This window comes from Actinoplanes sp. NPDC000266 (assembly GCF_042899005.1).
Classification (GTDB): domain Bacteria; phylum Actinomycetota; class Actinomycetes; order Mycobacteriales; family Micromonosporaceae; genus Actinoplanes.
In genome coordinates this window covers 57672-114257 of the sequence record NZ_JBIAZI010000021.1, presented here as the reverse complement: position 1 = coordinate 114257, position 56586 = coordinate 57672, and the positions used below count along the sequence as shown (strand labels likewise).

The window sequence follows — 56586 nt, the reverse complement described above, 5'->3', positions numbered from 1 at the left end:
GCCGGCCGGCTTGCCGTCGACCAGGACCATGGCGGCGTCCGCCTTTTCCAGCAGGGACACGGCCTCGCTGACGGGCTGGCCGCCGCCGATCATCGGCAGCGGGTCTCCCATGTGGCGCTCGATCGTGTCGTGCAGGTGAGCCTGGCCGGTGAACAGGGCGTCCAGCAGCGCCTTCTCCGCTATCGAGCCGGCCACCTCGCCGGTGACCACCGGAGGCTCGGCCTTCAGCACCGGGAGCTGCGAGACGCCGTACTCCCGCATGTAGTCGATGGCGTCGCGGACCGTCTCCGTCGGGTGGACGTGGATCAGGGGCGGCATGGCGCCGCCCTTGCCCTCGAGAGCGTCGGCCACGGTGGGCTGGCCCTCCACGGTGCGTAGGAAGCCGTACCGGGCCATCCAGTCGTCGTTGAAGATCTTCGACAGGTAGCCGCGGCCACCGTCGGGCAGCAGGACCACGATGACGTCGTCGGGGCCGGCCTTGCGGGCCACCTCGAGCGCGGCCACCACGGCCATGCCGCACGAGCCGCCGACCAGCAGGCCCTCCTCGCGGGCCAGGCGCCGGGTCATCTCGAACGAGTCCGAGTCGGAGACCTCGATGATGTCGTCGGCCAGCGAACGGTCGTACGTGGTCGGCCAGAAGTCCTCGCCGACGCCCTCGACCAGGTAGGGCCGGCCGGTGCCGCCGGAGTAGACCGAGCCCTCGGGGTCGGCCCCGATGACCCGGACCGGGCCCTGCTCCTTGAGGTATTTCCCGACGCCGGTGATCGTGCCGCCGGTGCCGACACCCGCGACGAAGTGGGTGATCCGGCCGTCGGTCTGCTTCCAGAGCTCGGGACCGGTCTGCTCGTAGTGCGAGCGCGGGTTGGCCTGGTTGCTGTACTGATCGGGCTTCCAGGCGCCCGGGATCTCGCGGGCCAGCCGGTCGGAGACGTTGTAGTAGGAACGCGGGTCCTCGGGGGCCACCGCCGTGGGGCAGACGACGACGTCGGCGCCGTACGCCTTCAGGACGTTCCGCTTGTCCTCGCTGACCTTGTCGGGGCAGACGAAGACGCATTTGTAGCCGCGCCGCTGCGCGACGAGGGCCAAGCCGACCCCGGTGTTACCGCTGGTCGGCTCGACGATGGTGCCTCCGGGCTTCAGGAGGCCGGCCTCCTCGGCGTCGAGCACCATCCGCAGGGCGATCCGGTCTTTGACCGAACCGCCCGGGTTGAAGTATTCGACCTTGGCCAGCACCGTGGCGGAGATGCCCTCGGTGACCTGATTCAGCTTGACCAGGGGGGTGTCCCCGATGATGTCGACGACGTTGTCGTAGTAGCGCACGCCCTAGACTACGACGATCCGGTCCTGCTGCCTCTCCCACTCCAGGAAGCGCTCGGTCTCGGCGAGCACCGCCCCGGCCAGCCAGGCGATCATGACGGCGTCGTCGGCCAGGCCGAGGACCAGGAGGAAGGCCTCCGGGACGACGTCGATCGGCGAGACGACATAGACGGTGGCCGCGGTCATCAGGGCCAGGCGCATGCCGCCGTCGTACTTGCCGCCGGCCGTGGCCTTGAGCATGCGCGGAATGGCCGCGACCCGCTTGCCGATCGACGGGCCGCCCCGGGCCCCGGACACGAGTGCCTTGGTCAGGGCGCTGAAGGCCGCCGCACGTTTCAGTGTTTTCGCCATGATGTTCCCCTCTCCGCTACTCCAGCATGACTTGGGCGCGCCATGATTACCTCTCGCGGTCGCGCGTTAGCCTCGTAATTCCCTACTGACGTTGTTTTGACCCGACGGCGAGGGAGCTCGTGAGCACCATCCAGATCACCGCTGACGACTGGCGCAGGATCAAGCTGGCCGGGCGGGTCCTCGGCGGCGTGACGGGCGCGCTGGCCGGGCTGACCGCGGTGTCGGCCGGCCTGCTGCTCCGCCAGGCCGCGGACGCGCGGCGCATCATTCCCATGGCCGAGGCGCCCCCGCCGCGGGGCGACGGCGTCTACGGCGCGAAATTCGGCGGCCGGCCGCTCACCATGGTCATCCTGGGTGACTCGTCGGCGGCCGGATACGGCGTGCACCGTCCCCGCGAGACACCCGGCGCGCTGCTGGCCACCGGCGTGTCGCGGCGGCTGCGCCGTCCCGTGCGGCTGCACCGGCTGGCCGTGGTCGGCTCGATGTCGTCCGGCCTGCCGTACCAGGTGGACGCCGCCCTGGAGCACGAGCCCGAGGTCGCGGTGATCCTCATCGGCGCCAACGACGTCACACATTATTCGGACCGGGCGGGCGCGGTACGTCACCTGGGTGAGGCCGTGCGGAGGCTGCGCGCCACCGGCTGCAAGGTCGTGGTCGGCACGTGCCCCGACATCGGGGCGATCCAGCCGATCAAGCCGCCGCTGCGCTGGCTGGCCCGCAAGTGGAGCCGCGACCTGGCCGCCGCACAGACCGTGGCCGTGGTCGAGGCCGGCGGGCGCACGGTGTCGCTGGGCAACCTGCTCGGGCCGATGTTCGTCGCCGACCCCGTACGGATGTTCAGCTCCGACCGTTTCCACCCCTCGGCCGAGGGGTACGCACGGGCCGCGGCCGTCGTGATGCCGACACTGATGGCCTCGCTCGGTGAGGACTCCCCCCGGCCGACCGACACCGCTGTCGACGGTTTGGAGGAGGCCGCGCACGAGGCGGTGCGGGCCGCCGGCACCGAGGTGAGCGCGCAGGGCCGCTGGGCCGTCCTGCGACGTCACCCCTGGTTCGGCGAGACCCGGCACTGGTTCGGCCACCGCGGTACCACCGTTCCCAGCGGCCGCTCGGCGCCGAGCGCCGTAGGGTGGACCCCAGAGGATCAATGACATTGTCAACCGACGCAGGGAGGCGAGACATGGCGGGGCTCAACGCACGGATCGGGCGGGCCGCGGCCACCAGTCTGCTCGCCGGCGCCGTGGGCGGTGCCGCCCTGCTGGTCGGCGAGGTTCTCGCGGCCAAGGCGCGGCGATACGCGAAGCCGACCATGGGCCTGGCCCTGCGCACGTCGATGGGCCGCGTGTCGGCCCCGCCGCTGCGCCTGGTGCTGCTGGGCGACTCGGCGGCGATCGGTGTGGGCGTGGAGTGGCTCTCCGAGACGGTCGGCGGCCAGCTGGCCCGGCTGCTGGCCGAGGGCACGGCCGAGACCGGCGAGCGTCACGTGCTGCTCTCCAGCGTCGGTGTGGCCGGTTCCCGCTCCTCCGACCTGGGCACCCAGGTGGCCCGGGCCCTGCTCGGCGACCGTCCCGACGTGGCCGTGGTGCTGATCGGCGCGCACGACGCGACGAGCCTGCGCAGCCCCGAGGAGTCGGCCGCCCAGCTCGGCACGGCGGTGCGCCGCCTGCGCGACGCCGGCGTCCGGGTCGTCGTCGGCACGTGCCCCGACCTGGGCGCGCTGCGGGCCATCGCTCCCCCGCTGCGGCAGGTGGCCGGCCTGATGGGCCGCCGCATGGCGAAGGCGCAGGCCAAGGCGGTCACGGCGGCCGGCGGCGCGGTGGTCGATCTGGCCGACGAGACGGGCGCGGTGTTCCGGGCCGACGCCGGCACGCTCTGCTACGACGGCTTCCACCCCTCGGCCGACGGATACCGGGTCTGGGCGCACGCGCTCTACCCGGCCGTCGTCAAGGCCGCGATGTCTTCGGTGCAGTAAACGGTCTGTGACGAACTTGCACTTCCGGTGAAAGTTACCGACGAGTTAAATTGGCTCCATGCCGGAAGCTGTCATCGTCGCCACCGCCCGATCTCCCATCGGCCGCGCCGTCAAGGGATCGCTGAAGGACCTCCGCCCCGACGACCTCGCCGCCACCATCATCGACGCGGTCCTGACCAAGGTGCCGCAGCTCGACCGGACGCTGATCGAGGACCTCTACCTCGGCTGCGGGCTCCCCGGCGGTGAGCAGGGCTTCAACATGGCCCGCGTGGTCGCCACCCAGCTCGGCCTCGACGGCCTGCCCGGCGCCACCGTGACGCGGTACTGCTCGTCGTCGCTGCAGACCACCCGCATGGCGTTCCACGCCATCAAGGCCGGCGAGGGCGACATCTTCCTCTCGGCCGGCGTCGAGACCGTGTCCCGCTTCGCGCGGGGCAGCTCCGACGGCCTCCCGCCCGAGCTGCGGGCGCAGGTCGGCGGTGGCTGGGAGAACCCGAAATTCGGTGACGCCCGGTCCCGTACCAAGAAGTTCGCCGAGGGCGGCCAGACCTGGCACGACCCCCGCGAGGACGACCTGCTCCCCGACGTCTACATCGCGATGGGACAGACCGCCGAGAACCTCGCCCAGGTCAAGGGCGTCAGCCGCGAAGAGATGGACGAGTTCGGCGTACGCAGCCAGAACCTCGCCGAGAAGGCGATCGCCGACGGCTTCTGGCAGCGGGAGATCACCCCGGTGACGCTGCCCGACGGCACGGTCGTCTCGGCCGACGACGGCCCCCGCCCGGGCGTCACCATCGAGGGCGTCTCGCAGCTCAAGCCGGTGTTCCGCCCCGACGGCCGGGTGACGGCCGGCAACTGCTGCCCGCTGAACGACGGCGCCGCCGCCGTGGTCGTCATGAGCGACACCAAGGCCCGCGAGCTGGGCATCACCCCGCTGGCGCGGATCGTCTCGACCGGCGTCACCGCGCTCAGCCCCGAGATCATGGGCCTGGGCCCGGTCGAGGCGTCGAAGCAGGCCCTGAAGCGGGCCGGCATGACCATCGGCGACGTCGACCTGGTCGAGATCAACGAGGCCTTCGCGGCCCAGGTGATCCCGTCGTACCAGGACCTGGGCATCCCGATCGACAAGCTGAACGTGAACGGCGGCGCCATCGCGGTCGGCCACCCGTTCGGCATGACCGGCGCCCGCCTCACCGGCACCCTGCTCAATTCGCTCGACTGGCACGACAAGTCGATCGGCCTCGAGACGATGTGCGTCGGCGGCGGCCAGGGCATGGCCATGATCCTGGAGCGCCTCAGCTAGATCCCCCACGGATTCCCGCCGGGCCCGGCCTGCCACGAGCGGCCGGGCTCGGCGGCTTTGTCCCTAGCCGAAAAGGACCTGGGACGACCGGGAGGGCACGGCGTCGAGCGCGGCCATCGTCGGCCCGTCGAGCACGATCGCGCCGGTAGCGAGGTTCGCCTCCAGGTGGGCGGCGCTCACGGTGCCCGGGATGAGCAGCACATTCGGGGCGTGGTGAAGAAGCCAGGCGAGGCCGGCCTGCGAGACCGTCACGCCGAGCGCCTCGGCGGTCGCGTGCACGGCCGGCTCATCGGTCACCTTCGGCATGCCGGGGAAGGCGCCGCCGAGCGGGTAGAACGGCACCCAGGCGATGCCCTCGGCGGTGCACAGGCTCAGCACCTCCTCGTCGTCGCGGGCGACCAGGCTGTACGCGTTCTGCACGCCCATGATGCCGGCCGGCAACGCCCGCCGGAGCACGTCGAGGGTGACCGCGCTGAGCCCGATGGCGCCGATCTTGCCCGCATCGCGCATCTCGGTCAGAACGGCCAGCTGATCGTCGAGGTCGACCACCTGGTCGCCCGAGGCCCGCATGCCCGGCCCGCCGTCGGTGCGCCGCAGATAGACCACGTCGATCCGGTCGGTGCCCAGACCGCGCAGGTTGTCCTCGACGCTCGCACGCAGTTCCTCCGGCCGCTGGGCGAGCCGCAGCGGGATCTTGGCACCGGGGACGGGCGTCGCGCCGACCTTGGTGGCGATCAGTACGTCGTCGCCGGGGCGCAGGGCCCGCCGGATGACGTCATTGGCGAAGCCGTCGCCGTAGAAATCAGCGGTGTCGACGTGATCGACGCCGAGGTCGAAGGCACGCCGCAGCAGGGCCACGGCCGCTTCCTGATCGCCGCGCAGGCGCCCGAGCTGCGCCGCTCCGTAGCCGATGCGGGCGACCGCGCGGCCCGCGAACCGCCCGGCGCCGCCGGGGATGCCGTCAGTCATGAAAACCTCCGCACACTGTTGTAATATCAACAGTATGAGCAGTGGTGTTGAAATGTCAACAGTGGGCCTCTGGCTGCTCTGGAAGCAGGTCAGCGAGCTGGTCCGGGCGTCGGTCATCGCCGACGTGATCGAGGGCAGCGAGCTCTCCGAGGCCGAGATGACGGTGCTCGTGCACCTGAACGGGGCCGGCGGGACCGTGCGGCAGAACGCGCTCGCCGCGTCGACGGGCTGGGACCGGACGCGGCTCTCGCACCTGCTCACACGCATGGAGCAGCGCGGCTACCTGTCGCGGGCGCGGCTGCGCAACGGCGTCGACCTGACGCTGGAGAAGAGCGGCGCCGATGTCATGGCGCGGACCGAGCCGCTGCTGGCGGACGCGGTAAAGCGGCATCTGACCGGGCGGCTCACCGCCGCGCAGCGGGACGCGCTCCGGGACGTACTGGAAAGCTTGAAGGATTAAAGACTTTTCCGTACGGCGTCAACGGCGGCCAGCGCTTCGTCGAGGGCGCCGGGCGGGATGTCGTCGGCCATGACGCGCAACTGGTCGGGCAGGACCAGGTCGGACTCGCGTGGGACCTCGCGGCGCGGGCGGCTCTCGGCGTCGGCGGCCAGGTCGGCCAGGCGCTGGACCAGGGCGTACACCCGGTCGCCGCGGCCCTCGGCCCGCCAGCGTGGCGCCTCCCAGTGGCGCACCTGGTTGAGGAGCCGGTCGACGGAGGTCGCGAAGTCAGTCACCGGAAGAACATAAGACAGCGCCCGGACCGAGGGGAGTCGGGCCGGGCGCTGTCTGGTCAAGCTGGGAGATCAGTCGTCGCCCTGTAGGAAACTCAGGAGACGCAGGATCTCGAGGTAGAGCCAGACGAGGCTGACCAGGATGCCGAAGGCGGCGACCCAGGAGTAGCGCTGCGGAAGACCCATCCGCACGCCCTCCTCGACCTCGTTGAAGCTCAGGATGAAGCTGAGCGCGGCCACCACGATGCAGACGATGCTGAAGATGTAGCCGAGCGGGCCGTTGTCACGCAGGCCGGTGTTGAACCCGAACAGCGACAGCACCAGGTTGATCAGGATGACGGCGAACAGGCCGCCCATCACGGCGATGAGACCGCGGGTGAACTTGGGCGTCGCCCGGATCACGCGAGTCTTGTACAGCACCGCCATCAGGAAGAAGACGCCGAACGTGGCCGTCACCGCCTGGAGGATGATGCCGTCGTAGCCGAAGAACTCCTGGTACGTCTTCGAGACCATGCCGACGAAGACGCCCTCGACGACCGCGTAGGTCACCACGAGCGCCGGGTTGGCCATGCGCGAGAACGAGATGACGAAGCCCAGGATCAGACCGACGATGGCGGCGCCGATCCAGGCGGCCCCGGTGGCCGAGTCGGGCACCACGTTCCACGCCACGACGGCGGCGATGCCCGTGATGCCGAGCAGCGTCACCGTCTTGACGACGACGTCGTCGACGGTCATGGGGCGCACGGCGGGCGGAGCGGCGGGGTAATCCGGCGTCGTCGGGTACGGCTGACCGTAACCCGGGGCGCCGGCGGGGCCGTAGGCCCCGTACCCGGCCGTACGCTCGCGCTCGGCCGCCTGGCCGAGGCGTGAGAGCACCGGGTTTGAAGTCTTCACTGTGTCCAGCCTCCCTTGAGGTTGAGGCACGAGGTAATGGCACCTTGACGTGCTCTTCCAGGGTACGGGCAAGAGTCACTTCCTGGCGCCGCGCGAGGCTGTGAACCAGCTGAACGTGAAACTGTGAAGTTACTGAAAGCGGTCGATCGCGGACAGGGCGAGTTCGGTGAAACCGTTGGTCAGGAGCACGACGGCGATGGCGGTCAGCAGGATCCCGGCGATCCGGTCGAGGATGCCGGCGGCGGCTCCGGAGATCCGTCGTTCGACATGGCCGGCCGCATAAAGAGTCAGACCCGTGACTATGGCGTACGCCAGGGCGGCGACGGACAGGAGCAGGCGCCCCGTGACGCTGCCGACGTCGGCCGAGGCCGCCACCCCGAAGGCGAAGGTCGTGCCGCCGACGGTCAGCGGGAAGGTGATCGGGGTGAACAAGATCGACTTAAACGATTTGTCCGTCTTGGGAAGAGGCGGATCGGCGGCGGGCGGGGCGGTGGCGGCGGGCGGGGCGGCGGGCGCGGCCGGGGCGGTGGAGGCGGCCGGGGTGGAAGCGGCCGGGGTGGAGGCGGTCGAGGTGGAGGCGCGCGGGGCCGGAGGGGTCGATTTGCCGGTCATCAAAGGGACCGCGGCGAGGATCAAGGCGATGCCGCCGGTCGCGGTCAGGGCCGCTGTGCTGATGCCGAGCAGTTCCAGCAGCGGCTCGCCCACCCAGATCGCCAGCAGGACGAAGACGACCACGTTGACGACCAGGCCCAGGGAGAGCCGCAACTGCTCGGCGTGTGTGTAGGGCCGGACGATCGGCAGGTACGACGACAGCGCCGCCACCGGGCTGTACAGCGCGAACAACGCCAGGAAGAGGACCAGGGCGTCGTACTTGAACGACATCTCAGAAGTCGACAGCGTCGCGGATCAGCGGACACGTCATGCAGTGCCCACCACCACGGCCGCGGCCCAGCTCGGCCCCGACGATCGTGATGACCTCGATGCCGGCTTGGCGCAGGAGGGTGTTGGTCTGCGTGTTCCGGTCGTACGTGAAGACCACGCCCGGCTCGACCGCCACCGCGTTGTTGCCGCTGTCCCACTGCTGGCGTTCCGAGGCGTACACGTCGCCGCCGGTCTCGATGACCCTCAGCTGCTTGAAGCCCAGCGACTCGGCCACCACGTCGACGAAGCGGCGGCCCTCCTCGTCGATCACGTCCACTCCCCACGAGCCCGGCACCAGCGTGAACGGGTGGATCCCGTCGACGATGGTCGGATAGAGGGTGACCACGTCGCGGTCGGCGAAGGTGAACACCGTGTCCAGGTGCATCGCGGCCCGCAGCTTCGGCATGCCGGCCACGATCACCTTCGAGGCCGCGCCGTTGGCGAACAGCGACTGCGCCACCTGCGTGATGGCCTGCCGGGAGGTGCGCTCGCTCATGCCGACCAGCACCACGCCGTTGCCGACCGGCATCACGTCACCGCCCTCGAAGGTGGCCAGGCCCCAGTCCTTCTCCGGATCGCCCCACCACACCTTCGAGCCCACGTAGTCCGGGTGGAACTGGTAGATCGCCTTCATCAGCAGGGTCTCGTCGTGCCGGGCCGGCCAGTAGAGCGGGTTCAGCGTCAGCCCGCCGTAGAGCCAGCACGTGGTGTCGCGGGTGTAGAGGGTGTTCGGCAGCGGCGGCATCAGATATTCGCGGACGCCGGTCGCCTCGCGGGCCAGCGAGACGTATGCCGACTTGCGGAACTCGGCCGGGAGATCCGACGTGGACAGTCCGCCGATCAGGAACTCGGCCAGGTCGCGCGGCGCGAGCTCCTCGAGGAAGGCGCGGGTGTCGTCGAGCAGGCCCAGGCCCACCTCGTTCGCGATGATCTTGCGGTCGAGGAGCCACGCGCGGGCCTCGGGGATCGCCATCGTCGCGGCCAGGAGCTCGTGCAGCTCGACCACCTCGACACCGCGGTTGCGCAGCTTGTTGACGAAGTCGGCGTGGTCGCGCTGCGCGTTCTCCACCCACATGACGTCGTCGAAGAGCAGGTCGTCGGCGTTGCCGGGGGTGAGCCGGCGGTGGGCCAGGCCGGGCGCGCAGACGAGCACCTTGCGCAGCCGGCCGACCTCGGAGTGGACGCCGTGTTCCATGAAGACTCCCTGTTTCTAGATGGAGATCCAGCCCGCCGCGAGCGCCACGACGCCGATGACGGCGCCGAGGACCGAGACGGCGAGGATGACGAGTTCGCGGCCGGAGAACAGCTGCCGGCCCTGCTCCCGGCGCGCCTTGATGAAGAGCAGGGTGGCCGGGGCGTAGATGATCAGCGAGACCAGCACGAACTTCGGTCCGGCGGCGAAGAGCAGGAAGAGGGTGTACGCCACGGCGAGCACCCCGACGGTGAGCTCACGGCCCCGCCCGCGCGGTTCCTCCACGTAGGTCTCACGGGTCAGGGCCAGTTTCAGGGCGTACGCCGCGGCGAGCAGGAACGGGATCAGGGTGAGCGCGCTCGTCAGGTCGAGGGCGAAGTTGAACGCGTCCTCGGAGAAGTAGGTGACGATCAGGACGGCCTGGACCAGGATCGAGGTCAACAGCAGGGCGTTGAACGGCACGTCGCCGCGCTTGGTGCGCCGCAGGAAGCGCGGCATGTCGTCGTCGGCGGCGGCCACGAACAGCACCTCGGCCGCCATCAGGGTCCAGGCCAGATAGGCGCCGAGGACCGAGACGATCAGGCCGACGCTGACGAAGACCTTGCCCCAGGTGCCGACGGCCGCTTCCAGCACCCCGCCCATCGACGGCTGCCGCAACTCGGCGATCTCGGAGCTGGGCAGGATGCCGTACGAGACGATGGTGACCGACGCGAAGACGGCGAAGACGGCCAGGAAGCCGAGGATGGTGGCCCGGCCGACGTCCTGCCGGCGCTTCGCGTGCCGGGAGTAGACACTCGCGCCCTCGACGCCCAGGAAGACGAACACGGTGACCAGCATCGTGCCCTTGACCTGCTCGAAGAGGGATCCGTAGTCGGCCGGCCCGCTGAGGTTGTCGGCGAAGACCTTGGGGTCGAGCAGGAAGAGCGTGATGAGGACGAAGACGATGATCGGCACGACCTTGGCCACCGTGACGACCCGGTTGAGCGCGGCCGCGTCCTTGACCCCGCGCTGGATCAGATAGAAGAAGAGCCAGATCCCCACCGAGGAGAGGGCGACCGCGAGCAGGGTGTCGCCGTCGCCCATGGCCGGCCAGATCGTCCCGACCGTCGACCCGATCAGCACCCAGTAGGTCACGTTGCCCACGCAGGCGCTGGCCCAATATCCGAAGGCCGAGAAGAACCCCAGATATTCGCCGAAGCCGGCCTTCGCGTACGCGTAGACGCCGGCGTCCAGCTCGGGCTTGCGCAGCGCGAGGGTCTGGAAGACGAAGGCGAGCATGAGCATGCCCGTGCCGGCGATGGCCCACGCGATGATCGCGCCGTAGACCCCGGTCTCCTGGGCGAAGCGCCGGGGCAGCGAGAAGACGCCGGCGCCGACCATCCCGCCGATGACCATGGTGGTCATCGTGAGCAGGGTGAGCTTCTGGGCCGTGGACGCGGTGGTCGTGGTGGTGTCGGTTCCGGTCACGTCGTCGCCTTCCTCCCCGGGATCAGGGTTCGGTCACCGGTACCTGAGCGTTCTGGGCAGCGCCGGCGCGGCTGAAGCGGACGTCGACGGTGTCGCCGGGCTTGTGGGTGCGTATCGCGACGAGCATCTGGTCGGTGCCGTTGACCGCGGTCCCGCCGACCTGGGTGATGACGTCGCCCGCGCGCAGGCCGCCGCGGGCGGCGCCGAACCCGGGTACGACCTGCTCGACCAGGGCGCCGCGGGGCAGGCCGGTGGCCCGGGCGATCTCGTCGGTCACGCTCACCGACATGACGCCGATGACCGGGTGGGTGGCGCGCTTGTCGGTGATGAGCTGCTCGGCGACCGAGACGGCGAAGTCGATCGGGATGGCGAAGTTGAGCCCGATGCTGCCGCCACCGCCCTCGGGCGGCTGGGCGCCGGCCGAGTTGACGCCGACCTGCCGGCCCGCGCAGTCGGTGAGCGGGCCGCCGCTGTTGCCCTGGTTGACCGCGGCGTCGGTCTGCACGGCGTTGACCAGGGCGGCCGGCTCGGCGCCCTGGCCCACGTCGATCCAGCGGTTGAGGGCGCTGACCACGCCGGCCGTGATGGTGCTGTTGAGGCCGAGCGGGGAGCCGGCCGCGACCACCGGCTGACCGACGACCAAGGCTGAGGAGTCGCCGATCGCGATCGGGGTGAGGGTGGCCGCGGCCGGGTCCACTCGCAGCACCGCGAGGTCGGTGGCCGGGTCACGGCCGACCACGGTCGCCGGCACCTCGGACGCGCCGCGGGCGAAATCGACGGTGATGGTGGCGGGGGTGGTACCGGCGGCGAACGCCGGGGCGATCACATGGTCGTTGGTGAGGATGTTGCCATCGCGGTCGAGCACCGAGCCCGACCCGAGCCCGCCGGTGGCCCCGCGCCGCACGTTGATCGTGACCAGCGACGGGAAGACGGTCGCCGCCACCTGGGTCACGTCGCAGGCGGTCCCGCTGGTGGCGGCGGCCGCGGCCGGACGGCCGTCGCCGTCCGAACCGGACGCGGCCGCGCCGAGCAGGCCACCGGTGATCCCCGACAGCAGCGCCAAGGCCACTGCCCCGGCGACCAGACGTCCCGGCGTGAGTCGCATGCGGCCAACGTAGGTACTTGTCGATCCGATGGGCGTCACCCAAAACGGATGAGTTGCCGCCTCATCCGGCACGCGATGATCGAGCGCATGACGCGCCCGCGGTACGGCTTCGGCGGCCTGACGGCGGCCGTCCTGTTCTTCTGCCTGTCGCTGACGCCGTCCCTGCTGCCGCGCGAATGGTTGTTCCAGGGCGTGATCAGCGGCGTCCTGACCGCGATCGGCTACGGCCTGGGGGTGCTGCTGGTCTGGCTGGGCGAGCAACTGTCCGGGCGCGCCTTCCGGCGGCCGGGGCGAAGCGCGTGGCTTTCCCTCGCGGTCGCCGCCGGCGTGCTGTGTGCCGTGTTCCTGGTGCTCGGGTCCATCTGGCAGGCCCGCATCCATCGGCTCCTCGACATGGAACCGTCGCCGCCTTTCTGGTACGTCCTGGTGCTGCCGGTCGCGGCGGTGACGGCGGCCCTGCTCGTCGGTCTGTGCCGCCTGGTCCGCGACGGCACCCGGTGGGTCGCGGCCCGGCTCGGCCGCCGGGTCCCGGCCGCGGCGGCCCGGGTGATCGCCGGCGTCGCGGTGGTCGCGCTCCTGATCGGTGTGCTCAACGGCGTCGTCCTGAGAGGCGCCTTCGCGGCGGCCGACGCCTCCTTCCGTACGCTCAACGGCGAAACCGATCCGGAGAGCGCGCCCACCGCCGACGCCTTTCGCTCGGGCGGTCCCGGCTCGCTGGTGTCGTGGGACTCGCTCGGCAACCAGGGACGGCGGTTCGTGGCGGGCGGGCCGAGCCGGGCCGAGCTGGAGATGTTCAACGGCACAAAGATCAAAGACCCGGTTCGGGTGTACGTCGGACTGGACGCGGCCGGGGAGTCGCGGGAGCGGGCCGATCTGGCCGTGGCCGAACTGCGGCGCACCGGGGCCTTCGAACGCGCGGTGCTGTGCCTGATCACGACGACCGGCACGGGATGGGTGAACGCGCGGGGCGTCGACCCACTGGAGTACATGTACGGCGGCGACACCGCTCTGGTGGCACTGCAATATTCGTACCTGCCCAGCCCGATCTCGTTCCTGGTCGACAAGGAACGGGCCCGCGAGGCCGGGCGCGACCTGTTCGACGCGGTCTACGCGTCCTGGTCGGCGCTGCCCCGGGACCAGCGGCCCCGGCTGCTGGTCTTCGGCGAGAGCCTCGGATCGTTCGGCGCCGAGGCGGCGTTCAGCGGGCCGGCCGACATCCGCAACCGGGTCGACGGGATGCTGCTGGTCGGGCCGCCCAACATGAACGAGCTGTGGAACGAGTACCTCGACGATCGGGACGAGGGCACCCGGGAGATCCTTCCGACGTACGAGCGGGGCGCGACCGTCCGTTTCGCGGCCGTTCCCAGCGATCTCGACGATCCCGGCCCGGCCTGGAGCGGGCCCCGCGTCGTCTATCTGCAGTACGCGTCCGACCCGATCACGTGGTGGTCGCCGCGGCTCATGATCAGCCGGCCGGACTGGTTGCGCGAGCGGCGCGGCCCGGACGTGCTGTCCACCGTCCGCTGGTATCCGTTCGTGACGTTCTGGCAGGTGACGGCCGACATGGCGGTCTCCAACGGCGTTCCCGACGGGCACGGGCACAACTTCGGGGCGATGCCGGTCGCGGCCTGGGCGCGGATCGCGCCGCCGCCGGGGTGGACGGACGCCAGAACCGCCGCGCTCACCGAGGTGATCGCGGCGGAACGGTCCTGAGGGGTCAGGAGATCTTGCGCTTGTAGGCCCGCATGGCGAACGCGTAGGCGACCACGGTGATGCCGACGCACCAGGCCAGGGCGATCCAGATGTCGTTGCCGACCGGCTGCTGGTCGAGCAGGGCCCGGATCGAGTTGACGATCGAGGTGACCGGCTGGTTCTCGGCGAAGGCCTTGACCGGGGCCGGCATGGTGTCGGTCGGCACGAAGGCCGAACTGATGAAGGGCAGGAAGATGATCGGGTAGGAGAAGGCGGTGGCGCCGTCCGGCGAGGACGCGGCCAGGCCGGCCAGCACGGCGATCCAGGTCAGGGCCAGGGTGAACAGCAGCAGGACGCCCACCACGGCCAGCCAGGCCAGCACGCCGGCCGACGACCGGAAGCCGATCAACAGTCCAATAAGGACAATAACGACGCACGAAAGAGCGTTGGAGACGATCGAGGTCAGAACATGGCCCCACAGCACCGAGGAGCGGGCGATCGGCATCGAGTTGAACCGCTCGAAGATGCCGCCCTGGAGGTCGTTGTAGAGGCGGAAACCCGTGTACGAGATGCCACTGGCGATCGCGATCAGCAGCACGCCCGGCATCAGGTAGTTGGTGTAGTTGTCGGTGTTGGCCTGGATGGCGCCGCCGAAGACGTAGCGGAACAGCAGCAGGAACGCGATCGGCATGATCGTGACGGTGATGATCGTGTCGAGGCTGCGGGTGATGTGCCGCATCGAGCGGCCGAGCATCACATTGGTGTCGGACAGCACGTGCGTGGTCATCGTTGCCCCTTCTTGTCTCCGATGATGGCCAGGAAGATCTCTTCGAGGGTGGGTTGCCGCTCGACGTACTCGACCTTGGCCGGCGGGAGCATCTTGCGGAGCTCGGCCAGGGTGCCGTCGACGATGATCACGCCCTGGTGCAGGATCGCGATCCGGTCGGCCAGCTTCTCGGCCTCGTCCAGATATTGCGTGGTCAGCAGGACCGTGGTGCCGCCGCCGGCCAGTTGCTCGATCACCTTCCACACCTCGATGCGGCCCTCCGGGTCGAGGCCGGTGGTCGGCTCGTCGAGGAAGATGATCGGCGGGTCGCCGATCAGGCTCATCGCGATGTCGAGCCGCCGGCGCATGCCGCCGGAGTACGTGCCGACCCGGCGCCCGGCCGCGTCGGTCAGCCCGAAGCGGTCGAGCAGGTCGTCGGCGATCTTGCCGGGGTCGTCGACCCGCCGCAGCCGGGCGATCATCACGATGTTCTCGCGGCCGGTGAGGATCTCGTCGACCGCGGCGAACTGGCCGGTCAGGCTGATCGACTCGCGCACCCGCTGCGGTTCGGCGGCGACGTCGAAGCCGTTGACGACGGCGGTGCCGTCGTCCGCCTTCAGGAGCGTGGCCAGGATCCGTACGGTCGTCGTCTTGCCGGCGCCGTTCGAGCCGAGCAGCGCGTAGATGCTGCCGCGGGCCACCTCGAGGTCGACGCCCTTGAGCACCTCGACCTCTTTGTAGGACTTGCGCAATCCGTGCACCCGGATGGCCGGGGTCCGATCGTCCATGATCTTGGGTCCTTTCCCGTGGTCAGGAGCGGTGGATGAGGATGTCGCCGAAACCGGTGCGGCCGCGGACCTCGACGGTCTCGGTGGCCTCGCCCGGGCTCGTGGTCTGTTCCATGCTGTTGTGGACCTTGCCGAAGCCGGTGGTGACCTCGAGCCAGGCGGCGGTGCCCTCGGCGATGCCGATGTCCAGGGCGCCGGCGGCCGTGCCGAGCGTGATCGAGCCGCGGACCACCTCGCCCAGGCGGATCTTGCCGTTCGCCGTCTTGACCTCGGCCCCGGAGCCGGCCCGCTCGATGTCGATGTCGCCGTTGGCGTTCTTGACCCGCACGTCGCCGGTCACGACGTCGATCGCGGTGTCGCCGTTGGCGTTCTTGACGACGACGGCGCCCTCGACGTCGCCGAGCTGGATCTTGCCGGAGCCGGTGGAGACCTCGGCGTCGCCGGCGATCCGGTCGACGGTGACGTTGCCGAAGCCGGTGTGCAGGCGCAGGGCGCCGGTCTGCTCGAGCCACATGTCGCCGGTGCTCTTGATCCGGGTGTCGCCGAGCCGGCCGGTGACCCGGAAGCCGCCCATCACGAGGTGGGCGTCGAGCCGCGAACCGCTGGGCAGTTCGATGTCGACGTTGACCGCCTTGGACTTCTTGGAGAAGTCGAAGGTGCGCTTGGGACCGGTCACCCGCAGCTCGCCCTGCGCGTAGTCGACCTTGATCTGCTGGGCCGCCTGGATGTCGGACTCGTCGTTCTCGTCGTTCGGGCGGACCTCGACGACGGTGTCGGCGCGGTCGCTCGCGACGATCCGCACGTCGCCGACGTAGTAGTCGAGAACGACGTTGATCGATCCGGGAGTGTCGAAAGAAGGCATGGTTGTCCCCGCTTCATGAGTCGGTGAGCCGTCTCCGCAGGTCAGAGACGTTTGGTGCGGATGGTCAGCGGACCCAGCCGGTGAAGCGCTGCGCCGCCCGCTTGCCGCTGTCGCGGGGCTCGGGGCGCGGGGCGCGGTCGGGCTGCTGGAGGGCGGAGGTGGCGGCCCGGACGAGCCAGGCGTTCACCGAACGGCCCTCACGGTTCGCGGCCTCTTCGATGGCGGTCTTGAGCTGCTCGGGCATGCGGACGTTGATGCGGGCGGCCGGGCCGTCCTCGGCGAACTGGAGGTCGCTCTCGGTGGCGTTGCCGGTGGAGCTGTCGGCGGCGGCCTCGACGGCGGCGGGCGCCGCCTTCACCACGAACTCGGGGTCGCGGCCGCGGAGGCGCAGCTCGACCGAGCCCGGCGCCAGGTCACCGGTGATCTCGTCGGCGGCGCCGGACAGCGCCTCGAGAAGGGTCATGCGGATCGCCGACTCGAGGGAGCCGGTCAGGCGCTCGACCAGCGCACGCGACTCCTCGCCACCGGCCTCGGCCAGCGTGGCGAACTCGCGTCCGAGGTTGTTGACATACGAGGTCAAGTCCATGGCACCATCGTGGCACACGCGTGGCACCACCGGCAAGACCTATGGCACCACCAATGTGCCAATGTGGCACATCACGGTGGCACGCGTGGCACCATGCAGTGGCGCGAAAGGCGCGCTGCGGCCCTGAGCCGCGGAAACGCCGCGCTGAGCTTCCGGGTACGGCCGCTGTGCTCCTGGGTGGGGTGAGGCGTCGTACCCCCGAAAAAGCGCGACGCCACAGACCAGAGCCTGTGGCGTCGTGTTGGTGAAGTTGTGCCCGGGGCGGGTCTCGAACCCGCACGCCTGCGCGAGGCAGCCGCTTTTAAGGCGGCCGTGTCTGCCATTCCACCACCCGGGCGGCACTGGAGACACCGTATAGGTTGCCGGCCGGGTGGTGGAAACGGAGATTACCTCAGCGGGTGCCGGCACCCACGGTCGTGCGGTCCTCGGGCTTGTCCTCCGGCTTACGCAGCGGCGGGGTCACCTCGAGGAACTCCTCGCGCGGGTGATGCAGCTGGCCGAGGGCGATGGTCTCGCGGCGGAGCACGAAGGCCAGCGTCCAGTCGGCGACGACCCGGACCTTGCGGTTGAACGAGGGGATCCGGCTCATGTGGTACGAGCGGTGCATGAACCACGCGGGAAGGCCGCGCACCTTGATGCCGTAGACGTGGGCCACGCCCTTGTAGAGGCCGAGGCCGGCCACCGAGCCGACATACTTGTGGCGGTACTCCTTGGGCAGGCCGCCCAGGACCACGGACTTGATGTTGTCGGCGAGCACCTTGGCCTGGCGGACCGCGTGCTGGGCGCTCGGCGAGCACCAGCCACCGGGGTTGGTCAGGTCGGGCACCTGCGCGCAGTCGCCGGCCGACCAGGCGCCGTCAAGGACGTTGCCCTCGTCGTCGGCCACCTGGAGGGTGGGCAGGCAGTTGACGTGGCCCTTGGGTCCGCGGGGCAGGTCGGTGACGTCGAGCATCGGCGACGGCTTCACGCCCGCGGTCCAGACCACGGTCTCGGCGCGGAACTTGTCGCCGTCGGACAGCTCGATGTTGCCGTCGACGCAGGACTTGAGGAACGTCTCGAGGCGGATCGAGATGTCGCGCTTGGCCAGCTGACGGGCCGCGTACGCGCCCATCTTGGCGCCGACCTCGGGCAGGATCCGGTTGCTGGCCTCGACCAGGACGAACTTGACCTCTTTCTGGTCGAGCTCGGGGTAGTACTTGAGGGCGTCGCGGACGACGTCCTCCATCTCGGCCATCGCCTCGACGCCGGCGAAGCCGCCGCCGACGAAGACGAAGCTCAGGGCCGCCTTGCGGATCTCGGGGTCGGGCGTCACGGCCGCGACATCGAGCTGATCCATCACGTGGTTGCGCAGGTAGATGGCCTCGCCGATGGTCTTGAAGCCGATACCGCGCTCGGAGAGACCGGGGATCGGGAGCGTCCGCGAGACCGAGCCGGGCGCCACGATGATGTGGTCGTACTCCATCTCGGTGGCCGGGCCCTCGATGGGCTGGACGGTGACCGTCTTGCGCGCGTGCTCGACCTTGGTGACCTCGCCGACGATGACGCGGCACTTCTTGAGCTCGCGGCGGAGCGGCACAACACTGTGCCGCGGCTCGATGTTGCCGGCCGCTGCCTCGGGCAGGAACGGCTGATACGTCATGTGGGGCTGGGGGTCGATGACGACGATCTCAGCCTTACGGCGGCTGAGCTTCTTCGACAGACGCAGGGCGGCATAGAGCCCGACGTGACCTGCCCCTACGACGACAATGCGCTGCGGATTCACGCCTTACATTGTCGCTCTTCGCGGTCCGTGACGCCTCTCGGTGTGATCTATCCCAAGTCCATCTGTCAAGTGCTATGACGCACATATTTCGAGCACATTTACACTCGCCGAACGAGGCGTGCTATGAGGAGCGTGGCGCACGCGGCACCGGTCAATCCGACAAGGGTGGCGACCAGGAAAGCACTTCCCGCCAAATCAGCGGTGAGTCCCAGAATGGCTACCGTCAGTACGGAAGAGATGAGCACCACAACGAGCGCGCGGGCCAGCCAGACACCGACCACGTCGGCATTGACGACGGCGTCGTACGGGAGAACGGCGGCCAGAGCCGTCAGCGAATGTCCAAGATAGAGGGCCGTGGCGATGGCCAGCACCCGCCCGAGCGAGACGGCCGCGTCCTCCCAGACGGTGTCGACCAGCCAGCCCGCCACGACGGCCAGCGCGGCGAAGGTGGCGCCCCGCCCACGCGGCGCGACCGCCGGATAGATCGCGACCAGCGCCAGCGGCAGGAAGAACTGCGAGCCCAGCAACGCCTGGGGCCAGGCGACGGCCATGGCGACCAGGCCGCACAGCGCGATGCCGCAGCGGACCAGGAACGGCATGACGGTGGCCCGGGTGAGCACCGTCTTGGCGCCGGCCAGTTTGCGGGCGAACAGGGTGAACACGTCATCGCCCCCGGGGCGCCGAGGCGAGGCGGGAGACGTCCCGCAGGACCAGGTCGAGGCTGCCGGCGCCGGCCCAGGAGACGACCGGCACGCCGTGCTCGCGCAGCCGGCCGAGCACGTTCTCCCGCTCGATCCGCCACAACCGGGTGGCCAGCGGGGTCCACTGGTCGCGGACCTCGGGGGCGGCGCCGGCGGGCAGGGTGTCGACGGCCACGACATAGCGGCCGGACTGGGTGAGCGAGGCCAGCATGTCGGCCGCCCGCGGGTCGATCAGCGGGGTCAGCACCATGACCAGCGCGTCCGAGGAGACGTGATGGGCGCCGAAGTCGTGCTCGTGCGCCTCCATCGGATCGGGGCGCACGTCGAGCAGCCACTCCAGCACGGTCAGATATTGGCGGCGGCCGGTGGCCGGGCGCAGACGGCGGGCGGCGGCGCCGTACTCCAGCAGGGAGACGCGGTCGCCGCGCTGCAGGTAGTGCTCGGCGATGGCGGCCGACGCGCGGACGGTCGTGTCCAGCACCGAGGCGCTGCCGCCGACGCCACCGGAGAGGCCCACCTCGCCCAGCACGTCGAGCAGGAGAACGACCTCGGCGTCACGGTCGGAGAGGGTCGAGGCGACATGCAGATCACGGGTACGCAGGGAGACGCGCCAGTCGATGCGGCGCAACCGGTCCCCGGGCGCGAACGGCCGCACCCCGGCCAGCTCGCCACCCTCGCCCGGCCGTCGAGACCGGTGGTTGCCGACCAGGCCGGCGGCGGCCGGCATGGCCTCGATGGCGTTGAACGGCTCGGTGACCGGATAGACCCGCACGTCGCTGCCGTTGGTGATGACCGGACGGCAGGCCAGCAGGCCGCCGCAGGTGGCGACGCGCGCGGCGGCCGGGCCGACATCCTGCCGGCCCCAGCGCCGGGCCTCGCCGCTCAGCTCGACGGCGGCCCAGCCGTCGGCGCCCACGGTGATCGCGAACGGCCGGTCGGACTGCTCCAGCTTCAGCCAGCGCGACGTGCGGACACGGACCACGACCAGGTCGTACGAGATCTCGTCGGGGTTGCTGACGGTCACCGAGGCCTCGACCTGGCCGCCCTCGACCAGATATTCCTGATCGGCCCGCACGGTGAGCTCGGGGAAGGATTTGGGCGTGCGCCGCAGGCCCACGGCGACGCCGATCGCGAACGGGGCGGCCAGCAGCACCAGATCGACGCGGCCCAGCGCGACCCCGAGCACCAGCAGCAGGCCGGTCAGCAGCACGGCCCGGCCCAGCGCCCGGGTCGGCACCCAGGCCGGTCCGGCCGTCGCGTCGCCCGTCGACGGCGGCGGAACGGCGCTGCGCAGCCGCGGGCCCATCAGCCGGCGGTGTATGTGGGCAGAGCGCCGCTGGCCGGCGCGGGCGTGGCCTGGAGGACCTCGTCGACCACGAACGACGGGTCGACGCGGCGCAGCCACATCTCCGGCCGCAGCGTGATGCGGTGGGCCAGAGCCGGAACGGCGACGTCCTTGACGTCCTCGGGGACGACGAAGTCACGGCCGGCCATCGCGGCCCGGGCCCGGGCCAGCAGGAGAAGGGCGAGCGAGCCACGCGGCGACGAACCGACCAGCACGGAGGCGTGCTCACGGGTGGCGGCGGTCAGGGAGACGATGTACCGGCCGATCGAGTCCTCGACGGTGATCGACTCCAGCGCGGCCTGCATCGACTGGAGGGTGGCCGAGTTGACGACCGGGGCCAGGAAGGCCTCCTCCTGCCGGCGGGACATGCGCCGCTGGAGAACGTCCCACTCCTCCTCGGCGGTCGGATAGCCGAACGAGACCCGCAGCAGGAAGCGGTCGAGCTGCGCCTCGGGGAGCGGGTAGGTGCCCTCGTATTCGATCGGGTTGGCCGTGGCGAGCACGTGGAAGGGCGGGTCGAGACGATAGGTGACGCCCTCGACCGACACCTGCTTCTCCTGCATGGCCTCGAGCAGGGCGGCCTGCGTCTTCGGCGGCGTCCGGTTGATCTCGTCGGCCAGCAGCATGTTGGTGAAGACGGGCCCGGCCCGGAAGGCGAAGTCGCCCTTGCGCTGGTCGTAGAGGAAAGAACCGGTGACGTCGGCCGGGAGCAGGTCGGGGGTGAACTGGAGCCGGCGGAAATCGAGGCCCAGCGACTGGGCGAAACAGCGGGCGGTCAGCGTCTTGCCCAGACCGGGCAGATCCTCCAGGAGGACGTGGCCGCCGGCCAGGATGCCGGCCAGGACCAGCTCGAGCGAGTCACGCTTGCCGACCACGACGCTGCCGACCGAGTCGAGGACGGCATTGGCGAGTCTGCCCACCTCGTACGGGGGAAGAGCCTGCACGCCTGTCTCGGTCACCGGGGCACCCTTCGTCACAGTTTCTCCAGAGCATCGACGTAGCTCTCCAGATCGCGCGTCTTGGGCGCGCGCCGGCCGCGGTCGTGCAGCGCCGCCCAGAGCGGATCGCCGAGCAGCTCACGGGCGCGCCGCGGGTCCGATTGACGGGTGATCCCGTGTCGCAGCCGCAGCCGCTCGTCGGTGAGCTCGGCCAGCACCGGCAGAACGTTACGCGAATAGAGATCGGGGTCGTCGTGCGCCCTTTCGAGGGTCTGCTCCCACCGCCGGACGGCGGCCCGCAGGGCGTCGCGTCCGGCGCGGTCGCTTTCTCGCCGGCCACGGGCCGAGCGCTTGGGAAGCGACGGGGCCCGCACCCACTGCACGGCGAGGACGACGAGGCGCAGAGCGACGAGGGCGGTCACCACGAAGACGACCGAGATGTCGACGTCGGACGACCGCAGCGCGGCCACGATGACGACGGTGAGCAGGGTGACGACGAGAAGATTGATCAGAATCCAGGAGAGCAGCGACCGCCGCTTCTCGACCGGGCTCTGCTCCTCGGCCGCCGCCACCGGCTCCTCGCGATAGCCGAAGAGATCGTCCAGATTGCCGTCGGGCATCATCGGGCCGCCGCCTCGGCTGGGGCGCCCAGGTCGGCGCGGAGGCGCTGCAAGGCCTCGCGGGCCTGGTGGCGCATCTGGTCGTCGACGGTGTGGGTCGCGTAGCGGGCCTGGCGGTAGACCTCGAGCAGGGCGGCCAGGACGGCCGCGTCGACCTGCTGCTCGTTGAGGAGGCGGCCGACCAGGTCGGTGGGGCTGTCGCCGGGATGGCGCGGGGTGCCGGCGGCCGCGGCGGCCTGTTCCAGGCGCACCCAGCAGGCGATCACGGCGCGGCGCGGGTCGCGGTCGGTGTCGGACAGCTCTTCCAGGCCGGCGTCGAGGGCGGCCACAAGTTCCTCGGCCGTACGCGGTTGGTCGTTCTTGCGCTTTCGGCTTTTCGGATTTTTCCCTTTTTTCGCCCGGCGGTCGCGGATGAGCGCGTAGACGACCAGTGCGACGAGCACTGCGGCGATGATCCCGAAGACGACCAGGGCGACCGTGCCGACCCAGTCGGGCAGGCCGCGTGCCGGCTCGGGCTCGGGCGGGGTGGTCTGCTGCGCCGACGGCACCGTGGTGGGCAGGATCGGCTGGTCGCCGACCGGCTCGTCACGGACGATCTCGTCGAGCTGGGCCTCACTGCGGGTAGCGGCGAGCGACGTCACGAAGAGCAGCACAAGGACGGCGGCCAGGGGCCACCAGCGACGCACCGCAGCGAGGTCCACGTTGTCTCCATCACAAACCGGCCAGCTCTTTGGCGCGCGCGAAGACGTCGTCCAGCATGGCCGGGGTGAGCTTACCGGTGAACGTGTTCTGCTGAGACACGTGGAAGCACCCCAGCAATTCGGGCACTCCCGGCAGGCTGACATGGGCCCCGTGCCCGAACTTGGGCCGCGGCACCGGCGCCGGCACGCCGTAGACCGCCCTCATCGCAGGCCACCAGGCCTGCCAGGCGAAAGCACCCAGCGCCACCACCACCCGCAGAGTCGGGCGAATCAGGCTGAGCTCCCGATGAACCCAGGGCGCGCAGGTGTCCCTTTCGTCGGGTAGCGGCTTGTTGTCCGGAGGTGCACAACGCACGGCCGAGAAGATCCGTAGATGCCGTAAGTCCAGCCCATCGTCGATGGACACGCTGGTCGGCTGGTTGGCCAGCCCGGCCCGATGCAGAGCCGCGAACAGAACATCACCGGACCGGTCCCCCGTGAAGATCCGCCCGGTCCGGTTGCCACCGTGCGCGGCCGGGGCCAGCCCGAGGATGGCGATCTCGGCGTCGGCGTTGCCGAACCCGGGAACGGGCCGCCCCCAGTAGTCCCAGTTCCGGAAGGACGCCCGCTTGGTAGCGGCGACTTCTTCACGCCAGGCCACCAGCCGAGGACAGGCGAAACAGTCCGAGATCTCCTCGTCGAGCACGCCGAGAGAAGCGGCCCCCGCCGCCAGCCGGACAACGTCTTCCCTAGTACGCGCGTTACTCACCCACCCAGCACAGCACCCGCCGGGAAACCACCGCACCCGGGGTGGGCGCACCGCAGCCGATCACCTCGGCCGGGGCGGGGCGAGGGCCTTTCCGGGCCCTCGCCCCGTGGAGCCTCAGGCCTTGGTGGGGCGCAGGCAGAGGAGGTAGCCGCCGTCGCTGGTGCTGCCCAGGACGAGGAAGCGCTCGCCCTCCTTGAAGAACTTGTCGCAGGAGGTCGACTTGGGGTCGCTTTCGCCCTCGACCCTGGCCACGACCGTGTACGCGGCATCCGAGTCGGCGCAGTCGACCACGTTGGCCTGGGTGCGCTCGGTCTTGTCCTCGGGGATGTCGGTGTCGGCCGAGATGCAGTCGCCGGCCTTGGCCTCCTTGGCGTCGTCGCCGCCGAAGAGGGCCGAGAGGACGCCGACCTTGAGGCCGACGATGACGAGGCCTACGACGATCGCGCCGACGATGCGGAGGATCACCTTGCCGGCGCCGCCGCTCTTCTTCTCGGCCGGGAAGGCCACGTAGTTCGGCGGGGCCTCGCCGCTGTTCGGGGGCGGGAAGCCACCGGCGTTGGGCGGCGGGAAACCACCGGGCTGCGCGCCGGGCGGCGGGAAACCGGGCTGGGGCGCGCCGCCGGGCTGGGCGCCTGCGGGCGGGTAGCCGGGCTGAGCACCGGCCGGCGGGTAACCAGGCTGAGCGGAGCCGGGCTGAGCGCCTGCGGGCGGGAAACCGGGCTGGGTGCCGGCGGGTGGGTAGCCGGGCTGGGTGCCGTCCGGGGTGTAGGCGGGCTGGCCCGTGGCGGCGTAGCCGGGGTGGTTCTGGGCCGGCGGCTGGTGGCCGGGCTGGCCCTGACCCGCGGGCGGGTAGCCGGGCTGGGCGCCGCCTGCGGGCGGGTAGCCGGGCTGACCCTGGCCGGGCGGCGGATATTCGCCGCCGTACGGCGGGACGGGGTTGCTCACTGGGTGGTTCCTTTCGAGGGGCCGGTCGAGGGGGTCGACCGATCGCAGAGGGACCCTAACGATCGGCCGGACCCGGACGCGACCCCGTTACCCAGCTTTTATCGGCCCCCTGCGCTGCTCGGGGAAGGGGCACCGGCCGACGCGGAAGGCGCGGGCGGCGCCGAGGAGGCGCCGTTCGAGGGCGACGGAGGCGCGGTCGGCTCGCCGTTGTCCAGGAACGAGGCCGACGGGGTCGGCCTGGCGTCGGCGGACGGGGTCGGGCCGAACGGGGCGTCCTGCGGGCAGTACGGATAGCCCAGGTTGCGCGTGTGCCAGGTCTCGCCGGTGTTCGGGTCGGTGCAGTAGCCGCCGCCGAACTGGAGGGGGTTGCCGTTCTGGTCGAAGACCCGCGCGTTCTGGACCAGGTTGCCGTCCTCGTCGTACACGAAAAGGTCGTTGACCGTGTCGTCGATATTGCTCTCCTGATAGCTGCCCACGTCGCTGAAGCCGGGGGCGCGGACGTTGTTGTCGGCTGTGGTGAAGCCGGCCAGGCCGAAAATCACCAGGACGGTCGTCCCCGAATAGAGGGCCCACCGCGGCCACTGCGACAGCTGGACGCCTCTTTTTCCCAGCAGGATCGAGCCGGCGACGCAGACCGCCAGCAGGACGAGCGCGATCACGTCGCTGCCGCCGACCCGGGGCAGCAGGCCGGGGTTGCCCGTGCTGTCGTCGAGGATCATCGCCAGGGCCATCGCGACCAGGTAGCCGCGGAGCACCCACCAGGCCGGGCGCAGCAGCTTCAGGAAGTCGCTGGCCTTCGGATATCCGATCAGCGGGCCGACCTTCACGTCGGCCCTGTCGAGGACCGGCTGCACCTTGGCCCTGATCTCGGCCGGGGTCACCCACGTGCCGCGCGGCGGGTCGGGGAATCCGCCGACGAAGCCGGCCGTGGCGCGCAGCTCCGCCGCGTACGCCGCCGGGGTGCCCAGCCGCTCGATCAGCGTGCCCGAACCCTCGGCCCGGACCTCGGCCAGGTGTTCCGGCAGGTCTTCCAGCAGCTCGTCGCGAGTGGCGTCGGGCAGGTCGGCCAACGCCTCCCGGACCGCGGCCACGTAGTCGGCAATCTCGTCCTGCGCTGTGATGTTCACGCCGTCCCCCGCTCGCGAAGCAGATCGTCCATGGTGGATGCGAAACCGTTCCAGGTCTTGGCCGACCGCTCCAGCTCGGCCCGGCCGGCCGGGTTCAGGCCGTAGTACTTGCGGTGGGGGCCCTCGTCGCTGGGCACGACATACGTGGTCAGGAAGCCGGCCGCGAACAGCCGGCGCAGCGTGCCGTAGACCGAGGCGTCACCGACGTCGTCGAGGCCGGCCGCCCGGAGCCTGCGCAGGATGTCGTAGCCGTAGCCGTCCTCGTCGCGCAGCGCGGCGAGGACGGCCAGATCCAGCACGCCCTTGAGGAGCTGGGTTGTATCCACGCGGTGCACAGTACTGTGCACTGCGAAATAGCGTCAAGAACGCCACCACGTATCGAGTGGCGTCACCGGAACCGTCCGCTTGTGGCGGGTGGCGAGGAAGAGGGACTCGACCCGCGCGGCCGCCTCGGACGAGACGTCCAGACCTTCGAGGTAGTTGTCGATCTCGGAGTATTTGACGCCGAGCGCCTCCTCGTCGGGCAGCGCCGGGCGGTCGTCCTCGAGGTCGGCCGTCGGAACCTTCTGCCAGCACGAGGCCGGGGCACCCAGGTGCTCCAACAGCAGCGCGCCCTGGCGCTTGGTCAGGCCGGTCAGCGGCGTGATGTCCACTCCCCCGTCGCCGAACTTGGTGAAGAAGCCGGTGACCGCTTCGGCCGCGTGGTCGGTGCCGACGACCAGCATGTTCAGCTGGCCGGCGACCGAATATTGGATGACCATGCGCTCGCGGGCCTTGATGTTGCCGCGGACGAAGTCGCGCACCGGCTCGCCCAGTCCGAGCGCCGTCTCCGCGCCCACCGCGTCCGAGCTGGGCTTGACGTTCACCGCGATGGACCGGTCGGGCTCGATGAAGCGCAGCGCGATCTGCGCGTCGTCCTCGTCGGCCTGCACCCCGTACGGAAGCCGGACGGCCACGAACGTCGCGTCGTGACCCTCGGCCCGCAGCTCGGCCGCGGCCGTCTGGCACAGCTTGCCGGCCAGGGTGCTGTCCTGGCCGCCGCTGATGCCGAGCACGAAGCCCTTGGCCGGGGTCGACCGCAGGTAGTCCTTGAGGAAGTCGATCCGCTGCCGGATCTCGGCGGCCGCGTCGATGGACGGCTTGACGCCGAGCTCGGCGACGATCTGCTGTCGAAGGTTGGTCATCCCACCAGTTTGTAGGCGATCCCGTCGAGAATGTCGTGTTCGGAGGCGATCACCGAGCTCTGCCCGGCGCGTTCCATGATGATCCGCAGGATGAGCGCGCCCCCGCCGATCACGTCGGCCCGGCCCGGATGCATCACGGGCAGTGACCGGCGCTCGGCCACGGACATGGCCAGGACCTCGGCGGTGACCGCGGCGACCTGCTCGTAGGTCACCTTCGCGTGGTGGATGCGCGTGGGGTCGTACGAGGGAAGGCCCTCAGCGAGAGCAACGACGGTCGTGACCGTCCCGGCCAGCCCGACCAGCGTCCTGGCCTCTTTTCCGGGCACCGCGGCGAGCGCGACGTCGACCGCGGCCCGGATGTCCCGCTCGGCCGCGACGATCTCGGCGGCGGTCGGCGGATCGCCGTGCAGGTGACGCTCCGTCATCCGGACACAGCCGATGTCCATCGAGATGGCATGGTCGACGTCGGCACTGCCCGTGACGAACTCGGTCGAGCCGCCGCCGATATCCACGATCAGGTAGGGCGATGGCGCCGAAAGCCCGGCCACGGCGCCGGCGAACGACAGCCGCGCCTCCTCGTCGCCGCTGATCACCTCGGGGTCGACGCCGAGCACGCCGCGGACCATGTCGCGGAAGTCCTGCGCGTTGTCGGCGTCCCGCGAGGCCGAGGTCGCGCACATGCGCACCCGCGCCACATCGTGCGCCTCGATCTCGGCGGCATAACCCACAAGAGCTTTCCGTGTACGGGCGATGGCCGCGTCCGAGAGCCGTCCCGTCCGGTCGACGCCCTCGCCGAGCCGGACGATCTCCATCTGGCGCGTGACGTCGGTCAGGCCGCCGCCGGTCACGTCCGCGACGAGCAGCCGGATGCTGTTGGTGCCGCAGTCGATCGCCGCGACTCTCATAGGTGCAGAAGCATTCTCGTGTTTCCCAACGTGTTGGGCTTGACCCGTTCCAGGTCGAGGAATTCGGCGACACCTTCGTCGTACGACCGCAGCAGTTGCTCGTAGACGGCGTGCGGCACGGGCGCGCCGTCGATCTCGGTGAACCCGAACGAGCCGAAGAAGCGGGTCTCGAACGTGAGGCAGAAGACGCGGGCCACACCGACCTCGCGGGCCACCTCGAGCAGGTGCTCCACGATCCGGCGGCCGATCTTCTGGCCCCGGGTGGCCGGGTCGACCGCGACCGTGCGGATCTCGGCCAGGTCCTCCCACATCACGTGGAGCGCGCCGCAGCCGTACACCCGGTCGCGGTCGTCGACGGCGACCCAGAACTCCTGGACCGACTCGTACAGGGTGACGGTCGCCTTGCTGAGCAGGCGGCGGTCGGTCGTGTAGGTGTCGACGAGATCGCGGATGGCCCGCACGTCCTTGGTCCTGGCGCGACGGATCTCCACGCTAGGAATCCTTGCGCACACAGGGCCCGTCGGCCCACCACGGCTCCACCGCGTCGCGCACCTCGTCACCGAACGGGTTGATGCCCCGGCCCACGGCCAGCGCGTGCCCGAGGTGCACATGCAGGCATTTCACCCGATCGGGCATGCCGCCGGCGGCCACGTGGGCGATCTCGGGCACGTCCTCGATCGCCGTGCGGCGGGTCAGGTAGTCCTCGGTCGCCTTCTTGTACTGCTCGGCGAGCTCCGGGTCGGTCGACAGGCGCTCCTGCATGTCGCGCATGACGCCGGCCGACTCGAGCCGGCTGCACGCGGCGGTGGCGTGCGGGCAGGTCAGGTAGTAGAGCGTGGGGAAGGGGGTGCCGTCCTCCAGGCGGGGTGACGTCTCCACGACGTCGGGATTTCCGCACGGGCAGCGGTGCGCGATGGCACGGGTGCCCCTTGGACGGCGGCCCAGCTGGGCCTCAACAATGTCCAGATCGTCTTCCAACGGTTTTTCATTCTGTTTTCCGCTGCGGGGAAGCTCAGTCATGTTATTCAGAAGACTCCGCGTCAGCGGCTCGAACGCTGTTCCACATGGTGTCGTACCAGGGGCCGGAAGCGGCCGCCGGATCTTTCTGCCCGGCCTCGGCGGCGGCGCCGGCCGGGTCGTTCAGCACGAGCAGGGGTGTCTCCCCCGGGCGTACATAGAAGAGTTTCTCCCGGGCCTGGGCCCGCACGTACTCCGGGTCGTTCCATTTCTGGAGCTCTTGCGACGTCTGTGCGATCTTTTCGCGCTGGGTGGCCTGGTCGGCTTCGAGCTGCTCGATCTGCGACCGCTGCGCGAGATAGACCCGCAAGGGATAGGTGTACGCCAGGGCCAGCGCGATCAACACGATGATCAGCACCGTGGCCCGGCCGGTGAGCGCGCGCGGGCGCGGCGCCGCCGTCCGTTTCGTGGTGCCCCGGCTGACCGTGACCGTGCGGCGGGACGCCGAGGGCCGGTTGCGCTGGATGCGGGTGGAGCCGGTGGTCCGCACGCGCGCCGAACCGGGGCGGCGGGCCGGGCCCTGACCGCTCGGTGCTCGTCGCTGTGTCGTCACCCTGCTCCCCCGCTCGGCTGTGGCTTTGTGGCGCCGCTTCCCGGAAACTTATGCCCCGGAAAGCGGGCGCCACAACTCCATGATCTAGCGGGCGCTCGTCACGCCGTGCGGTAACGCGGGAACGCCCCCGCACCGGCGTACCGGGCCGCGCCCTCCAGCTGCTCCTCGATGCGCAGGAGCTGGTTGTACTTCGCGACGCGGTCGGAACGGGCCGGCGCGCCGGTCTTGATCTGGCCGCTGCCCACCGCGACGGCCAGGTCGGCGATCGTGGTGTCCTCGGTCTCGCCCGAGCGGTGGCTCATCATGGTGGTGAAACCGGCCCGGTGGGCCAGGTCGACCGCGTCGAGCGTCTCGGTGAGCGAGCCGATCTGGTTGACCTTGACGAGGACCGAGTTGGCCGCGCCCTCGGCGATGCCCCGGCCGATGCGGGTCGGGTTGGTGACGAACAGGTCGTCGCCGACGATCTGGATCTTGCTGCCGAGCTCCGAGGTCATCGCGCTCCAGCCGGCCCAGTCCTCCTCGGACAGCGGGTCCTCGATCGAGACGATCGGGTAGTCGGCGGCCAGCTTGGAGTAGTACGCGATCATCTCGTCGGTCGACTTCGGGTTGCCCTCGAAGACGTACGACCCGTCCTTGTAGAACTCGGTCGCCGCGACGTCCATGGCCAGCACGATGTCGGTGCCCAGCGCGAAGCCGGCGGCCTGCACGGCCTCGGCGATCAGGTCGAGCGCGGACGCGTTGGACGGCAGGCTCGGCGCGAAGCCGCCCTCGTCGCCCAGGCCGGTCGAGAGGCCCTTCTTCTTCAGCACCGACTTCAGCGCGTGGTAGACCTCGGCGCCGGTGCGCAGCGCCTCGCGGAACGTGGGCGCCCCGATCGGCGCGATCATGAACTCCTGCACGTCGACGTTCGAGTCGGCGTGGGCGCCGCCGTTGAGGATGTTCATCATCGGCACCGGCAGGACGGCCGCGTTGGGCCCGCCGACGTAGCGGAACAGCGGAAGCTCGGCGCTCAGCGCGGCCGCCTTGGCCACCGCCAGCGACACGCCGAGGATCGCGTTCGCGCCCAGCTCCGACTTGTCGGCCGTGCCGTCCAGGTCGAGCATCTTCTGGTCGATCAGCCGCTGCTCGCTCGCCTCGTACCCGAGGAGCTCGTCGGCGATCTTGTCTTCGACGTTGGCGACGGCCTTCTCGACACCCTTGCCGAGGTAGCGGCCCTTGTCGCCGTCGCGCAGCTCGATCGCCTCGAACGCGCCCGTGGAGGCGCCCGAGGGGACCGCGGCGCGGCCGACCGTGCCGTCGTCGAGCCCGACCTCGACCTCGACGGTCGGGTTGCCCCGGGAGTCCAGGATCTCGCGGGCGACGATCGCTTCAATGGTGGCCATGTGTCGTGTCGCTCCCTTTGTGTAACGCTGCCGTTCACCGACCGCGACCCTGCGGCCGACCACGACAATGAGCGTATCGAGCCCGGGTAGCGGGCGTACGCGCGGTCGGTGAAAACTCTAAGGTCACCGCCCGGCCTGCCGATGACACCGGCACTATGAGCGCACCCCTGCTTCCCGCCGACGGGTCGTACGTGGAGATGACCTCCTTCGGCGAGACCATGCCCGAAGTCCGTGTCGTGCAGGCCTCGGGGACGGCGATCACGCTGTCCCTGGCGGCGGCCGACCTCCCACCGGCCAACTCGACGGTCACGCTGCGCTGGGCGGCGGCTCCGCGCGGTCGCTACGCGCTGGTGGCGCACGTGTCGGCGATCGACGGAAACCGGGTGGAAGTACGCTTCTCGGGCGAACCGGCGATCGAGCAGAGCCGCGATTACGTGCGGGGCGGCGGCGGGGAGCCGATCGTGCTGCTGCTGGACGGCCAGGAGACGGCGCCGGGCCAGGTGCACGACCTGAGCGAGCACTCCGTGCGGGCCCGCTTCACCGACGTCACGGTCCGCCCCGGCGACGCGGTCACGCTCCGCATCCAGCTGGACGACGAGGTCGTGGAGTTCCCGGCCGAGGCCACCAAGGTCAGCTCACTGCGCCAGCAGGTGCCGGCCCGGGGCCCGCTCCACGTCGAAATGGTGGCTGTTTTCCCCGAAATAGACGAGCATCAGGCGAAAATCCTCCGCCGCTACATCCTCCAGGCGCAGCTGCGGGCCCGCCGCCAATACTGATTTGCGGCGGGTTGCGCGCGTAGGCCAAGGTGTCAGTCGTGCCTGTTGTTCCGCGCCTTACCGCCGTCGCCGCCGCGCTAGCCGCCGGCGCGCTGCTGCTCGGCACGACCGCCTGCGCCGGCCTCGACGAGGCGAGCGCGGCCGGGCCCACGCGCGACGACCTGATCTCCGAGACGGCCGCCCAGCTGGCCGCCGGCGGCCAGCTGACCTACACGGCGACCTACCACCTGACCGGCGGCGACACGGCCACCATCACCCAGGAGCCGTCCCGCTCGTCGTACGTCTATCCGGGCGGCCGCCTCATCGTCACCCCGACGGCCACGATCAGATGCCAGGGCGCTTCCTGTACGAGGTCGGCGCCCGACCCGACCGCGGCCGCCACCCTCACCGGGGCGCTGGTGACGCCCGAGGCCGCCGAATCGATGCTGACCACGGCCGCGCTCGACCCCGAGGTCGTCTCCACCCAGCGCGACACGACGATCGCGGGCCGCCACGCCACCTGCCTGTCGCTGAAAGAGGTCTCCGGCACGCCGGCCAGCGCCTTCGACATGTGCGTGACGAACCAGGGCGCCCTGGCCAGCTTCACGGCCACCATCGCCGGCAAGAAAGCCGACATCACGCTGACCTCCCTCACGGAGGACACCGACGCCACCGCCTTCTCCGTACCGTCGGAATGAACCTGAGCGGCCCGCTCCGCGACTGAGTAGGGCATGAGCGACGACCTGGTGGTGCGCTGCCAGCTGGGCGAGCGGGAAGCCTTCGCCGAGCTGGTGCGAGCCTGGCACGGAGCGGTGGAACGCTACGTGGTCAAGATGCTGTCACGGGCCGACGACGACGTGGTGCAGGAGATCTGGCTGGCGGTCGTGCGGGGGCTCCCCCGGCTGCGGCAGCCGGATCGTTTCGCGCCCTGGCTCTTCGCGATCGCCCGGCGGGCGGTGATGAACCGGCTGCGCCAGTCGTACGCCTCGCCCGGTACCGACCCGCTCGACTCCCTGCCCGTCGACCCGGCCGGTGACCCGGTCCCCGACCTGCTCGACCGCGAGCTGATCGACGGGGCGCTGGCGGCGTTGCCGCACCGCGAGCGCGAGGTGCTGATCCTGTTCTACCTCGCGGATCAGCCGCTCGACGCGTGCGCCCAGATCTGCGCGGTGCCGGTGGGGACGGTCAAGTCGAGGCTCGATCGGGCGCGGCGGTTGCTGCGCGCGGAACTTCTCCGAAAGGGCTACGAGGCATGACACCCGAGGAAGTCCTGAAAGGACTCGAAGGACCGCTGTCGCTGCGCCGTCGTCTCTCCTATGTGGCCGTGGGGCTGGCGGGCCTGACGGGCAGCGCGTTGATCGGGTTGCTGTGGGCCACCGAGGCGGCGCTCCCCGGCCGTACACAAATCGCCTTTGCGGTGTTGATCGCCATCGGACTGGCCTGGGCCGCCTTCGCCGGATGGGCGGTCACCCGGCGCGTGCCGTTGTTCGCCCGGGACCGCGTGGTGGCCGCCTGGCTGGGAATGGCGGCGTGGTCGTTGTTCGCGGCCGGCGCCGTGGCGATCGAGCGGTCGGGGCGGGTGGCCATTTTCGTGGTGGTGCTCGGCGCGATCGGGGCCACCAATCTGTACGCCGCCCGGCGGGCCCGGCTCATGCTGCGACGACGGTCCGTTCCGGACTGACCGGACGGACGACGCGGATCCGCCATGCCGATCCCTACCGTGAGTGAGTGAGCCGGACCAGCCGCGTTGTCTTCGCCTTGGCGGTGGTGCTGGGGTCGGCGGTGGTCTTCGGGGTCGGGCTCGACCGCGCCGACAAGCTCGCCAGCGTGCTCAGCTTCTTCATCGGCCTCGCGGCCCTGCTGGTCACCGTCGGTCAGGTCCGCCGGCCCGCGCGAGGCGAGGAACACCCGGCGCCGTCACGTCCCCGCGAGACGATCAGTGAGCCACGGACGGCACCGTCGCGGCCCCGTGATCGGCGGACCGCCGCCGAGCCGGTGGTGGTGCGGGCGAGGCCGTCACGCCGACGCGAGTGGGTCGGCGAGGCGATCGCCGTGGTGATCGTCGTGATCGTCGGAACCCTGGCGGTCTGGATACGCAACACCGTCCGGGACGACGAGCCGAAGAGCGTCGTGTGGCGGGGAGACCTGAGAGCGGTCGCTGAGCTGGGTGCCACCGGGGTCGTACGCGGAATCGCCTTCAACCCCGACGGGAAGTCGATGGCGACGGCGGCCGATCACGTGGAGGTCTGGGATCTCGAGAGCCGCGCGAGCCTCAGACGGATCGACATCGAGTCCGACATCTACGACGTGTCCTACAGCCCGGACGGGCGGATGCTGGCCGCCACCGGATTCTCGGGGGAACAGAGCATCCGGATCTGGACCGTGTCCGACTGGCGGGTGATGAGCGACAACCTCAGTGAGGGCACCGGCTACTTCACCGTCGCCTGGCGCGACGACAACCGGACGCTGGCGACCGCCGGCGTCGGCGGGGTACGGATCTGGTCGGCCGGTGATGCCGCCTTCGCCGGCCGGGACATCGTGACGACGGCCGCCCGCCAGGCCCGGTTCGGCCCCGACGGCCTGCTCGCGATGGCCGTCGCCGGGTCGGAGGGCGAGGCAGTGGAGGTGGTCCGCTATCCACAACCCGATCATCTGATGCGGTTCCCGGCCGGCGACGGCGACGCCCGGGTCCTCAGCCTGGCCGTCAGCCGCGACGGATCGTCGCTGGCGGCGGGTCTCAGCGACGGCCGGCTCCTGGTCTGGAACCTGCGGCGTCTCAGCGATCCGCCGGCGACGCTTCAGCGGTCGGGCGCGATGAAAGTGGAACTGAGCTTCTCGCCGGACGGGCAACTCGTCGCCGCCTCGGAGAGCTCCGGCGCCGTCAAGGTGTGGAACGTGGCCGAGCGCGCGGTGGTCGCCTCGGCCTGGGTGGGCGGCGGCGATGTCGAGTTCAGCCCGGACGGGCGCGTCCTCGCCGTCGCCGACGCCCACAGGATCCTGCTGCTCGCGCCGGCCTAGCGTGGGCCGCAGATCATGTCGTCCATGAGCTGGGTGGTTCGCTGCTGGACGGCCTGAGCGGTCTCGTCGGAGGCGGGCTGGGTGGTCATCGACAGGACGACCACGCGGTGGCCGGTGGGACTGACGCCGTTGGCGGTGTGGGAGCCGGGGACGTCGCCGCCGTGTGCCCAGTAGCCGCCGCAGCGGTTCGGGATGAACTCGATGCCCAGGCCGTAGCGGGTGCCGTCCTGCCATGTCTCGGCCGGGACCGTGCGGTGCATCTCGGCCATCTGGCGCGGGGGCAGCAGGCGGCCCCGCTGGAGGGCCTGCCAGAAACGGGCCAGGTCGGCGGGAGTGGTGATCAGGCCGCCGGCGGCGGAGGCGGCGGTCGGGTTGAAAAGGGTCGTGTCATACAGCGGGCCGTCCGGAGTCCACTGCTGGTAGGCCTTCGCGTGCGGGGCCGGCAGGGTGGGGCGGTCGCCGGGGTACGAAGTGTGCCGCAGGCCGAGCGGGCGGATGATGCGGTCGTGGACCTCCGACGACCATGTACGGCCGGTGGCCTTTTCGATGATCATGCCGGCCAGGATGTAGTTGGTGTTGGAGTAGTCCCAGCTCGTGCCCGGCGTGAAGAGGGGTTCGTGCTTCATCGCGAGAGCGACCAGATCGGCCATGTCGTAGTGGTCGAAGCGATGGGCCAGATATCCCTCGTACGACTCCAGGCCCGGAAGGTCGTTGGTGTAGTTGTAGAGGCCGCTGGTGTGCTGAAGGAGCTGGCGGATCGTGATACGGCGCCCGTCGTTGCCGTTGCCGGAGACGACGCCCGGCAGCCAGCGGTCGACCCGGTCGTCCAGCGAGAGGCGGCGCTCGGCGGCCAGCTGGAGGACGACCACGGCGGTGAAGGTCTTGGTGTTGCTGCCCATCCGGAAATGGCCCTCGGCCGGCACCGGCGCACCCGTGGTCAGGTCGCCGGCGCCGGCCCGGGCCCGGTCGGTGTCGCCGCCGGCACGGCTCAGGCCCTGCACCCCCGTGATGCCGAGCCCGTGCAGATCGTCGGCGGCGGCCTGAAGCCTGTCGTGCCCGCCGGCCGCGAATGCCGGGGACGCCGCCCCGGCGATCAATGTGGCGGCCAGCGCGACGGCCACGGCTCCTCTGCCTCGCATGGTTCACTCCCCCCGTCGGGAATCACATGGACATCCCGACGGTATGAAGAATCTCGATGCGAGCCGATCCGGCAGTCCCCCCGAGCGATGGGGGAGTTAGGACTATCGCGTGAGGCGGAAACTTTGTGCTGCCGTGCCGTTGCAGGCGTACTGGACCAGTTGGACGCTGTCGGCCTGAGAAGCGGCGGGGACGTCCAGGCACTTGCCGCTGTTGCGGTTCACGAAGTGGTAGTAGCCGCCACCCTCGCTGACCGGCTGCCACTGCTGGTTCGCTCCCCCGCCGTACGACCAAGTCTGAATCTTGGCGTTGTCGGCTGTGGACACATTGGTCACGTCGAGAACCTGGGCGGCGTTGCCGCGGTTGGCGATGCGGACATAGCCGCTGTCGGTGGGGGTGAACTGGTACTGCTGCGCGGTGCTCGAATTGCAGGCGTACTGCTGAATCGGTGTGCCGTTGACCGTGCCGGCGGATCGGGCGTCGACGCATTTGGCGCTGTTCTTGCTGACGACCGGGTACCAGGCGGCGGGGTCGATGGGCTGCTCGGCCGGAGGTTCGCCGCCGCCGCTCTCGCCGGCCAGCCACAGGATGCTGTCGATGAGCCATCGGTTCTGCTGAGGACTGGCAAAGGTCGAGGACGTACGCGTGTTGGTCTCGTAATTCATGCCGTTGTGCCCGAAGTTCGTGTAGATCATCTTGTAGTTCCGGTTGGACCAGATCAACGGGTAATAACCGGAGCGCCACTGCTGATTCGGGTCGGTGCCGACCGGGAAGCTGGCGGCGTCGATCGAGGCCAGGATGTCGATGTCGGGGTTCTGGCGCAGGTCGCGGCTCCACGAGTACCACTCGCTGACCGACGACGGGATCGTGGCGGGCAGGGCCGAGGTGGTCGGGTGGGCGCCGAGCCGCAGCGTCTCGGCGGTGGGGCCCCAGGTGTTGGTGGCGAAGTTGCCGGAGCCGAGGAACGTGTTGTAGTACCAGCTCCAGCTGTTGGCGTCGGTGGTGAAGGCGCTGACGTGGAAGCCGAGCCAGGCGCCGCCGTTCTGCATGTACTGCTGGAAGGCGGCCCGCCGATCGGCCGGCGGCGCGTCGTCCAGGAACATGATGACCTTGTAGCCGGCCAGGCCGGTCGCGCTGAGCCGGCTCCAGTCGGTGGTGGCCTCCCAGGTGAAGCCGTTCTGGGCGCCGGCCTGCGGGAACCATTCCCGCGCTTCCTTGTCGAAGTCGATGTGCGCGGCATCCCAGGTCCCGTTGTAGAACGCGAGCACCTTGAACGGCGCGGCGGCACGGGCGGGGGTGGGCACGACGAGCACGGCGGCGGCCGCCAGGAGTGCGATGAGGACACGTCTGAGCAGACTCATGTCAGGTACCTCGGGGGATGAGGACGGTCGGGGAAGCGGCGCCGCTGGCACTCATCCTGAAGCATCGACAGAGGTTGATTCAAGGAATAGTTAATGTAATTTTCTATTCTTTGACGTCCGCGGGTGGCGAAGGGCTCGTGACCGCTGAAGGTCATGGCGGACTTGTAGGTCAGGGCGTTCGTGTCGATGACCAGGCCGATCGAGGTGACGCTGCCCTGGTCATCGGTTTCGGCGGCGAAGTCGGTCACCCTGCACGGTCCGATCGAGTTTGCGGGCTGCCGGATCATGCAGGCCTTGGCGGCGAGGCGCTGGGTGGCGGAGACGTTGCCGGAGGCGGCGCAAGGCCACCCTTGGCGTCCGGCCCCGGTAGCGGTGGGGGTGCATCTCGACGCCAATCGTCCACAAGGGTCATACGATCGAAGGTGCGATTCGGGCGCGGCTCCCTCGCCCAGCTCACGCGCGATTTCCCTGCCCGATCCGAGGCGAGGCGCAACTTCCCCGCCCAGCCCGAGGCACGGCGCGACTTCCCGCCTGGCCGAGGGCACGGCGCGGGCACGGGGTGGGGCTCAGCGCGGGCGGAGGGGCGGGCGCGGGCAGAAGCGCGGCGTGGGCACCGCGCGGGCACGGGGTTGGGCTCAGCGCGGGCGGAGGGGCAGGCGCGGGCAGAAGCGCGGCGTGGGCACCGCGCGGGCACGGACAGAGCCGCGGGGGCAGAGGCGCGACGCGGGCACGGGCGCGACGCGGGCACGGGCGCGACGCGGGCACGGCGCGGGCAAAGGCGCCGCGAAGGGCAGGGGCGGGCGCGGCTCGCCGGGCGGTGGAAGCTCGGCGAGCCTGGGCGGCACCGGCGGCGGTCAGACGCCGAGGAGGGTGCGCAAGTGGCGTGGGGGCGGAGAGCCGTGGGCCAGCATGGCGTCGTGCCACGCCTTGGGGGTCGCGCCGAACGGGCGGGCGGCGGCCACTGCGGCCACCTCCGTGTAGCCGACGAAGTACGTGGAGAGCTGGGTGGACGTCAGCAGGGCTCGGCGCCACTTGCCGGCGGCCTCGCCCTCCTCCTGGAAGCCGGGGCCGGTCATCAGGGCCATGGCCTCGGACTGTGGGAGGTCTTCGCAGTGGACCAACTGGTCGATGATGGCGTTCAGGCTCATGCGGAGCTGCATCTTGAGCTGCTGCAAGCGGACCGGCAGGCCGCCGAAGCCCAGGTCGGCCATGAGCTCCTCGGCGTAGACGGCCCAGCCCTCGACGAACGGGCCCGACCAGCCCATCGAGCGGACCCGGGTGGCGGCGCGGAAGCGGCGGGCGTGTGCCAGCTGGAGGAAGTGGCCGGGCATGGCCTCGTGGACCGTGAGGTCTCTGATCATGTGGTCGTTGTATTCGCGGTAGAACGACTCGACGCGCTCGGCCGGCCAGTCGGCGGGGGTCGGCGAGATGCAGTAGAACGTGGGCACCTCGGCGGTCTCCAGCGGGCCGGGCGGATCGCAGTACGCGACGGCCACACCGCGGGCGAACTCGGGCATCTCCTCGATGACCAGAGGGTCGTCGAGCAGGGTGAGCACGTCGTGTTTGCGGACGAACTCGGTGGCCTCGTCCATGGTCACGCGGGCCAGGCCGACGATCGTGTCGTCGGCCGGATGCTGCGCGGCCAGGCTGCCGAGGGCGCGGCGGACCGTCTCGTCGGTGGCCGGGCCGCCGACCAGCTCGGCCGAGGCCTGGCGGAGCTGCTCGCCGACGCGGGCCAGGTTTTCGCGGGCGCGGGACAGGACCTCGGCGGCGGGAAGCTCGGTGTCGAGCGTGTGCCAGAGCCGGGCCTCCCACAGGCGCCGGCCCAGGCGGGGATCGCGGCCGGGCTCGTTGCCGTCGAGCTGGGCGCGGAGCCAGCCGTCGAACTCGGACAGGGCGGCCAGAGCGGTGGCCGCGGCCGGCTCGACGGTGGCGGCCATGCCGGGCTCCTGCTCCAGCAGCAGCGGAAGCTCGTCGCGGATCAGGCCGGCGGTGCCGGCGAACTGGCCGACCGCGGTCTCGGCGTGGACACGCGGCACATCGCGCAGGACGGCGCGGGCGGTGGCCAGAGCGTCGGGGATGGCGGCCAGGCGGCCGGCCAGGCTGGTGAGGCGCTCCTCGGCCGGGGCGAACTGGCGCGACAGAAGGGCATGCAGCAGGGGGCCGGGGTTGTGGTGCAGCGGATTCCACTCGTGCTCGCGGACGTCGGTGGCCTCGAACAGCCCCCGCTCGACGATGGCGGCGAGGATCGCGTGGTCGACCTGCTCCTCGGGCTCGAGACCATCGGCGTCGACGCCGGACAGGGCGTCGGCGGCGTCACGCAGCATGGCGACCTTGGCGGTGACGGCGCCCGGCGAGAGGTCGGGCATGCGGTCGTCGAAACGGTGGTCGCCCGTCTCAGTGGCGAGCCCCGGCTCGGACTCGAGGATGGCGTCGACGATGCGCTCGGCTAGCGGTACGAACTCCGGCATGCGGTGAAACTTACTCGGGGGGTCGGACAATTTCTTGCGCCCGCACCGCGTCGGCATAGGCGAGGGCGGCCTGACGCAGAAGGTGTTCGGCGTCGGGCGACTCGGCGACGAGGCGGAGCAGCCGCGATCCGACGTCGTCGCCGGTGGGCAGCGGCACATCGAGGCCCGCACGTTGCGTACGGGAAAGGATCTTGGCTGTTAATGCAAGCGCCGGCTGAGAGAGAGCAACGCCGTCCAGCACCGATTGGCGGGATTTTTCGGCTTTTTTGATGCGTTCCCAGTTCGCGGTGATCTCCTCGATGTCGGCGACGGCCTCACCGGCGAAGACATGCGGATTCCGGCGGATCATCTTCTCGACGAAGCCGCCCGCGACGTCGTCGATGCTCCAGCGCTCGTCCTCGGGATGCTCTTCGGCCAGGCGCGCATGCAGGAGAATTTGCAGCAGTACGTCGCCAAGCTCCTCCCGAAGCGCGTCGGTGTCACCGGCCTCGATCGTGTCGTACGCCTCGTAGGCCTCCTCGAGAAGGTAGGTCGCGAGGGACTGGTGGTTCTGCTGGCGCTTCCAGGGATCGCCGCCGGGCGAGACGAGCTGGTCCATCACCGCCACGGCGTCCAGAAGGCGGGCGCCGGGCGGATCCCAGGAGCCGTACATGAGCTCGAGCTCGGCGAGACCGGGCTCCCGCGCGAGGCGAAGACCCAGAGAACGGGCGAAGCTCTCGTCCCCATCAGGCCCGGCAAGCCAAACAACGGCCCGCTCGCCTGACATTCCGGAAATGTCCGAAGAGGAGGGCGCGGGGGCGGCGCTCGCGGAGGCGGGGGCGGCGCTCGCGGAGGCGGGGGCGGCGCTCGCGGAGGCGGGGGCGGCGCTCGCGGAGGCGGGGGCGGCAGGGATGCCCAAGAAGGTGGGGATGCCGGCGGGGCCGGTGAGGGCGCCATCGAGCAGAGTGGGGTTGCTGGTCGGTGAGGAGGGGATGCCGAGGGCGGCGAGCAGCGTCTCCGGGTTCGGGTCGATGACCGTCACCGGGACGCCGCTCGCTTGCAAGGCCGCGGATTGGGCGGACTCGGTGGCGGTGAAGACCGGGTGGGCGCGGACCGTGTCCCACGCGGCGGCCGTCAGCAAGCCTGCCGGCAGGCGGGGTGAGGTTACGAGCAGGATGATCCGCGCGGTCATGCCGCCAACTCTGCCAGGGGTCAGGGGACCTCGATCACCGGGGCGCCGGCGTCGGCGGCGCCCAGCGGGACCGTGACCAGCGGGCGCAGCTCGCCGTTCTGGGTCTGGAAGTCCAGGACCGAGATCTGGAGCGGCTGGTAGCGGGGGTTGACCTTGATCTTCAGGTCGTCCGCGGCCGTGGCCACCTCGTCGCGGACCGCGGCCGATGTGGAGACCAGCTGCTGGTTCTCGGCCGGCAGCTGGGTCTTGAACTGCTCGAACGTCATTGCCGGGTCGACCTCGCCGGCGCTGCGCAGCGTGTCGTAGACCCCCTGGAGGTCTTCATCGCCGGGCTGGGCCGACGACGAGCCCGCCCGCTCGCGGAGCAGGCGGATCAGGGCGTCCGACTCGGCGTAGAGCCGCACGTACTCCGCCTTCTCCGGCAGCTTCAGCTGGGTCGCGTAGTCGCCCAGCGGCAGGTTCGTCGGCAGGGTGACGTTCTCGTTCTTCGCCACCCGGCTCATCACGTCGACGCTGACCAGCGTCCGCACGATGTCGCCGCGCGAGATCGGCACGGCGCCCCTGGCCCCGGCGTCGGTCAGGGCCGTACGGGCGTCGTCGTAGATCTGCTGGACGCGCTTCTCGGTGACGCGGCCGGAGTCGCCCACGTAAGCGGCCACCGAGGGCTCGCTGCGGCAGGCGGACAGTCCGGCCACGCTCAGGGACGCGACGACAACCATGGATGCGAGTCGGCGGGCACGCTGCATGGCCATGACTCTCTCACGAGGGTTATGACCCACGTCACCCGCCCCGCCGCGACCCGTCAAACTGAGGCCTTCACCACCTCGCCCAGGACGTCGGTCAGGAGCTGGGCGCACCACTCCAGCAGGGCCTGGTCGCGCAGCGGCTCGCCGCCCAGGCGGCGGGTGCTCGGGCGGGGGACGCTGACCTGGTCGTTGGCCGGCTTGTAGACCGAGTCGGGGTGGTAGCGCTTCAGGCGCATCTGCTTCGAGTCGGGCAGGGGCAGCGGGGAGAAGCGGATGTGCTTGCCCTGCATCGAGACGTCCGTGAGGCCGTACGCCCGGGCCCGCTGCCGGAAGCGTGCCACCGCGATCAGGTTGGCCACCTGGGCCGGCGGCTCGCCGTAGCGGTCGGTCATCTCGGCCACGACCTCGCGCAGCTTCTCCTCGTCGCGGGCCTCGGCCAGCTTGCGGTACATCTCCAGGCGCAGGCGCTCGACCGCGATGTATTCGACCGGCAGGTGGGCGTCGACCGGCAGGTCGATCTTCACCTCGGGCTCCTCCTCGGGGCGTTCGCCCTTGAAGGCCTGCACCGCCTCGCCGACCATCCGGACGTACAGGTCGAAGCCGACGCCCTCGATGTGGCCGGACTGCTCGCCGCCCAGCAGGTTTCCGGCGCCGCGGATCTCCAGGTCCTTCATCGCCACGTACATGCCGGCGCCGAGCTCCGTGTGCTGGGCGATGGTGGCCAGGCGCTCGTGGGCCTGCTCGGTGAGCGGCTTCTCCGGCGGGTAGAGGAAGTAGGCGTACGCCCTCTCGCGGCCCCGGCCGACCCGGCCCCGGATCTGGTGGAGCTGGGCCAGGCCGAGCAGGTCGGCCCGCTCGACGATCAGCGTGTTGGCGTTCGGGATGTCGATGCCGGACTCGACGATCGTGGTGCAGACCAGGACGTCGAACTCCTTCTCCCAGAAGCCGACCATGACCTTTTCCAGCTGCTCCTCGCTCATCTGCCCGTGCGCCACCGCGACCCGGGCCTCGGGGACCAGCTCGCGCAGCTTGCGGGCCGCCTTGTCGATCGACTCGACCCGGTTGTGCAGGTAGAAGACCTGGCCGTCGCGGAGCAGCTCGCGGTGGACGGCCGCCGCCACCTGCTTCTCGTCGTGGGCGCCGACGAAGGTGAGCACCGGGTGGCGCTCCTCGGGCGGGGTGGCGATGGTCGACATCTCGCGGATGCCGGTGATCGCCATCTCCAGGGTGCGCGGGATCGGCGTGGCCGACATGGTCAGCACGTCGACCGAGGCGCGCAGGGCCTTGAGCTGCTCCTTGTGCTCGACGCCGAAGCGCTGCTCCTCGTCCACGATGATCAGGCCGAGGTTTTTGAACTTGGTCGAGTTGGCCAGCAGCCGGTGGGTGCCGATCACGATGTCGGCGGTGCCGTTCGCCGCCTCCTCGAGGGTCAGGCGGGCCTCGGCCGGCGTCTGGAAGCGGGACAACTGCTTGATGGCGAGCGGGAACTGGGACATGCGCTCGGTGAACGTGTTGAAGTGTTGCTGGGCCAGCAGCGTGGTCGGCACCAGCACGGCCACCTGCTTGCCGTCCTGGACGGCCTTGAAGGCGGCCCGCACAGCGATCTCGGTCTTGCCGTATCCGACGTCGCCGCAGATCAGGCGGTCCATCGGGACCGACAGCTCCATGTCGTGCTTGACCTCGGAGATGGCGGCCAGCTGGTCGGGCGTCTCCTGATAGGGGAAGGCGTCCTCCAGCTCGCGCTGCCATGGCGTGTCCGGGCCGAACGAGTGGCCCTTGGAGGCCTGCCGGGCCGCGTAGAGCTGGATGAGCTGGGCCGCGATCTCCTTGACCGCCTTGCGGGCGCGGGCCTTGCTCTTCTGCCAGTCGGCGCCGCCCATCTTGTGCAGCGCCGGCGACTCGCCGCCGACGTAGCGGGAGAGCTGGTCGAGCTGGTCGGTCGGCACGTAGAGCCGGTCGCCGGGCTGGCCCCGCTTGGACGCCGCGTATTCGAGCACGATGTATTCGCGGTCGGCGCCGTTGACCGTGCGCTGCACCAGCTCGACGTAGCGCCCGATGCCGTGCTGCTCGTGCACCACGTGGTCGCCCGGCTTGAGCTCGAGCGGGTCGATCGTGTTGCGCCGCCGCGACGGCATCTTGCGCATGTCCTTGGTGGACGCGCCGCGGCCGCCGGTGATGTCGTTGCCGGTGATGACCGCGAGCTGCGAGGCCTCGTCGATGAAGCCGTGGTTGAGCCCGCCGCAGGTGACGATCAGCTGGCCGGGCTCGATCGGCTCTTCGAGCGACTCGACCGGGGTGACGCCCAGGCCGGCGTCGCGCAGCACCTCGGTGGCCCGCTGCGCGGTGCCGTGCCCCTCGAAGACCAGCGCGATGGCCCAGCCGGCGGCGGCCCAGTCGTGCAGGTCGGCCGCGAGCTTGGCGGTGTCGCCGTGATAGAGCGGGACGGGCTGGGCGGCCAGCGCGATCGCGTCGCCGGTGTCGGGCGAGACCTCGACCGCGGGGGTCTCCAGCCAGGGTTGATCTTCAGCCGGGGACTCGGACTCGACCAGGCCGAACGGCGACACCGTCCACCACGGTTGGCGCAGGGTCGCGGCGTGGGCCCGTACATCAGCAAGGGTTTTGAAAGCGGCGGCGCCGACATCGATCGGCGCCTGACCGCCCACGGCGGCCGCGGCCCAGGAGGCTTCGAGAAATTCCGCGGAGGTACGGGTGAGGTCGTGGGCCCTCGTGCGGATGCGCTCCGGATCGCAGAGCAGAACGTGGGTGTCGGCCGGCATGCAGTCGAGCAGGAGCTCCATGCTGTCGGTGCCGTCGAGCAGGGCCGGCGCCAGCGATTCCATGCCCTCGACCGGGATACCTTCTGCCAATTTGTCCAGAATTTCCGACAATTCCGGGTGGTCGGCCGCGATAGAGGCCGCCTTGGCGCGGACAGCGGGCGTCAACAGCAGCTCACGACAGGGCGGCGCCCACAAAGAAGAGACCGGGTCGATGGTGCGCTGGTCGGCCACGGCGAAGGTGCGGATCTCCTCGACCTCGTCACCCCAGAACTCGACCCGCGACGGGTGCTCGTCGGTGGGCGGGAAGACGTCGAGGATGCCGCCCCGGACGGCGAACTCGCCGCGCTTGGTCACCAGGTCGACCCGGGCGTACGCCATGTCGGTGAGCCGGCGCGCGACGCCCTCGAGCTCGGCCTCGCCCCCGGTGGTCAGCTCGACCGGCTCGAGGTCACCCAGGCCCTTGAGCTGCGGCTGGAGGACGGAGCGCACGGGCGCCACGACGACCTGGATCTCCTCGCCGGGGGCGGGGTGGGCCAGCCGGCGCAGCACGGCCAGACGGCGGCCGACCGTGTCGGAGCGAGGGGAGAGCCGCTCGTGCGGCAGCGTCTCCCAGGAGGGGTAGACCACGACCCGGTCGGCCGGGAGCAGGCAGCCGAGCGCGTCGGCCAGGTCGTCGGCCTCGCGGCTGGTGGCCGTGACCGCCAGGACCGGGCGCGAAGCGCTGTCGGCGACGGTGGCGACCAGGAACGGCCGCAGCGAGGCGGGCGCGGTCAGATCTAGTGAATCGGAGTCGACGAAGCCCTTGCGCGCCAGGTCGCGGGCGCGCGCGAGGCCGCGATCGCGGAGGGCGGCCGGGATCAGACCGGAAAGCTGCATGACGAAAACCCCACGTCGAAAAACCCCAAACGCCCGGAGGGGGCGGGGGTACGACGGCAAGTCTAGTCCGGCCCTCCGACATTTAGCCGCCGCACAATATGTCCGACATAAGTGTCTATATCGGGTGAAGCCTGGGGAAGCTCATCTCTCTGGGAGGCCAACGTGCGAATCCTGCTGCTCGTTACGGCGTTCAACGGCCTCACCCAGCGTGCCTGGTGTGCGCTGCGCGAGGACGGACACGACGTCGGTGTGCAGCTCGCGACCGGCGCGGCCGACATCATCGACGGCGTCCGGCGGGCCGAGCCCGAGCTCATCATCTGCCCCTTCCTCAAGGACAGAGTGCCCGCCGAGGTCTGGCGGCACTGGCGCACGGTGATCATCCATCCCGGCCCGGCCGGCGACCGGGGGCCGTCCTCGCTGGACTGGGCCATCGCCGAGGGCGCGCGCAGCTGGGGCGTCACCGCGCTCCAGGCCGTCGAGGAGATGGACGCCGGGCCGATCTGGGCCACCCGCACCTTCGCCATGCCGTCCGCCCCGCCCCGCAAGTCGTCGCTCTACAACGGGCCGGTGGCCGACGCCGCCATGGAGTGCGTCCTCGAGGTCGTGACCAAGGCGGCCGACCCCTCCTTCCAGCCGGCCGCGCAGAAGGAATCGCGGCCGCGGCCGCTCATGACCCAGGCCGACCGCGCCTTCGACTGGAGCGATCCCACCGAGCGGATCCTCCGGGCGATCCGGGCCGCCGACGGGGCCCCCGGGGTGCGTACGGAGATCGGCGGTCTTCCGGTCTTCGCGTACGACGCCACGCCCGGCCTGGCCCGCAAGGTGCGACCCGGCCAGATCCTCAGCCGCCGGCAGGGCGCCGTGCTGGTCGGCACCGGCGACGGGAGCCTCTGGCTCGGCCACCTGCGCGCGGCCGACCCGGGGCATCCGCGGGCCCGGATCAAGCTGCCCTCGACGACGCTGCTCGGGTCCCGCCTGCGCGGCGTGCCCCACTCCCCCTCGCCGGTCGGCGCCGAGCCCGAGTCGCCGGCCGCCTATCGCCAGGTCCGCTACCGGCGATCCGGGCGGGTCGGCTGGCTCAGCTTCGACTTCTACAACGGCGCCATGGCCCCCGGGCACTGCCGGCGGCTGCTGGCCGGCCTGCGGCACGCCGCCGATCAGGACACCAACGTGCTGGTGCTGCGCAGCGGGACCGACGCGTTCAGCAACGGCATCCACCTCAACCTCGCCGAGGCCGCGCCCGACCCGGCCGGCACCGCCTGGGCCAACATCCGGGCCATCAACGAGGTCTGCCGCGAGATCGTCACCTGCACCCGGCAGGTCGTCATCGCCGCCTACGCCGGGAGCGCCGGCGCCGGCGGCGTGATGCTCGGGCTCGGGGCCGACATCGTGGCGGCCCGCGACGGGATCATTCTCAACCCCTATTACGACATCGGGTTGTACGGCTCGGAGCTGCACACCTTCACGCTCCCGCGCCGGGTCGGCGGCGATCAGGCCCAGCAACTGACCGACGGCAAGCTGCCGATCAGCGCCGCCCGGGCGGTCACGCTCGGACTGGCCGACGAAGTCGGCCCCCGCCATCCCGAGGCGTACGGGGAATGGCTGACCGACCTGGCCGACCGCGAGAGTGACCCGCGCGCCGCCCGCCGTCGCCGCCAGGCGAAGGCGCGGCGCCTGGCCGCCGAGCGCGTGCCGCTGGAGGTCTACGAGGCCCGTGAGCTGGCCGAGATGAGCCGCGACATGTACGCCGACCGCTCCGGCTTCGCGGCCGCCCGGCACGCCTTCGTGCACAAGACGCGCCCTTCCGGCACGCCCGCGCGTCTGCTCTTCGAGACGGTCAGCGTTCCTCGCCGCCTCCTGCGTCCCGCGATCCCGGTCTCGGCCTGATTCCGCCCGGGCGAGGTGAGACTTCCCTCAGTTTGCCCGGCGGTGGGGCCACGCCGATACGATCGGCGAAGTCGGGACAGCGCTGTCCTGGAGCACCTTGAGGCGAAGGAGCGCCCCCGATGGCAGACCTGCACGGCCACCTAGATCCTGACGGCCCCGACGCCGCCCTGCGCGCGGACATCCGCCGGATCGGCACGCTGCTGGGCCAGACCCTGGCCCGCCAGGAGGGCCGTCCCCTCCTCGATCTGGTCGAGGAGGTACGCGCCCTGGTCCGCCAGGACGCGCAGGCCGCGGCCGACCGCCTCGCCGCCATGGACATCACCACCGGCACCAAGCTGGCCCGCGCGTTCTCCACGTACTTCCACCTGGCCAACATCACCGAGCAGGTGCACCGGGCCCGCGACCTGCGCCGGCGCCGCGCCCGCGACGGCGGCTGGCTCGACCAGGCGGCCAAGCTGATCGCCGAGAAGGGCGTGCCGTCGGACGAGGTGGCCGCGGCCGCCCGCCGGCTCGCGGTGCGGCCGGTCTTCACCGCGCACCCGACCGAGGCGTCCCGGCGCTCGATCCTGTCGAAGCTGCGCCAGCTGGCCGACACCCTGGACGCCGAGGCGTCCGACGCGATCCTCTACGGCCAGGCCGACACCACCGCCTCGACGCGCAAGTTCGCCGAGCTCATCGACCTGCTGTGGCAGACCGACGAGCTGCGCCTCGACCGGCCCGAGCCGACCGACGAGGCCCGCAACGCGGTCTACTACCTGCGTGACCTCTACGCCGAGGCCGCCCCGCAGGTGCTCTCCGACCTGGCCGAGACGCTGCGCCAGCTCGGCGTGGAGACCGCGCCTACGGCCCGGCCGCTCACCTTCGGCTCGTGGATCGGCGGCGACCGCGACGGCAACCCGTTCGTCACGCCCGCCGTCACCCGCGACGTGCTGCTGATCCAGCACGAGCACGGCATCCAGGCCACCGAGGCGGCCATGGACCAGCTGATCGACGTGCTGTCGGTGTCGCGCCGGCTGCGCGGGGTCTCCCTCGACCTGTCGGCGTCGCTGGCCAAGGATCTCGACAACCTGCCCGAGGTGGCGCCCCGCTTCCGCCGGACGAACGCCGAGGAGCCGTACCGTCTCAAGGTCCGCGCGATCAAGGCGAAGCTGGCCAACACCCGCGAGCGCCTGCGCAACGGCACGGCCCACGTGCCCGGCCGCGACTACCTGGGCAGCGACGAGCTGATCAGCGACCTCGAGCTGATGCGGGCCTCGCTGGCCCGCAACTCGGGCCAGCTCACCGCGGTCGGCGTGGTCGCCACGACCATCCGCACGGTGTCGGCCTTCGGCCTCCAGCTGGCCACGCTCGACGTGCGTGAGCACGCGGAGAAGCACCACGAGGTGCTCCAGCAGATGTACGCGCAGGTCGGCGAGGTCGACGACTACGCCGCGCTCGACCGGGCCGACCGCACGAAGCTGCTCGCCACCGAGCTGACCGGCCGTCGTCCGCTGGCCAGCGCCGACACCCCGCTCACCGACTCGGCCCGCAAGACGTTCGACGTGTTCAACACGATCCGCGAGGTGCAGGACCGGTTCGGCGCCGACGTCATCGAGACGTACATCATCTCGATGACCCTGGGTGTCGACGACGTGCTGGCGGCGGCCGTGCTGGCCCGGGAGGCCGGCCTGGTCGACATCCACACCGGACGGGCCCGGGTCAACATCGTGCCGCTGCTGGAGACGCCGGCCGAGCTCGACGCGGGCGGTGACCTGCTCGACGAGATGCTGTCGCTGCCGGCCTACCGCGAGATCGTGCGGGCCCGCGGCGACGTGCAGGAGGTCATGCTCGGCTACTCCGACTCGAACAAGGAAGGCGGCATCACCACCAGCCAGTGGGGCATCCACAAGGCGCAGCGCAAGCTGCGTGACGTGGCGGCCCGGCACGGTGTGCGGCTGCGCCTGTTCCACGGCCGGGGCGGCACGGTGGGCCGTGGTGGCGGCCCCACCCACGAGGCGATCCTGGCCCAGCCGTACGGCACGCTCGACGGCGCGATCAAGGTGACCGAGCAGGGCGAGGTCATCAGCGACAAATACACGATCCCGGCCCTGGCCCGGGAAAACCTGGAACTGACCGTGGCCGCGGTCCTGCAGGCGACGCTGCTGCACACCGAGCCGTCGGTCGACCAGGAGCGGCTCGCCCGCTGGGACGCGACCATGGACTGCGCCTCGGAGGCGGCCTTCGGCACGTACCGCAGCCTGGTCGAAAATCCCGATCTTCCGGCCTACTTCTGGGCGGCTACGCCGACGGAGCTGCTGGGCGCGCTGAACATCGGCTCCCGCCCGTCGAAGCGGCCGAACGCGGACGCCGGGCTGGGCGGCCTGCGGGCCATCCCGTGGGTGTTCGGCTGGACCCAGACGCGGCAGATCGTGCCGGGCTGGTTCGGCGTGGGCTCCGGCCTCAAGGCGGCCCGCGAGGCGGGCAAGACCGAGGTTCTGGCGGAGATGTACGGCGACTGGCAGTTCTTCAAGACGTTCCTGTCGAACGTCGAGATGATGCTGACCAAGACCGACCTGTCGATCGCCAAGCGCTACGTCGAGACGCTGGTACCGGAGCATCTGCACCCGATCTTCGCGACGATCCAGGCCGAGTACGAGCTGACGGTGCGCGAGGTGCTGGCCATCACCGGCACGTCCGACCTGCTGGAGGGGCAGCCGGAGCTCAAGCGCACGCTGGGCGTCCGGGACACGTACCTGGAGCCGCTGCACCACCTCCAGGTGGCGCTGCTGAGACAGTACCGCGAGCTCAACGAGGCGGACCGCCAGCTTCAGGTGGGCGTGGGGGCGCGGCGGGCGCCGTCCGACTCGACGGCGCTCGAGCGGGCGCTGCTGACCTCGGTCAACGGCATCGCGGCGGGCATGCGCAACACGGGCTGAGCCTGATCTGATCGATGGCCGGGCACTCCTCGCGGGGCGCCCGGCCATATTTACATGGGTAACTTTCCGTGCGATGGTTTGTGGGAGCGCTCCCAAACCCCCTCACTGGAAGCGGAATCCCCCATGCGAAGACTCCTTCTGGCCGGCGCGGCGGTTCTCACCGCCGCCGCGGCCGCCATCGCCGTGGCCCTGCCGGCCAGCGCCGAGACCGCCGCGTTCACCGTGGTCAGCTCGTGGAGCAACGGTTATCAGGGACAGGTGGCGGTCACCAACAACACGTCGTCGACGATCACCACCTGGCGGGTCGAGCTGACCTTCCCCGCCGGTACGACCGTCGCCCAGTCGTGGAACGCCACCCAGTCCGGCACCGTGTTCACGCCCGCGGGCTGGAACGGAACCTTGTCGCCGGGCGCGTCGACCAGCTTCGGTTTCATCGCCAACGGCAGCGGGCGACCCACCGCCTGCCGGATCAACGGCGTCTCGTGCGACGGCTCGACGCCCCCGCCGACCACTCCCCCGGTCACCACTCCTCCCCCAACTGGTTCCACTCCCGTGGCGATCAACGGGCAGCTGCGGGTCTGCGGCGTGCACCTGTGCAACTCGTCCGGGCAGGCCATCCAGCTCAAGGGCATGAGCACGCACGGCATCCAGTGGTTCGCCGACTGCTACAACGACGCCTCGCTCGACGCGCTGGCCACCGACTGGCAGGCCGACCTGCTGCGGGTCTCGATGTACGTGCAGGAGCAGGGCTACGAGACCAACCCGTCCGGCTTCACCTCGCGGGTCAACAGCCTGGTCGACGAGGCGTCCGAGCGCGGCCTCTACGCCATCATCGACTTCCACACGCTGACGCCCGGCGACCCCAACTACAACCTGGCCAACGCCAAGACCTTCTTCGCGAACGTCTCGGCCCGCAACGCCGCGAAGCCGAACGTCATCTACGAGATCACCAATGAGCCCAACGGCGTCAGCTGGAGCGGCATCAAGTCGTACGCCGAACAGGTCATCCCGGTCATCCGGGCCAACGACCCGGACGCCGTGATCATCGTGGGCACCCGCGCCTGGTCGTCGCTCGGCGTCTCGGAGGGCTCGAGCTCCAGCGAGATCACCGCGAACCCGGTGAACGCCTCCAACATCATGTACGCGTTCCACTTCTACGCGGCCTCGCACAAGGACAACTACCGCGCCGAGGTGCAGCGGGCGGCCGCCTCGCTTCCGCTGTTCGTCACCGAGTTCGGCACGGTCACCGCCACCGGCGGCGGCGCGGTCGACCTGGCCAGCACGGCGACCTGGCTCGACCTGCTCGACCGGCTCCAGATCAGCTACGCCAACTGGACGTACTCGGACGCCGACGAGAGCAGCGCCGCCTTCAGGCCCGGCACCTGCGGCGGGCCGACCTACGCGGGCACCGGCGTCCTGACCGAGTCGGGCACGTATCTCCGCAACCGCATCCGTAACTCCTGACACCTTCGAAGGGCTCCGGCGGATCACGCCGGAGCCCTTCTGTCTTACCTGCGTGTAACATTAGCTTGTATAACAACTAATGATCTTGGCAGGTACGGCATGACGGTGATCGAGCGCGAGGCGATGAGCCCGGCCCAGATCAGGCTTTCCTCGACGCTTCTGACGTCATCGCTGATCGGCCGGCTGCCGCAGGCCATGTCCTCGCTGGCGCTGCTGCGCGTCGTGCTCGACGCCGGCGGCTCGTACGCCTTCGCCGGCGCCCTGACCTCGATCTACATTCTCGCCGGCACGGTCGGAGCGCCGCTGATCAGCCGCACGATCGACCGCACCGGGCGGGCGCGCCCGACGCTGCTCGGCGCGGCCGTCGCGTCCGGACTGGCCTTCCTCGGCATCGCGGTGACCGCCCCGGATCATCAGACCGCGGCCGTCGTCCTCACCCTGATCGCCGGTATCGCGGCGCCGCCGCTGGAGCCGGTCCTGCGCAGCCTGTGGCCCCGCTTCATGCGCCCCGGCACGCAGCTCACCAAGGCGTTCAGCGCCGACGCGGCCGTACAGGAACTGATCTTCGTCCTGGGTCCTCTCTTCAGCGCGATCAGCATCGCCGTGCTGGGCGCGCCGGGCGCGGTCGCCGTCATGGGCGTCATCGGGCTGGCCGGCACCGCGCTGTTCTGCTCGCACGGCATCCTCGAACGCGCCGCCCCGGCCGCGCACACCGGCAAGCGGGGATCGCCGCTGCGCTACGCGGCCATCCGCACCCTGGTCCTGGCCCAGGTCGCGGCCGGCGTGCCGGTCGGCGTGCTGGCCATCACGGCCACCGCCCACGCCACCAGCGCCGGCAACCCCGCCCTGTCCGGCTGGGGCCTGGCCGTGAACGGCGTCGGGGCGTTCGCCGGGGCGATCTACATCAGCCGTCATCCCTTCCGGACCGCTCCCGAACGTCTCGTCCGGCCCGGGCTGCTGCTGGTGGCGCTCTTCTACGCGCCCACCGCATTTGTGCAGACGCCGCCCGCGTACTGGCTGACCGCCGCTTTCGTCAGCGGGATCTGCCTGGCGCCGTACCTCACCCTGGTCTTCCGGGCGACGGAGTCGAGCGCCCCGGCCGCGCTGGCCACGGAGGCCAACGCGTGGATCGTGAGTGCCTTCAGCGTGGGCATCGGCGCCGGGACGTACCTGGCCGGCCTGCTGACCGACCATTGGGGACCCGGCGGAACCACGGCCGCCGTGCTCGGCGCGTCGGCGATCGCGGCGTTCGGCGCCCTGCGGGCCGGTTTCCGTACCATCACCGCGTGACCGACCGTCTCTCCTTCCTGTCGGCGCCGCTGGCCCGCGACGCCGGGGTGCCGCTGCGCGTCCAGGTGCACAGCCGCATCCTCGACGGCATCCGCACCGGCGCCCTCACCCCCGGCTCGATGATCCCCACCGAGATCGAGATCGGCCGCCTGCTCGGCGTGAGCCGCACGGTCGTCCGCGAGGCCCTGATGCTGCTCGACGAGGACGGCTTCATCGTCTCCCGCCGGGGCATCGGCCGCTTCGTGGCCGACGCCGTCCCCGAGGCCGGCCTGGAACGCCTGCGCCCCCTGGAAGACCTGCTGAGCATGCCCGGCAGCGTCCTGGAACTGCGCCGCACGCAGGCCGCACTGCAGGAGACAACCTCGACCTACATAGCCGAGGAGCTGTCGATTCCGGCCGACTCGGCGGCGTGGTTCTTCGAGACGGTCGTACGGCGTGACGGCCAGCCGATCGCCCTCAGCCAGGAACACCTACCCGCGGACGCCCCGCTCGACTCTCTGTCCGCCAACGAAACGGCTCTGTCCGCCCTGCTCGACCGCCTGGGCTCCGGCGTGGTCCGCTTCACGGCCGGCCTGCTCGGCGAGTCCCGGGCGGCGCCGCTGGACGCCGACCCGGGCGAGCCCGTCCTGATCGTCACGCAGACCGCAAAGCTCGACGGCCGCCCCATCTACCTCGCGAAACACATGCTCCGCGCGGGAGCCGGCCAGCTGTCGGTTCGCCAGCCCGGACTTTGACGGCGGTTCCCCGCCCGGAGCAGTTCATCGACTTCCCTCCGCTGCGGATCAACACCACAGGGCTCCTGTGCAGCGCGCCACAAGGGCCGTGCAGCGCTGCACAGGGGCGGAGTGCCATACGGCTATCACCGGCACCATGCGCCTGACCCGTCCGTGTCGAAATTCGGCTGCCGCCGCGGCGCCGGCGCGCTGAGATGGTGTCGAACCCGCGCGAAAAGAGGCCTGTGTGTCCCGATGGAAGATGCTGGAGACATGGGACCGCGATCTCCCCGGCCTCACCGACGCGCAGCTGCTGGACCGGCTCGAGTTGGCCCGGGAGCGCGAGGAGTCGTCCGGCCGATCCCCCGGCCGGAACCCCAAGGCCCGCCGCGACTGGCGCCGCCGCCGCGAGGCCGTCGAGGCTGAGATGCAATCGCGGCGCGCCGCCCGTTGAGAGACTTCCGCCTGCTGTGGCTGGGGCAGAGCACGAGCCGGTTCGGCAGTGCTGTCACCGCGATCGCGATGCCGCTGGTGGCAGTCGGCGTTCTCGGCGCCTCGACGTTTCAGGTGGCGCTGTTGCCGGCCGCGGTCTGGCTGCCGTGGCTGCTGGTCGGTTTGCCGGCCGGCGTCTGGGTCGACCGGCTTCCGCGCCGTCCCGTGCTGATCGCCTGTGACGCCGTTTCCCTGGTGCTGTTCGTCAGCGTGCCGATCGCCGCCTCGCTGCACGCGCTGACCATGGCGCATCTGCTCGGTGTGGCCCTGCTGGCCGGCACGGCTTCCGTGTTCGCCGAGACCGCCTCCCCGGTCTACCTGGCCTCGCTGCTCAGCCCGGACCGGCTGGCCGACGGCAACGCCAGACTTCAGGGCAGCGAGGCCGCCGCACAGGTCGCCGGGCCGGGCGTGGGCGGCCTCGTCGCGCAGGCCTTCGGCGCCGTGACCGGGCTGCTGGTGGACGCGGTCAGCTTTCTGGTCTCCATCGCCTGCCTGCTGGCTCTGCGCCACCGCGAACCACCGCGCCCGGCGGCGCCCCGGCGCGCGGTGCGGTCCGAGGCCGCCGAGGGGCTGCGTTTCCTGGCGCACGACCCGTACCTGCGGACCATGGCGGCATTCGGGGCCGCGGGCAACCTGGCGCTGACCGGCTACCAGTCGATCCTCGTCGTCTTCCTGGTGCGCGAGATCGGGGCCGATCCCGGCACGGCCGGCCTCGTGGTCGCCGCCATGAGTTGTGGCGGGCTTCTGGGCGCGCTGGCCGCCGGCGCGATGGCCCGGCGCTTCGGCACGGCGTACGGCATGGTGGCCTGTCAGGCCGGCGCGGCGCCGTTCGCCCTGCTCATCCCCCTCGCCGGCCCCGGCCCTCGCCTGGCCTTCGCCGTCGTCGGCGGCGTGGTGGCCGGCGCCGGCATCGTCGCCGGGAACATCATCAAGGACAGTTTCCGCCAGCTCTACACCCCGCGCCCGCTCCTGGGCCGGGTCATCACCGCGATGCAGCTGGTCAACTACGGCGCCATTCCCCTGGGCGCGCTGCTCGGCGGCTCCCTGGGCGTCACGCTGGGCCTGCGCCCGACCCTGTGGCTCATGGCGGCGTCCCTGGTCCTTGCGACCACCATCCTGCTCACCAGCCCGATCCGCACGCACCGCGACCTGCCCGCCGCGGAACGCCGAACCTCCTCCTAGGACAGCCGAAACGCCCTGCCGGAGGCGGCCGCTTCCTCAGTGGTGATCCAGGAAGAGTCTCCCGGCCACGCCACGCCGCCGTCGGCAACGGGCCAGATGCGCGCGGCGCCCAATGCCATGAGCTCGGTCCCCCGCACGTTCGTCGTTTGCGGGAAACCGATCACCTGGATGACCCCGTGACCTATTGCGATCACCGCCTTGTAGGCGCGGAGCTGGAACGGGCTGACCACGAAGTCGCGCTGCCTGAGCTGAGCTATCGGAGCCTCCGGCGACAACAGACGGCGTGCGGACAGGTGCACGTAGACTCCGCCGGGCGGTCGGCGGCTCCGATAGAACTCCTGGACATGAACGGCGGGCACGGTTCTGTCCGGACCGAGGAGGTCCGACACGACTGCCGTTTTGAAGGACCACGCACTCAGCGTCGCCTGATCTTCGGGGTCGAGTTCGAAGTCGTCGCCGGCCAGGAGTTTCGACAAAAGGGCCCGGGTCGTCGATTCGAGCTGTGACATCCACCCGTTGTTACACGGTCGGCACACGTCTCGAACGGTCATCGTGAACGGTTTCGCCTCCCATGTCCGAACCGTGCCGCCGACGCCGTTGAGCCGATAGCGGCCTACGATCTGGTCGCCGTCCCCGGTGAGAAACCGTCGCTCGAGCTCTCCTCTGATCCAATCCGGTAGCACGTGTTCCTTGGTGTTCTCGCCCGACCTTCCACACCAGACACATGAACTCAGCTCAGCCACAAGCAACCATGACTCGGCCGCTTCTCGGATCGCCATCCCTCGGATGGGCGAACGGTCAACGCCGGCTAAATGCGTTGGCGGTGGGCCGGGGAACGGGCAGGATTTCGGCTCGGGGGGATCGACATGAGGACTCGGCTGCGGCGGCTGCACATCGGGGCGCGGAGCTTCGCCTGGCGTGCGGTCGTCGATCACGTGCAGGGCAGCGGCGACTGTCACCGGTGTGTCCGGGTCCGGGCCTGGGGCGCCGGCAAGACGGGCCGGGCTCTGCAGGTCGATCTGCTGTCGACGGCCTGGCCCGCGCCCTGGGGCGCCTGCGCCACCGACGGGGCCTATCCGGCTTCGGCCGATGTCCGGGCGACCATCGACTACGCCCTCAAGCACGGCTGGGAGCCGGAGCTTCGCGGTGGCACGTTCGTGCTGTCGGAGGCCGAGCACTCGGGGTGTTTCGCCTTGCCCGGTTTCCTGCTGACCGACCGCCTGCGGACACCCGGCGGCGACGATCCCACGGGCCGGGTGATCAGGGCCTACGAGGCGCGTGGGAGAGGGTGACGGTCGTCACCGCCACGGTCGGGGCTCTGAAGTCGCAAGATGTGGGGATGGCGATGTTGCGATCGGTCAACGTCGGCCTGCCCAAGGATGTGTCGTGGCGCGGGCGGACCGTCTTCACCGGCATCTGGAAAGCGCCCGTCGACGGGGCGGCCATGGTGCGGCGCCTCAACATCGACGGGGACGGGCAGGGGGAT

Annotated in this window: 56 protein-coding genes and 1 tRNA gene (2 of these 57 running past the window's edge); 19 read left to right on the top strand and 38 right to left on the bottom strand. The window is 70.6% G+C overall.

The window, feature by feature from the left end; all coding sequences use genetic code 11:
- Both ACFY36_RS49740 and ACFY36_RS49735 read right to left on the bottom strand, forming a co-directional pair.
- On the bottom strand, window positions 1-1320 hold the 5' portion of the coding sequence (locus tag ACFY36_RS49740; protein WP_499752939.1) for a cystathionine beta-synthase. 39 nt of this gene lie to the left of the window's left edge; only the first 1320 of its 1359 coding nucleotides appear in the window; the start codon lies at window positions 1318-1320; the stop codon falls past the left edge of the window.
- A gap of 3 nt (window positions 1321-1323) precedes the next feature.
- A complete protein-coding gene (locus ACFY36_RS49735; protein ID WP_499752938.1) occupies window positions 1324-1668 on the bottom strand; it encodes a YkvA family protein in 345 nt (114 codons plus the stop codon).
- A gap of 119 nt (window positions 1669-1787) precedes the next feature.
- On the opposite strand from ACFY36_RS49735, the gene ACFY36_RS49730 reads away from it, so the two are divergent.
- From ACFY36_RS49730 to ACFY36_RS49720, 3 genes are read left to right on the top strand one after another with little or no spacing between them, the layout of a single operon-like run.
- On the top strand, window positions 1788-2819 hold the full coding sequence (locus ACFY36_RS49730) for an SGNH/GDSL hydrolase family protein (RefSeq protein WP_499752937.1): 1032 nt from the start codon (window positions 1788-1790) through the stop codon (window positions 2817-2819).
- A 29-nt stretch (window positions 2820-2848) separates the two neighbouring features.
- Complete coding sequence (locus ACFY36_RS49725) at window positions 2849-3640, top strand: SGNH/GDSL hydrolase family protein (protein WP_499752936.1); 792 nt, start codon at window positions 2849-2851, stop codon at window positions 3638-3640.
- 58 nt (window positions 3641-3698) lie between these two features.
- Window positions 3699-4943 (top strand): acetyl-CoA C-acetyltransferase, encoded by a 1245-nt coding sequence (locus ACFY36_RS49720; RefSeq protein WP_499752935.1) that lies wholly within the window; start codon window positions 3699-3701, stop codon window positions 4941-4943.
- 63 nt (window positions 4944-5006) lie between these two features.
- On the opposite strand, the gene ACFY36_RS49715 is transcribed toward ACFY36_RS49720, so the two are convergent.
- On the bottom strand, window positions 5007-5912 hold the full coding sequence (locus tag ACFY36_RS49715) for an aldo/keto reductase (protein ID WP_499752934.1): 906 nt from the start codon (window positions 5910-5912) through the stop codon (window positions 5007-5009).
- 52 nt (window positions 5913-5964) lie between these two features.
- Between ACFY36_RS49715 and ACFY36_RS49710 the strand changes: the two genes are divergently transcribed.
- On the top strand, window positions 5965-6372 hold the full coding sequence (locus ACFY36_RS49710; protein ID WP_499752933.1) for a MarR family winged helix-turn-helix transcriptional regulator: 408 nt from the start codon (window positions 5965-5967) through the stop codon (window positions 6370-6372).
- Here ACFY36_RS49710 and ACFY36_RS49705 read toward each other — a convergent pair.
- From ACFY36_RS49705 to ACFY36_RS49680, 6 genes are all read right to left on the bottom strand, one after another.
- Window positions 6369-6647, bottom strand: a complete 279-nt coding sequence (locus ACFY36_RS49705; RefSeq protein WP_499752932.1) for a hypothetical protein — start codon at window positions 6645-6647, stop codon at window positions 6369-6371. The two genes, ACFY36_RS49710 and ACFY36_RS49705, sit on opposite strands and share 4 nt — an antisense overlap.
- Window positions 6648-6716: 69 nt before the next feature.
- Window positions 6717-7538: a Bax inhibitor-1/YccA family protein gene (locus tag ACFY36_RS49700; protein ID WP_498657183.1), complete on the bottom strand. Its 822-nt coding sequence runs from the start codon at window positions 7536-7538 to the stop codon at window positions 6717-6719.
- A gap of 129 nt (window positions 7539-7667) precedes the next feature.
- Window positions 7668-8420, bottom strand: coding sequence for a MarC family protein (locus ACFY36_RS49695; RefSeq protein WP_499752931.1), 753 nt, complete (start codon window positions 8418-8420; stop codon window positions 7668-7670).
- A gap of 1 nt (window position 8421) precedes the next feature.
- Window positions 8422-9654: an arginine deiminase gene (locus tag ACFY36_RS49690; protein WP_499752930.1), complete on the bottom strand. Its 1233-nt coding sequence runs from the start codon at window positions 9652-9654 to the stop codon at window positions 8422-8424.
- A gap of 15 nt (window positions 9655-9669) precedes the next feature.
- Complete coding sequence (locus ACFY36_RS49685) at window positions 9670-11118, bottom strand: basic amino acid/polyamine antiporter (protein ID WP_499752929.1); 1449 nt, start codon at window positions 11116-11118, stop codon at window positions 9670-9672.
- A 22-nt stretch (window positions 11119-11140) separates the two neighbouring features.
- Window positions 11141-12223: a S1C family serine protease gene (locus ACFY36_RS49680; RefSeq protein ID WP_499752928.1), complete on the bottom strand. Its 1083-nt coding sequence runs from the start codon at window positions 12221-12223 to the stop codon at window positions 11141-11143.
- An 87-nt stretch (window positions 12224-12310) separates the two neighbouring features.
- Here ACFY36_RS49680 and ACFY36_RS49675 point away from each other — a divergent pair, with 87 nt between their 5' ends.
- Window positions 12311-13936: an alpha/beta hydrolase gene (locus tag ACFY36_RS49675; RefSeq protein ID WP_499752927.1), complete on the top strand. Its 1626-nt coding sequence runs from the start codon at window positions 12311-12313 to the stop codon at window positions 13934-13936.
- Window positions 13937-13940: 4 nt separating this feature from the next.
- Here the strand turns inward: ACFY36_RS49675 and ACFY36_RS49670 are convergent, their stop codons facing one another.
- The 21 genes from ACFY36_RS49670 to eno form a co-directional block, all read right to left on the bottom strand.
- Complete coding sequence (locus ACFY36_RS49670; RefSeq protein ID WP_499752926.1) at window positions 13941-14702, bottom strand: ABC transporter permease; 762 nt, start codon at window positions 14700-14702, stop codon at window positions 13941-13943.
- Window positions 14699-15469 (bottom strand): ABC transporter ATP-binding protein, encoded by a 771-nt coding sequence (locus ACFY36_RS49665; RefSeq protein WP_499752925.1) that lies wholly within the window; start codon window positions 15467-15469, stop codon window positions 14699-14701. The genes ACFY36_RS49670 and ACFY36_RS49665 overlap by 4 nt, the downstream gene beginning before the upstream one ends.
- Before the next feature lie 22 nt (window positions 15470-15491).
- Window positions 15492-16331, bottom strand: a complete 840-nt coding sequence (locus tag ACFY36_RS49660) for a DUF4097 family beta strand repeat-containing protein (RefSeq protein ID WP_499752924.1) — start codon at window positions 16329-16331, stop codon at window positions 15492-15494.
- Window positions 16332-16395: 64 nt separating this feature from the next.
- Window positions 16396-16917 (bottom strand): Arc family DNA-binding protein, encoded by a 522-nt coding sequence (locus ACFY36_RS49655; protein ID WP_499752923.1) that lies wholly within the window; start codon window positions 16915-16917, stop codon window positions 16396-16398.
- Window positions 16918-17170: 253 nt separating this feature from the next.
- A tRNA-Leu gene (locus ACFY36_RS49650) sits at window positions 17171-17254 on the bottom strand.
- A gap of 54 nt (window positions 17255-17308) precedes the next feature.
- Entirely contained in the window at window positions 17309-18679 is a 1371-nt protein-coding gene (locus ACFY36_RS49645) for an NAD(P)/FAD-dependent oxidoreductase (RefSeq protein ID WP_097319259.1), read from the bottom strand.
- Window positions 18680-18777: 98 nt separating this feature from the next.
- Complete coding sequence (locus ACFY36_RS49640; protein WP_499752922.1) at window positions 18778-19341, bottom strand: hypothetical protein; 564 nt, start codon at window positions 19339-19341, stop codon at window positions 18778-18780.
- Window position 19342: 1 nt separating this feature from the next.
- Complete coding sequence (locus ACFY36_RS49635; RefSeq protein ID WP_499752921.1) at window positions 19343-20686, bottom strand: DUF58 domain-containing protein; 1344 nt, start codon at window positions 20684-20686, stop codon at window positions 19343-19345.
- A complete protein-coding gene (locus ACFY36_RS49630; protein ID WP_498694548.1) occupies window positions 20686-21684 on the bottom strand; it encodes an AAA family ATPase in 999 nt (332 codons plus the stop codon). The genes ACFY36_RS49635 and ACFY36_RS49630 overlap by 1 nt, the downstream gene beginning before the upstream one ends.
- Before the next feature lie 14 nt (window positions 21685-21698).
- A complete protein-coding gene (locus tag ACFY36_RS49625; protein WP_499752920.1) occupies window positions 21699-22283 on the bottom strand; it encodes a hypothetical protein in 585 nt (194 codons plus the stop codon).
- A complete protein-coding gene (locus ACFY36_RS49620; protein WP_499752919.1) occupies window positions 22283-22984 on the bottom strand; it encodes a DUF4129 domain-containing protein in 702 nt (233 codons plus the stop codon). The genes ACFY36_RS49625 and ACFY36_RS49620 overlap by 1 nt, the downstream gene beginning before the upstream one ends.
- A 10-nt stretch (window positions 22985-22994) precedes the next feature.
- Window positions 22995-23732, bottom strand: a complete 738-nt coding sequence (locus ACFY36_RS49615) for a uracil-DNA glycosylase (protein WP_499752918.1) — start codon at window positions 23730-23732, stop codon at window positions 22995-22997.
- Window positions 23733-23846: 114 nt separating this feature from the next.
- Complete coding sequence (locus ACFY36_RS49610; RefSeq protein WP_499752917.1) at window positions 23847-24677, bottom strand: LppU/SCO3897 family protein; 831 nt, start codon at window positions 24675-24677, stop codon at window positions 23847-23849.
- 98 nt (window positions 24678-24775) lie between these two features.
- A complete protein-coding gene (locus ACFY36_RS49605) occupies window positions 24776-25804 on the bottom strand; it encodes an HAAS signaling domain-containing protein (RefSeq protein ID WP_499752916.1) in 1029 nt (342 codons plus the stop codon).
- Window positions 25801-26130: a PadR family transcriptional regulator gene (locus tag ACFY36_RS49600; RefSeq protein ID WP_498694537.1), complete on the bottom strand. Its 330-nt coding sequence runs from the start codon at window positions 26128-26130 to the stop codon at window positions 25801-25803. Before ACFY36_RS49600 ends, ACFY36_RS49605 begins: the two co-directional genes overlap by 4 nt.
- Before the next feature lie 33 nt (window positions 26131-26163).
- Window positions 26164-26988 (bottom strand): NAD(+) synthase, encoded by an 825-nt coding sequence (gene nadE / locus ACFY36_RS49595; RefSeq protein ID WP_499752915.1) that lies wholly within the window; start codon window positions 26986-26988, stop codon window positions 26164-26166.
- Entirely contained in the window at window positions 26985-27893 is a 909-nt protein-coding gene (locus ACFY36_RS49590; RefSeq protein ID WP_499752914.1) for a Ppx/GppA phosphatase family protein, read from the bottom strand. The genes nadE and ACFY36_RS49590 overlap by 4 nt, the downstream gene beginning before the upstream one ends.
- The gene (locus tag ACFY36_RS49585) at window positions 27890-28384 is read right to left on the bottom strand and encodes an amino-acid N-acetyltransferase (RefSeq protein WP_499752913.1); all 495 of its coding nucleotides are present in this window, start codon (window positions 28382-28384) and stop codon (window positions 27890-27892) included. Before ACFY36_RS49585 ends, ACFY36_RS49590 begins: the two co-directional genes overlap by 4 nt.
- A 1-nt stretch (window position 28385) precedes the next feature.
- Entirely contained in the window at window positions 28386-28913 is a 528-nt protein-coding gene (locus ACFY36_RS49580) for a DUF501 domain-containing protein (RefSeq protein ID WP_499752912.1), read from the bottom strand.
- Window position 28914: 1 nt separating this feature from the next.
- On the bottom strand, window positions 28915-29463 hold the full coding sequence (locus ACFY36_RS49575; protein ID WP_498694530.1) for an FtsB family cell division protein: 549 nt from the start codon (window positions 29461-29463) through the stop codon (window positions 28915-28917).
- Between the two features lie 98 nt (window positions 29464-29561).
- On the bottom strand, window positions 29562-30845 hold the full coding sequence (eno, locus tag ACFY36_RS49570; RefSeq protein ID WP_498657156.1) for a phosphopyruvate hydratase: 1284 nt from the start codon (window positions 30843-30845) through the stop codon (window positions 29562-29564).
- 155 nt (window positions 30846-31000) lie between these two features.
- Here eno and ACFY36_RS49565 point away from each other — a divergent pair, with 155 nt between their 5' ends.
- From ACFY36_RS49565 to ACFY36_RS49545, 5 genes are read left to right on the top strand one after another with little or no spacing between them, the layout of a single operon-like run.
- Entirely contained in the window at window positions 31001-31621 is a 621-nt protein-coding gene (locus ACFY36_RS49565) for a PilZ domain-containing protein (RefSeq protein WP_499752911.1), read from the top strand.
- A 38-nt stretch (window positions 31622-31659) separates the two neighbouring features.
- A complete protein-coding gene (locus ACFY36_RS49560) occupies window positions 31660-32298 on the top strand; it encodes a hypothetical protein (protein WP_499752910.1) in 639 nt (212 codons plus the stop codon).
- A gap of 33 nt (window positions 32299-32331) precedes the next feature.
- Window positions 32332-32856, top strand: a complete 525-nt coding sequence (locus ACFY36_RS49555; protein WP_499752909.1) for an RNA polymerase sigma factor — start codon at window positions 32332-32334, stop codon at window positions 32854-32856.
- A complete protein-coding gene (locus ACFY36_RS49550) occupies window positions 32853-33281 on the top strand; it encodes a hypothetical protein (RefSeq protein WP_499752908.1) in 429 nt (142 codons plus the stop codon). Before ACFY36_RS49555 ends, ACFY36_RS49550 begins: the two co-directional genes overlap by 4 nt.
- Window positions 33282-33328: 47 nt before the next feature.
- The gene (locus ACFY36_RS49545; protein ID WP_499752907.1) at window positions 33329-34618 is read left to right on the top strand and encodes a WD40 repeat domain-containing protein; all 1290 of its coding nucleotides are present in this window, start codon (window positions 33329-33331) and stop codon (window positions 34616-34618) included.
- Here the strand turns inward: ACFY36_RS49545 and ACFY36_RS49540 are convergent.
- The 7 genes from ACFY36_RS49540 to mfd form a co-directional block, all read right to left on the bottom strand.
- A complete protein-coding gene (locus ACFY36_RS49540; protein ID WP_499752906.1) occupies window positions 34615-35757 on the bottom strand; it encodes a serine hydrolase domain-containing protein in 1143 nt (380 codons plus the stop codon). The genes ACFY36_RS49545 and ACFY36_RS49540 overlap by 4 nt on opposite strands.
- Window positions 35758-35859: 102 nt before the next feature.
- Window positions 35860-37116, bottom strand: coding sequence for an RICIN domain-containing protein (locus ACFY36_RS49535; RefSeq protein ID WP_499752905.1), 1257 nt, complete (start codon window positions 37114-37116; stop codon window positions 35860-35862).
- Window positions 37113-37364 (bottom strand): hypothetical protein, encoded by a 252-nt coding sequence (locus tag ACFY36_RS49530; protein ID WP_499752904.1) that lies wholly within the window; start codon window positions 37362-37364, stop codon window positions 37113-37115. The genes ACFY36_RS49535 and ACFY36_RS49530 overlap by 4 nt, the downstream gene beginning before the upstream one ends.
- Before the next feature lie 606 nt (window positions 37365-37970).
- Window positions 37971-39587 (bottom strand): DUF885 domain-containing protein, encoded by a 1617-nt coding sequence (locus ACFY36_RS49525; protein ID WP_499752903.1) that lies wholly within the window; start codon window positions 39585-39587, stop codon window positions 37971-37973.
- 10 nt (window positions 39588-39597) lie between these two features.
- Entirely contained in the window at window positions 39598-40758 is a 1161-nt protein-coding gene (locus tag ACFY36_RS49520; protein WP_499752902.1) for a nucleoside triphosphate pyrophosphohydrolase, read from the bottom strand.
- Between the two features lie 20 nt (window positions 40759-40778).
- The gene (locus ACFY36_RS49515) at window positions 40779-41477 is read right to left on the bottom strand and encodes a hypothetical protein (protein WP_499752901.1); all 699 of its coding nucleotides are present in this window, start codon (window positions 41475-41477) and stop codon (window positions 40779-40781) included.
- A gap of 83 nt (window positions 41478-41560) precedes the next feature.
- Entirely contained in the window at window positions 41561-45157 is a 3597-nt protein-coding gene (gene mfd, locus ACFY36_RS49510; RefSeq protein WP_499752900.1) for a transcription-repair coupling factor, read from the bottom strand.
- Between the two features lie 162 nt (window positions 45158-45319).
- Here mfd and ACFY36_RS49505 point away from each other — a divergent pair, with 162 nt between their 5' ends.
- The 7 genes from ACFY36_RS49505 (at window position 45320) to ACFY36_RS49475 (ending at window position 55100) form a co-directional block, all read left to right on the top strand.
- Window positions 45320-47044 (top strand): enoyl-CoA hydratase-related protein, encoded by a 1725-nt coding sequence (locus ACFY36_RS49505; RefSeq protein WP_499752899.1) that lies wholly within the window; start codon window positions 45320-45322, stop codon window positions 47042-47044.
- A 119-nt stretch (window positions 47045-47163) separates the two neighbouring features.
- On the top strand, window positions 47164-49959 hold the full coding sequence (ppc, locus tag ACFY36_RS49500) for a phosphoenolpyruvate carboxylase (RefSeq protein WP_499752898.1): 2796 nt from the start codon (window positions 47164-47166) through the stop codon (window positions 49957-49959).
- Between the two features lie 123 nt (window positions 49960-50082).
- Window positions 50083-51423, top strand: coding sequence for a cellulase family glycosylhydrolase (locus ACFY36_RS49495; protein ID WP_499752897.1), 1341 nt, complete (start codon window positions 50083-50085; stop codon window positions 51421-51423).
- A 99-nt stretch (window positions 51424-51522) separates the two neighbouring features.
- On the top strand, window positions 51523-52713 hold the full coding sequence (locus ACFY36_RS49490) for an MFS transporter (RefSeq protein ID WP_499752896.1): 1191 nt from the start codon (window positions 51523-51525) through the stop codon (window positions 52711-52713).
- On the top strand, window positions 52710-53447 hold the full coding sequence (locus ACFY36_RS49485; protein ID WP_499752895.1) for a GntR family transcriptional regulator: 738 nt from the start codon (window positions 52710-52712) through the stop codon (window positions 53445-53447). The genes ACFY36_RS49490 and ACFY36_RS49485 overlap by 4 nt, the downstream gene beginning before the upstream one ends.
- A 226-nt stretch (window positions 53448-53673) precedes the next feature.
- Entirely contained in the window at window positions 53674-53880 is a 207-nt protein-coding gene (locus ACFY36_RS49480; RefSeq protein WP_499752894.1) for a hypothetical protein, read from the top strand.
- The gene (locus tag ACFY36_RS49475) at window positions 53877-55100 is read left to right on the top strand and encodes an MFS transporter (RefSeq protein WP_499752893.1); all 1224 of its coding nucleotides are present in this window, start codon (window positions 53877-53879) and stop codon (window positions 55098-55100) included. The genes ACFY36_RS49480 and ACFY36_RS49475 overlap by 4 nt, the downstream gene beginning before the upstream one ends.
- Here the strand turns inward: ACFY36_RS49475 and ACFY36_RS49470 are convergent.
- Window positions 55097-55609, bottom strand: a complete 513-nt coding sequence (locus tag ACFY36_RS49470; RefSeq protein WP_499752892.1) for a hypothetical protein — start codon at window positions 55607-55609, stop codon at window positions 55097-55099. The two genes, ACFY36_RS49475 and ACFY36_RS49470, sit on opposite strands and share 4 nt — an antisense overlap.
- Before the next feature lie 357 nt (window positions 55610-55966).
- Here ACFY36_RS49470 and ACFY36_RS49465 point away from each other — a divergent pair, with 357 nt between their 5' ends.
- Both ACFY36_RS49465 and ACFY36_RS49460 read left to right on the top strand, forming a co-directional pair.
- Entirely contained in the window at window positions 55967-56392 is a 426-nt protein-coding gene (locus tag ACFY36_RS49465) for an integrase (RefSeq protein ID WP_499752891.1), read from the top strand.
- A gap of 47 nt (window positions 56393-56439) precedes the next feature.
- Window positions 56440-56586, top strand: the 5' portion of a protein-coding gene (locus tag ACFY36_RS49460) for an MOSC domain-containing protein (protein WP_499752890.1). Its footprint extends 1566 nt past the window's final position; 147 of the gene's 1713 nt are visible here — the first part of the coding sequence; its start codon is at window positions 56440-56442; its stop codon lies beyond the right edge, outside the window.

What these genes read in the sequence shown, in the direction of transcription:
- ACFY36_RS49735 (WP_499752938.1), bottom strand. Translation starts at nt 1,668, where the DNA reads ATGGCGAAAACACTGAAACGTGCGGCGGCCTTCAGCGCCCTGACCAAG.
- ACFY36_RS49725 (WP_499752936.1), top strand. Translation starts at nt 2,849, where the DNA reads ATGGCGGGGCTCAACGCACGGATCGGGCGGGCCGCGGCCACCAGTCTG.
- ACFY36_RS49720 (WP_499752935.1), top strand. Translation starts at nt 3,699, where the DNA reads ATGCCGGAAGCTGTCATCGTCGCCACCGCCCGATCTCCCATCGGCCGC.
- ACFY36_RS49715 (WP_499752934.1), bottom strand. Translation starts at nt 5,912, where the DNA reads ATGACTGACGGCATCCCCGGCGGCGCCGGGCGGTTCGCGGGCCGCGCG.
- ACFY36_RS49710 (WP_499752933.1), top strand. Translation starts at nt 5,965, where the DNA reads ATGTCAACAGTGGGCCTCTGGCTGCTCTGGAAGCAGGTCAGCGAGCTG.
- ACFY36_RS49695 (WP_499752931.1), bottom strand. Translation starts at nt 8,420, where the DNA reads ATGTCGTTCAAGTACGACGCCCTGGTCCTCTTCCTGGCGTTGTTCGCG.
- ACFY36_RS49690 (WP_499752930.1), bottom strand. Translation starts at nt 9,654, where the DNA reads ATGGAACACGGCGTCCACTCCGAGGTCGGCCGGCTGCGCAAGGTGCTC.
- ACFY36_RS49680 (WP_499752928.1), bottom strand. Translation starts at nt 12,223, where the DNA reads ATGCGACTCACGCCGGGACGTCTGGTCGCCGGGGCAGTGGCCTTGGCG.
- ACFY36_RS49675 (WP_499752927.1), top strand. Translation starts at nt 12,311, where the DNA reads ATGACGCGCCCGCGGTACGGCTTCGGCGGCCTGACGGCGGCCGTCCTG.
- ACFY36_RS49670 (WP_499752926.1), bottom strand. Translation starts at nt 14,702, where the DNA reads ATGACCACGCACGTGCTGTCCGACACCAATGTGATGCTCGGCCGCTCG.
- ACFY36_RS49665 (WP_499752925.1), bottom strand. Translation starts at nt 15,469, where the DNA reads ATGGACGATCGGACCCCGGCCATCCGGGTGCACGGATTGCGCAAGTCC.
- ACFY36_RS49660 (WP_499752924.1), bottom strand. Translation starts at nt 16,331, where the DNA reads ATGCCTTCTTTCGACACTCCCGGATCGATCAACGTCGTTCTCGACTAC.
- ACFY36_RS49655 (WP_499752923.1), bottom strand. Translation starts at nt 16,917, where the DNA reads ATGGACTTGACCTCGTATGTCAACAACCTCGGACGCGAGTTCGCCACG.
- ACFY36_RS49635 (WP_499752921.1), bottom strand. Translation starts at nt 20,686, where the DNA reads ATGGGCCCGCGGCTGCGCAGCGCCGTTCCGCCGCCGTCGACGGGCGAC.
- ACFY36_RS49625 (WP_499752920.1), bottom strand. Translation starts at nt 22,283, where the DNA reads ATGCCCGACGGCAATCTGGACGATCTCTTCGGCTATCGCGAGGAGCCG.
- nadE (WP_499752915.1), bottom strand. Translation starts at nt 26,988, where the DNA reads ATGACCAACCTTCGACAGCAGATCGTCGCCGAGCTCGGCGTCAAGCCG.
- ACFY36_RS49590 (WP_499752914.1), bottom strand. Translation starts at nt 27,893, where the DNA reads ATGAGAGTCGCGGCGATCGACTGCGGCACCAACAGCATCCGGCTGCTC.
- ACFY36_RS49580 (WP_499752912.1), bottom strand. Translation starts at nt 28,913, where the DNA reads ATGACTGAGCTTCCCCGCAGCGGAAAACAGAATGAAAAACCGTTGGAA.
- eno (WP_498657156.1), bottom strand. Translation starts at nt 30,845, where the DNA reads ATGGCCACCATTGAAGCGATCGTCGCCCGCGAGATCCTGGACTCCCGG.
- ACFY36_RS49565 (WP_499752911.1), top strand. Translation starts at nt 31,001, where the DNA reads ATGAGCGCACCCCTGCTTCCCGCCGACGGGTCGTACGTGGAGATGACC.
- ACFY36_RS49555 (WP_499752909.1), top strand. Translation starts at nt 32,332, where the DNA reads ATGAGCGACGACCTGGTGGTGCGCTGCCAGCTGGGCGAGCGGGAAGCC.
- ACFY36_RS49550 (WP_499752908.1), top strand. Translation starts at nt 32,853, where the DNA reads ATGACACCCGAGGAAGTCCTGAAAGGACTCGAAGGACCGCTGTCGCTG.
- ACFY36_RS49540 (WP_499752906.1), bottom strand. Translation starts at nt 35,757, where the DNA reads ATGCGAGGCAGAGGAGCCGTGGCCGTCGCGCTGGCCGCCACATTGATC.
- ACFY36_RS49535 (WP_499752905.1), bottom strand. Translation starts at nt 37,116, where the DNA reads ATGAGTCTGCTCAGACGTGTCCTCATCGCACTCCTGGCGGCCGCCGCC.
- ACFY36_RS49525 (WP_499752903.1), bottom strand. Translation starts at nt 39,587, where the DNA reads ATGCCGGAGTTCGTACCGCTAGCCGAGCGCATCGTCGACGCCATCCTC.
- ACFY36_RS49520 (WP_499752902.1), bottom strand. Translation starts at nt 40,758, where the DNA reads ATGACCGCGCGGATCATCCTGCTCGTAACCTCACCCCGCCTGCCGGCA.
- ACFY36_RS49515 (WP_499752901.1), bottom strand. Translation starts at nt 41,477, where the DNA reads ATGGTTGTCGTCGCGTCCCTGAGCGTGGCCGGACTGTCCGCCTGCCGC.
- mfd (WP_499752900.1), bottom strand. Translation starts at nt 45,157, where the DNA reads ATGCAGCTTTCCGGTCTGATCCCGGCCGCCCTCCGCGATCGCGGCCTC.
- ppc (WP_499752898.1), top strand. Translation starts at nt 47,164, where the DNA reads ATGGCAGACCTGCACGGCCACCTAGATCCTGACGGCCCCGACGCCGCC.
- ACFY36_RS49495 (WP_499752897.1), top strand. Translation starts at nt 50,083, where the DNA reads ATGCGAAGACTCCTTCTGGCCGGCGCGGCGGTTCTCACCGCCGCCGCG.
- ACFY36_RS49490 (WP_499752896.1), top strand. Translation starts at nt 51,523, where the DNA reads ATGACGGTGATCGAGCGCGAGGCGATGAGCCCGGCCCAGATCAGGCTT.
- ACFY36_RS49470 (WP_499752892.1), bottom strand. Translation starts at nt 55,609, where the DNA reads ATGTCACAGCTCGAATCGACGACCCGGGCCCTTTTGTCGAAACTCCTG.
- ACFY36_RS49465 (WP_499752891.1), top strand. Translation starts at nt 55,967, where the DNA reads ATGAGGACTCGGCTGCGGCGGCTGCACATCGGGGCGCGGAGCTTCGCC.